The 57,671-nt window shown below is 39.4% G+C and carries 52 protein-coding genes and 2 pseudogenes (2 of these 54 cut by a window edge); 31 read left to right on the top strand and 23 right to left on the bottom strand.

Translation table 11 applies throughout. From position 1 onward, the window contains the following. Window positions 1-332 carry the end of a DNA-binding response regulator PmrA gene (locus tag RMA95_RS07620; RefSeq protein WP_004746055.1) on the top strand. 343 nt of this gene lie to the left of the window's left edge, so the window shows 332 of its 675 coding nt (coding positions 344-675); its start codon lies off the left edge, out of view; it ends in the stop codon at window positions 330-332. Between the two features lie 25 nt (window positions 333-357). Further along, window positions 358-1,692 carry an ATP-binding protein gene (locus tag RMA95_RS07625; RefSeq protein ID WP_311070071.1) on the top strand — a complete coding sequence of 445 codons (1,335 nt, stop codon included), beginning with the start codon at window positions 358-360 and terminating at the stop codon, window positions 1,690-1,692. On the opposite strand, the gene RMA95_RS07630 is transcribed toward RMA95_RS07625, so the two are convergent. The 3 genes from RMA95_RS07630 to RMA95_RS07640 all read right to left on the bottom strand — a co-directional run bounded on the left by RMA95_RS07630 (window position 1,689) and on the right by RMA95_RS07640 (window position 5,020). After that, window positions 1,689-2,387 carry a phosphatase PAP2 family protein gene (locus RMA95_RS07630; protein ID WP_311070053.1) on the bottom strand — a complete coding sequence of 233 codons (699 nt, stop codon included), beginning with the start codon at window positions 2,385-2,387 and terminating at the stop codon, window positions 1,689-1,691. The genes RMA95_RS07625 and RMA95_RS07630 overlap by 4 nt on opposite strands. Window positions 2,388-2,645: 258 nt before the next feature. Beyond that, window positions 2,646-3,833, bottom strand: coding sequence for an ammonium transporter (locus RMA95_RS07635; protein WP_311070054.1), 1,188 nt, complete (start codon window positions 3,831-3,833; stop codon window positions 2,646-2,648). Between the two features lie 302 nt (window positions 3,834-4,135). Beyond that, on the bottom strand, window positions 4,136-5,020 hold the full coding sequence (locus tag RMA95_RS07640) for a LysR family transcriptional regulator (RefSeq protein WP_311070055.1): 885 nt from the start codon (window positions 5,018-5,020) through the stop codon (window positions 4,136-4,138). Window positions 5,021-5,137: 117 nt separating this feature from the next. Between RMA95_RS07640 and RMA95_RS07645 the strand changes: the two genes are divergently transcribed. The 3 genes from RMA95_RS07645 to RMA95_RS07655 all read left to right on the top strand — a co-directional run bounded on the left by RMA95_RS07645 (window position 5,138) and on the right by RMA95_RS07655 (window position 7,941). Further along, window positions 5,138-6,043, top strand: a complete 906-nt coding sequence (locus tag RMA95_RS07645; protein WP_311070056.1) for an AEC family transporter — start codon at window positions 5,138-5,140, stop codon at window positions 6,041-6,043. Window positions 6,044-6,139: 96 nt separating this feature from the next. Continuing rightward, window positions 6,140-7,156, top strand: coding sequence for a molecular chaperone DnaJ (locus RMA95_RS07650; protein WP_311070057.1), 1,017 nt, complete (start codon window positions 6,140-6,142; stop codon window positions 7,154-7,156). A gap of 182 nt (window positions 7,157-7,338) precedes the next feature. After that, complete coding sequence (locus tag RMA95_RS07655; protein WP_311070058.1) at window positions 7,339-7,941, top strand: hypothetical protein; 603 nt, start codon at window positions 7,339-7,341, stop codon at window positions 7,939-7,941. 129 nt (window positions 7,942-8,070) lie between these two features. On the opposite strand, the gene RMA95_RS07660 is transcribed toward RMA95_RS07655, so the two are convergent. Beyond that, a complete protein-coding gene (locus RMA95_RS07660) occupies window positions 8,071-10,968 on the bottom strand; it encodes a valine--tRNA ligase (RefSeq protein WP_311070059.1) in 2,898 nt (965 codons plus the stop codon). 196 nt (window positions 10,969-11,164) lie between these two features. On the opposite strand from RMA95_RS07660, the gene RMA95_RS07665 reads away from it, so the two are divergent. From RMA95_RS07665 to RMA95_RS07675, 3 genes are read left to right on the top strand one after another with little or no spacing between them, the layout of a single operon-like run. Next, window positions 11,165-11,842: a hypothetical protein gene (locus RMA95_RS07665; protein WP_275289763.1), complete on the top strand. Its 678-nt coding sequence runs from the start codon at window positions 11,165-11,167 to the stop codon at window positions 11,840-11,842. A 27-nt stretch (window positions 11,843-11,869) separates the two neighbouring features. Beyond that, window positions 11,870-12,676 carry an SDR family NAD(P)-dependent oxidoreductase gene (locus tag RMA95_RS07670; RefSeq protein ID WP_016803828.1) on the top strand — a complete coding sequence of 269 codons (807 nt, stop codon included), beginning with the start codon at window positions 11,870-11,872 and terminating at the stop codon, window positions 12,674-12,676. Between the two features lie 54 nt (window positions 12,677-12,730). Further along, window positions 12,731-13,165 (top strand): nuclear transport factor 2 family protein, encoded by a 435-nt coding sequence (locus tag RMA95_RS07675; RefSeq protein WP_263614469.1) that lies wholly within the window; start codon window positions 12,731-12,733, stop codon window positions 13,163-13,165. On the opposite strand, the gene RMA95_RS07680 is transcribed toward RMA95_RS07675, so the two are convergent. The 9 genes and pseudogenes from RMA95_RS07680 to RMA95_RS07720 form a co-directional block, all read right to left on the bottom strand. Further along, window positions 13,162-13,596: a heavy metal-binding domain-containing protein gene (locus RMA95_RS07680; RefSeq protein WP_311070060.1), complete on the bottom strand. Its 435-nt coding sequence runs from the start codon at window positions 13,594-13,596 to the stop codon at window positions 13,162-13,164. The genes RMA95_RS07675 and RMA95_RS07680 overlap by 4 nt on opposite strands. Before the next feature lie 7 nt (window positions 13,597-13,603). Then, window positions 13,604-13,954, bottom strand: coding sequence for a YbjQ family protein (locus RMA95_RS07685; RefSeq protein ID WP_002051367.1), 351 nt, complete (start codon window positions 13,952-13,954; stop codon window positions 13,604-13,606). A gap of 109 nt (window positions 13,955-14,063) precedes the next feature. Further along, entirely contained in the window at window positions 14,064-15,518 is a 1,455-nt protein-coding gene (gene adeK, locus RMA95_RS07690; RefSeq protein WP_311070072.1) for a multidrug efflux RND transporter outer membrane channel subunit AdeK, read from the bottom strand. Further along, a complete protein-coding gene (gene adeJ, locus RMA95_RS07695) occupies window positions 15,518-18,694 on the bottom strand; it encodes a multidrug efflux RND transporter permease subunit AdeJ (protein ID WP_263614466.1) in 3,177 nt (1,058 codons plus the stop codon). The genes adeK and adeJ overlap by 1 nt, the downstream gene beginning before the upstream one ends. Before the next feature lie 12 nt (window positions 18,695-18,706). After that, window positions 18,707-19,957: a multidrug efflux RND transporter periplasmic adaptor subunit AdeI gene (adeI, locus tag RMA95_RS07700; protein WP_263614465.1), complete on the bottom strand. Its 1,251-nt coding sequence runs from the start codon at window positions 19,955-19,957 to the stop codon at window positions 18,707-18,709. A 24-nt stretch (window positions 19,958-19,981) separates the two neighbouring features. Further along, on the bottom strand, window positions 19,982-20,608 hold the full coding sequence (locus RMA95_RS07705; RefSeq protein ID WP_311070061.1) for a phosphatase PAP2 family protein: 627 nt from the start codon (window positions 20,606-20,608) through the stop codon (window positions 19,982-19,984). A 183-nt stretch (window positions 20,609-20,791) separates the two neighbouring features. After that, the gene (locus RMA95_RS07710) at window positions 20,792-22,852 is read right to left on the bottom strand and encodes a site-specific recombinase (RefSeq protein WP_311070073.1); all 2,061 of its coding nucleotides are present in this window, start codon (window positions 22,850-22,852) and stop codon (window positions 20,792-20,794) included. A 14-nt stretch (window positions 22,853-22,866) separates the two neighbouring features. Continuing rightward, window positions 22,867-23,844, bottom strand: a complete 978-nt coding sequence (gene sdsA, locus RMA95_RS07715) for an All-trans-nonaprenyl-diphosphate synthase (RefSeq protein ID WP_079548933.1) — start codon at window positions 23,842-23,844, stop codon at window positions 22,867-22,869. A 46-nt stretch (window positions 23,845-23,890) separates the two neighbouring features. Next, window positions 23,891-24,190, bottom strand: a pseudogene (locus RMA95_RS07720) (hypothetical protein). Window positions 24,191-24,286: 96 nt separating this feature from the next. Here RMA95_RS07720 and rplU point away from each other — a divergent pair. The 7 genes from rplU to RMA95_RS07755 all read left to right on the top strand — a co-directional run bounded on the left by rplU (window position 24,287) and on the right by RMA95_RS07755 (window position 30,109). Beyond that, window positions 24,287-24,598 (top strand): 50S ribosomal protein L21, encoded by a 312-nt coding sequence (gene rplU, locus RMA95_RS07725; protein WP_000271409.1) that lies wholly within the window; start codon window positions 24,287-24,289, stop codon window positions 24,596-24,598. An 18-nt stretch (window positions 24,599-24,616) separates the two neighbouring features. Continuing rightward, window positions 24,617-24,874 carry a 50S ribosomal protein L27 gene (gene rpmA / locus RMA95_RS07730; protein WP_000201632.1) on the top strand — a complete coding sequence of 86 codons (258 nt, stop codon included), beginning with the start codon at window positions 24,617-24,619 and terminating at the stop codon, window positions 24,872-24,874. A 240-nt stretch (window positions 24,875-25,114) separates the two neighbouring features. Then, complete coding sequence (lolA, locus tag RMA95_RS07735) at window positions 25,115-25,810, top strand: outer membrane lipoprotein chaperone LolA (protein ID WP_002051355.1); 696 nt, start codon at window positions 25,115-25,117, stop codon at window positions 25,808-25,810. Between the two features lie 132 nt (window positions 25,811-25,942). Continuing rightward, the gene (locus RMA95_RS07740; RefSeq protein WP_311070062.1) at window positions 25,943-26,731 is read left to right on the top strand and encodes an RsiV family protein; all 789 of its coding nucleotides are present in this window, start codon (window positions 25,943-25,945) and stop codon (window positions 26,729-26,731) included. Window positions 26,732-26,849: 118 nt separating this feature from the next. Further along, window positions 26,850-28,121, top strand: a complete 1,272-nt coding sequence (gene serS, locus RMA95_RS07745) for a serine--tRNA ligase (protein WP_017393835.1) — start codon at window positions 26,850-26,852, stop codon at window positions 28,119-28,121. Window positions 28,122-28,188: 67 nt separating this feature from the next. Beyond that, the gene (gene cysG / locus RMA95_RS07750) at window positions 28,189-29,562 is read left to right on the top strand and encodes a siroheme synthase CysG (RefSeq protein WP_311070063.1); all 1,374 of its coding nucleotides are present in this window, start codon (window positions 28,189-28,191) and stop codon (window positions 29,560-29,562) included. A 73-nt stretch (window positions 29,563-29,635) separates the two neighbouring features. Beyond that, on the top strand, window positions 29,636-30,109 hold the full coding sequence (locus RMA95_RS07755; protein WP_002051239.1) for a tRNA (cytidine(34)-2'-O)-methyltransferase: 474 nt from the start codon (window positions 29,636-29,638) through the stop codon (window positions 30,107-30,109). 60 nt (window positions 30,110-30,169) lie between these two features. Here RMA95_RS07755 and RMA95_RS07760 read toward each other — a convergent pair whose 3' ends face one another. Further along, entirely contained in the window at window positions 30,170-30,550 is a 381-nt protein-coding gene (locus RMA95_RS07760; protein WP_032010152.1) for a helix-turn-helix domain-containing protein, read from the bottom strand. Window positions 30,551-30,664: 114 nt separating this feature from the next. Between RMA95_RS07760 and RMA95_RS07765 the strand changes: the two genes are divergently transcribed. After that, entirely contained in the window at window positions 30,665-31,225 is a 561-nt protein-coding gene (locus RMA95_RS07765; protein ID WP_002051305.1) for a flavodoxin family protein, read from the top strand. 37 nt (window positions 31,226-31,262) lie between these two features. On the opposite strand, the gene RMA95_RS07770 is transcribed toward RMA95_RS07765, so the two are convergent. From RMA95_RS07770 to rpoD, 6 genes are all read right to left on the bottom strand, one after another. Next, a complete protein-coding gene (locus tag RMA95_RS07770; protein WP_080961315.1) occupies window positions 31,263-32,648 on the bottom strand; it encodes an APC family permease in 1,386 nt (461 codons plus the stop codon). Between the two features lie 264 nt (window positions 32,649-32,912). Continuing rightward, window positions 32,913-34,097: an iron-containing alcohol dehydrogenase gene (locus RMA95_RS07775; protein ID WP_311070064.1), complete on the bottom strand. Its 1,185-nt coding sequence runs from the start codon at window positions 34,095-34,097 to the stop codon at window positions 32,913-32,915. A gap of 1 nt (window position 34,098) precedes the next feature. Further along, a complete protein-coding gene (locus RMA95_RS07780) occupies window positions 34,099-34,632 on the bottom strand; it encodes a hypothetical protein (RefSeq protein WP_002051257.1) in 534 nt (177 codons plus the stop codon). 80 nt (window positions 34,633-34,712) lie between these two features. Then, window positions 34,713-35,366, bottom strand: coding sequence for a lipoyl(octanoyl) transferase LipB (lipB, locus tag RMA95_RS07785; RefSeq protein WP_151864029.1), 654 nt, complete (start codon window positions 35,364-35,366; stop codon window positions 34,713-34,715). 183 nt (window positions 35,367-35,549) lie between these two features. Then, window positions 35,550-35,837, bottom strand: coding sequence for a YbeD family protein (locus RMA95_RS07790; RefSeq protein ID WP_002051390.1), 288 nt, complete (start codon window positions 35,835-35,837; stop codon window positions 35,550-35,552). Window positions 35,838-35,934: 97 nt separating this feature from the next. Further along, a complete protein-coding gene (gene rpoD / locus RMA95_RS07795) occupies window positions 35,935-37,821 on the bottom strand; it encodes an RNA polymerase sigma factor RpoD (RefSeq protein ID WP_311070065.1) in 1,887 nt (628 codons plus the stop codon). A gap of 358 nt (window positions 37,822-38,179) precedes the next feature. On the opposite strand from rpoD, the gene RMA95_RS07800 reads away from it, so the two are divergent. Continuing rightward, entirely contained in the window at window positions 38,180-38,386 is a 207-nt protein-coding gene (locus RMA95_RS07800) for a PA3496 family putative envelope integrity protein (protein WP_000099358.1), read from the top strand. Window positions 38,387-38,459: 73 nt separating this feature from the next. Beyond that, window positions 38,460-38,984, top strand: a complete 525-nt coding sequence (locus RMA95_RS07805) for a YecA family protein (RefSeq protein ID WP_001274941.1) — start codon at window positions 38,460-38,462, stop codon at window positions 38,982-38,984. A 121-nt stretch (window positions 38,985-39,105) separates the two neighbouring features. Here RMA95_RS07805 and RMA95_RS07810 read toward each other — a convergent pair whose 3' ends face one another. Further along, the gene (locus RMA95_RS07810; RefSeq protein WP_311070066.1) at window positions 39,106-40,038 is read right to left on the bottom strand and encodes a rhodanese-related sulfurtransferase; all 933 of its coding nucleotides are present in this window, start codon (window positions 40,036-40,038) and stop codon (window positions 39,106-39,108) included. A gap of 111 nt (window positions 40,039-40,149) precedes the next feature. Here RMA95_RS07810 and RMA95_RS07815 point away from each other — a divergent pair, with 111 nt between their 5' ends. Next, window positions 40,150-40,635 carry a DUF1289 domain-containing protein gene (locus RMA95_RS07815; protein WP_311070067.1) on the top strand — a complete coding sequence of 162 codons (486 nt, stop codon included), beginning with the start codon at window positions 40,150-40,152 and terminating at the stop codon, window positions 40,633-40,635. 70 nt (window positions 40,636-40,705) lie between these two features. Here the strand turns inward: RMA95_RS07815 and gltA are convergent, their stop codons facing one another. Continuing rightward, window positions 40,706-41,980 carry a citrate synthase gene (gene gltA, locus RMA95_RS07820; protein WP_001287579.1) on the bottom strand — a complete coding sequence of 425 codons (1,275 nt, stop codon included), beginning with the start codon at window positions 41,978-41,980 and terminating at the stop codon, window positions 40,706-40,708. A 953-nt stretch (window positions 41,981-42,933) separates the two neighbouring features. Between gltA and sdhC the strand changes: the two genes are divergently transcribed. The 10 genes and pseudogenes from sdhC (at window position 42,934) to sucD (ending at window position 54,592) form a co-directional block, all read left to right on the top strand. Next, window positions 42,934-43,335, top strand: a complete 402-nt coding sequence (sdhC, locus tag RMA95_RS07825) for a succinate dehydrogenase, cytochrome b556 subunit (RefSeq protein WP_001984863.1) — start codon at window positions 42,934-42,936, stop codon at window positions 43,333-43,335. Then, window positions 43,335-43,700, top strand: a complete 366-nt coding sequence (gene sdhD, locus RMA95_RS07830) for a succinate dehydrogenase, hydrophobic membrane anchor protein (RefSeq protein ID WP_000833672.1) — start codon at window positions 43,335-43,337, stop codon at window positions 43,698-43,700. The genes sdhC and sdhD overlap by 1 nt, the downstream gene beginning before the upstream one ends. A 12-nt stretch (window positions 43,701-43,712) precedes the next feature. After that, entirely contained in the window at window positions 43,713-45,548 is a 1,836-nt protein-coding gene (gene sdhA, locus RMA95_RS07835) for a succinate dehydrogenase flavoprotein subunit (protein ID WP_227062829.1), read from the top strand. A gap of 14 nt (window positions 45,549-45,562) precedes the next feature. Next, window positions 45,563-46,273, top strand: a complete 711-nt coding sequence (locus tag RMA95_RS07840; protein ID WP_004705893.1) for a succinate dehydrogenase iron-sulfur subunit — start codon at window positions 45,563-45,565, stop codon at window positions 46,271-46,273. 283 nt (window positions 46,274-46,556) lie between these two features. After that, a pseudogene (locus tag RMA95_RS07845) lies at window positions 46,557-46,685 on the top strand (hypothetical protein). A gap of 157 nt (window positions 46,686-46,842) precedes the next feature. Then, on the top strand, window positions 46,843-49,683 hold the full coding sequence (locus RMA95_RS07855) for a 2-oxoglutarate dehydrogenase E1 component (RefSeq protein WP_263614459.1): 2,841 nt from the start codon (window positions 46,843-46,845) through the stop codon (window positions 49,681-49,683). Continuing rightward, window positions 49,683-50,876, top strand: a complete 1,194-nt coding sequence (odhB, locus tag RMA95_RS07860; protein ID WP_200027436.1) for a 2-oxoglutarate dehydrogenase complex dihydrolipoyllysine-residue succinyltransferase — start codon at window positions 49,683-49,685, stop codon at window positions 50,874-50,876. The genes RMA95_RS07855 and odhB overlap by 1 nt, the downstream gene beginning before the upstream one ends. A gap of 62 nt (window positions 50,877-50,938) precedes the next feature. Continuing rightward, window positions 50,939-52,372 (top strand): dihydrolipoyl dehydrogenase, encoded by a 1,434-nt coding sequence (gene lpdA / locus RMA95_RS07865; RefSeq protein ID WP_002051272.1) that lies wholly within the window; start codon window positions 50,939-50,941, stop codon window positions 52,370-52,372. A gap of 148 nt (window positions 52,373-52,520) precedes the next feature. Beyond that, window positions 52,521-53,687: an ADP-forming succinate--CoA ligase subunit beta gene (sucC, locus tag RMA95_RS07870; protein WP_001048573.1), complete on the top strand. Its 1,167-nt coding sequence runs from the start codon at window positions 52,521-52,523 to the stop codon at window positions 53,685-53,687. A 14-nt stretch (window positions 53,688-53,701) separates the two neighbouring features. Then, entirely contained in the window at window positions 53,702-54,592 is an 891-nt protein-coding gene (gene sucD, locus RMA95_RS07875; RefSeq protein ID WP_000114637.1) for a succinate--CoA ligase subunit alpha, read from the top strand. Window positions 54,593-55,003: 411 nt separating this feature from the next. Here sucD and trpS read toward each other — a convergent pair whose 3' ends face one another. Then, on the bottom strand, window positions 55,004-56,017 hold the full coding sequence (trpS, locus tag RMA95_RS07880) for a tryptophan--tRNA ligase (protein ID WP_000072941.1): 1,014 nt from the start codon (window positions 56,015-56,017) through the stop codon (window positions 55,004-55,006). Between the two features lie 206 nt (window positions 56,018-56,223). On the opposite strand from trpS, the gene RMA95_RS07885 reads away from it, so the two are divergent. Then, window positions 56,224-57,147: a DUF808 domain-containing protein gene (locus tag RMA95_RS07885; RefSeq protein WP_311070068.1), complete on the top strand. Its 924-nt coding sequence runs from the start codon at window positions 56,224-56,226 to the stop codon at window positions 57,145-57,147. 29 nt (window positions 57,148-57,176) lie between these two features. Then, window positions 57,177-57,671, top strand: partial view of a neutral zinc metallopeptidase gene (locus tag RMA95_RS07890; protein WP_311070069.1) — the 5' portion only. 405 nt of this gene lie beyond the right edge of the window; only the first 495 of its 900 coding nucleotides appear in the window; the start codon lies at window positions 57,177-57,179; the stop codon falls past the right edge of the window.

Below are 57,671 nucleotides of genomic sequence, written 5' to 3' on the forward strand. Positions count from 1 at the left end.
TATTGCGCCGTAGTGGAGTAGAGGCTCAACTTGCGAGCCAAGATCAACTATTACAAAGTGGTGATCTGGTTTTAAATGTTGAACAGCATATTGCAACCTTTAAAGGGCAGCGTATTGATTTATCGAATCGTGAGTGGGCAATTTTGATTCCGCTTATGAGTCATCCGAATAAAATTTTCTCGAAGGCTAACTTGGAAGATAAGTTATATGACTTTGATAGTGATGTGACTAGCAACACGATTGAAGTATATGTTCACCATTTGAGAGCCAAACTAGGTAAAGACTTTATTCGAACTATTCGAGGGTTAGGTTACCGTCTAGGGCAATCATAATTTAAGAATTCGGGACTTTATGAACGTGCATTATTCATTAAAAAAGCGATTACTCTGGGGCACCTCAATTTTTAGTGTCGTCTTAGGTTGTATCTTAATTTTTAGTGCTTATAAAGTTGCACTTCAGGAAGTCGATGAAATTCTAGATACTCAAATGCAGTATTTAGCGGAAAGAACAGCAGAGTATCCTTTAAAAACAGTGAGTAGTAAGTTTGATTTACATCGAACTTACCACGAAGAAGATTTATTTTTAGATATCTGGGCTTACAAAGACCAAGCGAATTTATCTCATCATCTTCACTTACTGGTTCCTCCTGTTCAACAAGCTGGTTTTTATTCACATAAAACCGCTGAAGGTGTAGTCCGAACATATGTTTTACCGTTAAAAGACTATCAAATTCAGGTCAGTCAACAAGAGCGGGTTCGTGAAGCTTTCGCGTGGGAGCTTGCGGGCAGTATGTTCATTCCTTATCTAATCATTTTACCTTTTGCGATATTTGCCTTGGCCGCTATTATTAGTCGTGGTTTAAAACCAATAGATGACTTTAAAAATGAGTTAATGGAACGAGATTCTGAAGAGTTAACACCGATTGAGGTGCATGATTATCCTCAGGAGCTTTTACCTACCATTGATGAAATGAACCGCCTGTTTGACCGTATTTCTAAAGCACAAAATGAACAGAAGCAATTTATTGCAGATGCTGCTCATGAACTACGAACACCTGTTACTGCATTGAACTTACAAACCAAGATTTTGCTAAGTCAGTTCCCTGAACATGAGTCGTTGCACAACTTAAGCAAGGGATTGGCACGTATTCAGCATCTAGTTACACAGCTTTTGGCATTAGCAAAGCAAGACGTAACGCTTAGTATGGTTGAACCTACAGGCTATTTTCAGCTTAACGATGTGGCTTTAAATTGCGTTGAGCAGTTGGTTAATTTAGCCATGCAAAAAGAAATTGATTTAGGCTTTGTTAGAAACGACCCTGTCGAGATGCATAGTATTGAACCTACTGTACATTCGATCATTTTTAACTTAATTGATAATGCAATTAAATACACACCGCATCAGGGCGTTATTAATATTTCAGTTTATACCGACCCAGATAATTATGCGTGTATTCAAATCGAAGATAGTGGTGCAGGTATAGATCCTGAAAATTACGATAAGGTACTTAAACGTTTTTATCGAGTGCACCATCATTTAGAAGTGGGAAGTGGTTTAGGTTTATCAATTGTAGACCGTGCCACTCAAAGACTTGGTGGAACTTTAACTCTCGACAAGAGTTTAGAACTTGGTGGTCTTTCAGTCTTAGTGAAGTTACCTAAAGTTTTACATTTGCATGAAACAAGAGCTTAACTAAGCTCTTGTTTTAATTGTTTCTCAAATTCAAAGCGATGAATACAAATCGCGTAAAATAAAATATTGACTGCCCAAACAACCCAACCTGTCCATAAATTATGACTTAGGAAATGTGCTCCTCGCATCATTTGTGCCCAACCCATCATAAAACCCAATAAAATGCCTGAGAATAAATAAAAGTAAGCACGTTTAGGTTGTTCAAGACGATAAACAAAATAACCAGTCATGATAATAAAACCAGCGCTAGCATGACCACCTGGAAAACAATGACCATGTTTCGCAGTAAAGTCCCAAATATAGCCACCTAAGCTGTTAGGATGAACCATATTCCAAGGGCAGGCATGAGCAGATTGTGATTTTAATAAACCCACAATACCGCTACCAATCATACTGACAAAAAACATATAGCCGTATTGCCAGCGATATATTTTTAGTTTTTCTACTTTAAATGAAGCAAGCCAGAGACCAAAAAACATAACATAAACCGCAGTAATAATATCTTTTACGATTTGATGATTAAGCTTTTCGAGATACCAATTTTCTCGATTAAAAAATTGACCTGTTGAATCAATCCAAGGTTGGATGAGGTACATATCAATTTTTCCACCCACTGGAAATACAAATAAAAGTATAAAAAAACTGACAGCAAGAAAAATGAGTTGAAGCTGAAAGAAATGTTTTTGTTGATTCATTGTGTTGTAACATCAATTTAAGCGTGAATTGAGGCATTACATAAAATAAAACTTAAATTGTTCTTAAACTAAACAAGATTTCGTTTATAAATCTTAAAGTAATATTTAAATTAATATATTTTTCAATATTTTAATCTGATTGTATAAAGACTTAAAAGTACGCTTTTTAATCAAGAATAACTATTTTTATTCAAAAAATTTTATTTATATTAGGCAATCAGAAGCAGGATATTTAAACCCTGCTTCATAATCGCTGTATTAAAACATACCTTCTTCAGAGTTGGCAGAGATTTTATGAATAGATAAATCTGCACCTCTAAACTCATCTTCTTGAGATAAACGAATACCAATAGTTGCTTTAAGTATGCCGTAAACAATAAAGCCACCAGCAAGTGCAATCGCAATCGCTAGAGCGGTCCCGATGAGCTGTGAGGCAAAAGATACGCCGCCTAAACCACCCAGCCATTTTTGACCAAACAACCCCACTGCAATACCACCAAATGCGCCGCATACGCCGTGTAAAGGCCATACACCCAGCACATCATCTACTTTGAGCTTGTTTTGTGTGTAGGTAAATAGGTACACGAACATTGCACCAGCTGCACCACCAATAACCAGCGCACTTACTGGATGAACAATGTCAGAACCCGCACAGATTGCAACTAAGCCTGCAAGTGGTCCATTATGTAAGAAACCAGGGTCATTTTTCCCAATCGCATTTGCTGTAATGGTTCCGCCGACCATAGCCATGAGTGAGTTAATTGCAACCAGACCAGAAATAGCATCAACACGCTGTGCACTCATCACATTAAAGCCAAACCAACCTACAATTAAAATCCATGAACCGAGCGCTAAAAATGGAATAGAAGATGGCGGATGAGCACTTACACGGCCATCTTTCTTATAACGACCAGAACGTGCACCCAATAAAATCACGGCAGCAAGTGCAATCCAACCACCCATAGCATGTACTACGACTGAACCCGCAAAGTCATGAAAAGCTGCGCCAAAAGTTGTTTCTAACCATTTTTGCAGACCGTAGTTGCCATTCCAGACCATTCCCTCGAAGAACGGATAAACCAGCGCAACCAATGCGAGTGTGGCAATCGCTTGTGAACGCATTTTTGCGCGTTCTGCAATACCGCCAGAAATAATGGCAGGAATTGCCGCAGCAAACGTCAGTAAAAAGAAGCAACGCATTAAGTTGTAGCCATGATCACTTGCTAGAGCTGTACCATCATGGAAGAAATGCTGGCCATACGAAATGTAGTAGCCAACAAAGAAATAAGCGATTGCAGAAAGGGCAAAGTCAGTCAGAATTTTACTAAGCGCGTTCACCTGATTTTTGTGGCGAACTGTACCAAGTTCCAAGAATGCAAAACCTGCGTGCATGGCAAGAACCAAAACTGCACCAAGTAATAAGAAAAACAGATCTACATTTTGCATAGCATGCTCGAAAAAAGTGCTAAATTCCATTTTGGAACAAATCTGGGTCTGTAAATTGCACCAAAATAGATTTAAGGAATCTAAAAACCTAAGTTTGTCGAAACAAACTCAATTGCATAAAAGTGAATATGCAATAAGCGCACCAATTTGGATTGAAATAGAGGATTTTGGCGATAAATGGTGCGTTTATTTATTCAAGATAGGGCGATAAGGGCGCTTTTTACGTTACAAGTCATCTAATATGTTGATAAATCGACCTGAAAGAGATCATTATTAAATTTTTAAAAAGTATCTATATTTAATTAATGATCAGACCAAACCTTTTGAGCAACTTCTATAAATGCTTTTACGGCTGGACTGATGTGCTTCTTATTTTTTACGGCAAGGCCAATAGAGCGTTTAAGGTTCGGTTTAAAAGGGCGCTTAACTACATTGGGATAGAGTGAGAGTAACTCTTTGGTGATCACCATATCAGACACAATCGAAATCCCTAACTGGTTATGAACCATACTCACGATACTTAAAATTTGTGAAACATAAAATTTAATGTCTGGTTTCACATTAAAGTTTTTTAAAATTAATTCTACCTGATGACGACTACCTGCCATTGTCATAATGAAAGGGCAGTTTTCTAGTTGTGCTGGATCAATATAGAGTTGTTGTGCGAGCGGGTAGTGACTAGGAATTAATGCAACAAAACGATCTTCAATTAATGGGAATGTATCAAAACGCTCATCTGGCATAATCAAAAAACCAACCTCTATGCGCCGTTCCAATAACCACTGAGCAACTTCTTTATCTTCACCTTCATCAATATAAATTTCAATTTTAGGATAGCGTTGCCGAAAGCTTTCTAAAATTTCAGGCAATAGATAAATAGAAGATGAAGCTCCAAAAGAACCAATACGTAATGTGCCTTCATTTAAACCGTGGATGGCAGCCACTTCTTTTTCTAAGGTATCGGAAATACTCAATAACTCTTTTACATGGGTCAATAACTGCTGACCTGTAGTGGTGAGCTCAATATCGCTTTGGGTCCTTGAAATGAGGTTAATGCCCCATTGTTGTTCTAATGCTTTAAGCGCATGGGAAACAGCCGACTGTGAAATTCCCAGCTTTTCTGCTGTAGCCGTAAAGCTTTTTAGTTCAGCAATGAGTGCGAAAATTTCAAGCTGGGTAAATGTCATGTTGTATTTACTATGAGTAAAAACTCATTTTATCATGAGTTTTCATTATCTTTAATATATGAGTAAGCCAAGGTCATTGCTAAAAACAGCAAGCCTCAACAAAACTCGAGTAAAGAAATGAATAGTATTGTTTTATCTCTTTTTCCTTTAGTTGCACTAATTGCATCGGGATACTTATTTAAAAAATATCGTTTTTTTAGCGATGAGTTTTGGGCTGGGGCAGAGAAGCTTAATTACTATATTTTATTTCCAGCTTTGCTTTTTAGTACGTTATCGACCGCAAAAATTGACTTACAAAGCTTAAGTACAGCCATTATTGCGATGTTGAATGTGGTTTTGGCAGTAACTGCCTTTTTATACATACTCCGAATATTTTGGCACATACCGCCTGCACGTTTTGGTGTGCATGTACAAAGTATGGTTCGCTTTAATACCTATATTGGTTTGGCTTTAGTGACTTCACTTTTTAAAAGTGAAGGAATGGCAATTCTGGCAATTTTATTGGCACTTTGCATTCCACTGGTAAACGTTATTTCGGTGCTTGCTCTAACCTCTAAAGAACATATGGCAATTAAACCTGTTTTGATTGCACTTCTTAAAAACCCTTTAATTGCATCATGTGTGGTCGGAGCAGTAGTCAATGCGCTTCATATCCCAATTTGGGAAGGCTTTACTCAGTTTATTAAGCTTTTTTCAGCATCGAGTTTGCCACTAGGTTTGTTATGTGTTGGCGCAGCTTTACAGTTTATGCAAATGAAAAAAGACATTGTGGTATTGGCAGCAGATACATTTGTGCGTCTTTTAGCTGTGCCTGCTTTGGCTTATATGGTCTGCATGTGGTTTGATTTACCAAGCTTGCAAACAAAAATTTTAGTCATTTTCTTTGCGTTACCGACTGCTTCCGCATCATATATTTTAACTAAGGTTTTGGGTGGTGATAGTCAGCTTATGGCAGCCGTGATTAGCTTTCAAACTTTATGCGCCGCCGTGACTTTGCCATTAGTGATTTGGTGGATTTCTTAAGATATAAATCTTTAGTTTGACTCATATTTAAGGAATGCTTGGCTACCTTCCTCATCTGATTATTGCTACACTTTTTTCTTTTTCAGGTGGATGAGTATGTCCTTTGATCTCAAAGTGAGCTTGCAGCAAAGGTCTGAACCGTCTGCACAGCAGAAAAAACTGAATCGCCTGATTGATAAAATAGAACAGCAAAAAGTTAGCCTAAGCACATGGCAAAATGTGCAAGCCGAGATTCAACAGCACATTCGGCAAAAACTGATGCCTGTATATAACGATTTACATACAGTGCTATTTCAGCAGTTAGAACAACTTTGGAATATGTTGCATAGCCATGAGTTTTCCAAAGCAGACATGCAACAACTGGATGAAAAAATTGCCCAGCTTGCACAAATGTTGAAGCGCTCCAAAATGCTGTCTGCTGAACAGTTAGAGTTAGTGAAGCAGATTGATACTTTTTATCAGCAACATGCAGCGGAATCGGCAAAAAAGAATAAAAAAGCTCAGTCAATAAAATCTGAATATGAAGAAAGTGCTGAGCAAAGTTCACAGTTAGAAGAAGACTTTGAACAGTATGCTGCTGAGCAACAACAAGCGCGTGAACAAGCCAAACATCAAAGACAGCAACAGAAACGTGAACAAGCTGAGCAAATGGCAGCGCAGTCACTCAAAACAGTTTATTTAAAAATTGCCGCGATGATTCACCCAGACCGTGAGCAAGATGAAACAAAGAAACAGGAAAAAACTGAGTTGTTCCAACAAGCAAGTCAGGCCTATGAAAAGCAGGATTTATTTTATTTACTCAAACTCCAGTTACAGCTTGAACAGAATAAAGGGCTAGGCGCTAAAGAACTAACTGCTGAGCAGTTGCGGTTTTATAAACTTGCTTTAGATGCACAAAGTCAGCAGCTTGAAAGTCAAATTGCTGAGATTTTGGACTCTTTTCAGTTAGCCAAGAATGTAAAAGCAGAGCATGTACACATTAGTGATGTTTATAAAACTGTAGATGCTGACTGTGCTGAGCTAAAGCAGCAGGTGAAGTGGGAAAAGGAACGTTTAAAGCATATGAAAAAAGTGAGTGGAATAGAGATGTTGTTGGGGCATAGGATGCTTTAGTTTCTTTGGCAAACTCTCTAAAATTATTAATTAATAACACCAATAATTAACTTTCAGAATTTATATGGTGCTGTGAGATTAGTAGTGATGATTTGGGGAATTTTAAAAAATTGGGGGCTATTTAATATAGCTGTAAGAAATTAGGCCTATGGGGCCTTTTCTAGTTTTGAAGTTGAGTTTTTATGCTAAAAAATTTTTTAAGTATAATTTTAATGTTAGTAATTTATGTCTTTATTTCAATTGTAAGTTTTTTAATTGTAATAATTTTTTTAGTATGTATGGCGGATAATTTTTTTGAAGAGAGTTTGAATAATAAAAGATTGAAAAATAGTATTTTATATGATCATAAAATCTTTCCTAATCTGAAAAAATCAATATTTTTTTATCAAAGGCTAGATTCATCTGACGATGGTTATTGGATTGTAGTCTATCCCTTAGATAATAAAACTAAAGTAAATTTTTTATCTAAAAAGCAGTTGCAAGGCCAGAAGAAAATTACCTATTCAACAGTTGAATGTATTAAGCCAACTATAAAAAAACGTTGGAAAACATTTAACTCCAACATTCATTATGTTCAACCACCTGAATTGCTAAGGGATCATGATGATTTTGAAAGACATGATTCTTTTAATGTGTATGGTTCAGAAAAAAATATTGGTTTAGTTGAACAAGTTTGCCAGCAAAATAAATTCATTATTTTAGAAGAAAGTCAGAAAAATGATCACTTATATTGGGCAATCTCTGCAAATGGAAAACTATTATTTAGTGTGTATAAAATTGATTGATATTTTTAAGACATTAAATTAATAGGTTATATCAAAGCTTGAAAATATATGTCTTTCTGAACTGAGTTGTAATTATTTCCAACAAAAATCCCCTCACTAAGAGGGGATTTTTTGAATCAAACTACTGTATTAAAGCGCAGCAATCTGCTCCATATTCGCCTTAACTTTCCCTAACTGAGCAGCAAACTCAGCAAGCTTCGCTTTTTCACCTTCAACTACGGCTGCTGGTGCTTTAGAAACAAAGCCTTCATTTGCAAGTTTGCCCGCGATTTGGTCGTGTTGCTTTTGGATTTTATCCAAATCTTTTTGCAAACGAGCAAGCTCAGCTTTAGGGTCAATTAAACCTTTCATTGGTACAAATACCGATGCATGGCTAACAACGCTAGAGCAAGATAAAGGTGGTTCTTGGTCTTTATTCAAGAACTCAATGCTTTCAACTTTAGCCAATGCTTTGAACAATGCTTCAATACGAATGATTTGTTCACGTTCAGCATCAGATGTGTTTTGAAGTAATACTGGCAACAAGCGCGCATTACCTAAGCCTAACTCACCGCGAATGTTACGTACTGCACCAATCAAACCTTGAAGCCATTGCATATCTGCTTCAGCTTGTTCATTGATTTTTGCTTGCTCAGGAATAGGGTATTGAGCAGTCATAATCGTTGGGCCGCCTTGACCAAGCATTGGTGCAAGCGTTTGCCAGATTTCTTCTGTCAAATATGGCATTAATGGATGAGCCAAACGTAATGAAGCTTCCATCACTGCAAGCAATACACGGCGTACTTCAGCTTTACGCTCTTCTGAAACTTCTGCATCGTTCAGAACTGGTTTAGTTAACTCAACGTACCAGTCACAGTATTCATTCCAGATAAAGTCGTAAATCGCTTGAGCAGCAAGGTCTAAACGATACGTTGCAAACGCTTGATGTACAGCAGCTTCAGCTTTTTGCAGACGACTCATAATCCATTGTTCTGGAAGTTCCCAAAGGTCAGGGCGTGCTTCTTGACCAACAGTTTGACCTTCAACATTCATCAGAACGAAACGAGTTGCGTTCCAAATTTTGTTACAGAAGTTACGGTAGCCTTCAACACGTTTTAAATCGAACTTGATGTCACGACCAGTGTTTGCAAGTGCACAGAACGTGAAACGTACTGCATCAGTACCATAAGCATTAATGCCTTCTGGGAACTCTTTGCGCGTAGATTTTTCAATCTTCGCAGCATCTTTCGGGTTCATTAGGCCAGTTGTACGTTTTGCAACTAAGCTTTCTAAATCAATACCGTCAATCAAGTCTAATGGGTCAAGTACGTTACCTTTAGACTTCGACATTTTTTGACCTTCACCATCACGTACCAAGCCGTGAACGTAAACAGTCTTAAATGGAACTTGCGATGAACCATCTTCATTTTTCATGAAGTGTAGGGTCATCATGATCATGCGGGCAACCCAGAAGAAAATGATGTCAAAACCAGTCACCAACACATCTGTTGGGTGGAAGGTTTTTAAGAAATCATTTGCTGCATCTTTTTGTGCGTCGCCAGTCCAACCTAATGTTGAGAATGTCCAAAGTGCAGATGAGAACCATGTATCAAGAACATCTTCGTCTTGTTTAAGTTCAACGTCAGCAGCGATGTTGTTTTTCGCACGTACTTCTTCTTCGTTACGACCAACATAGATGTTGCCATTTGCATCGTACCAAGCTGGAATACGGTGACCCCACCAAAGCTGACGTGAAATACACCAGTCTTGAATGTCACGCATCCACGCCATGTACATGTTGCTGTACTGTTCTGGAACAAACTTAATGCGACCATCTTGAACTGCTTCAATTGCAGGCTCAGCAAGCGGGGCAATTTTCACGTACCATTGGTCAGTAAGTAATGGCTCAATGATTACGCCTGAACGGTCGCCACGTGGAGCTTTCAAATCATACGGTTGGATTTGATCTAACCAGCCTTCAGCTTCAGCTTGAGCAACTAATTTTTTACGTGCTTCAAAACGCTCTAAACCAGCATATTCCGCAGGTGCAGTAATAGTTTTAGAAATTTGTTCGCCAGCTTTTGCAATATATTCAAACTCACCTAAAACTTCGGCGTTTTTGTTGAAGATATTAATGATAGGCAAGCTATTGCGTTTACCTAGGTCATAGTCATTGAAGTCATGAGCAGGGGTAATTTTTACACAGCCAGTACCGAAGTCTTTTTCAACGTAATCGTCGGCAACGATCGGAATTAAACGACCCGTAATTGGCAATACAATGTTTTTACCAACAAGGTGTGCATAACGCTCATCTTCAGGATGAACAGCAACCGCAGTATCACCAAGTAAAGTTTCAGGACGAGTTGTTGCAACGACTAAATAGTCTTTGCCATCTTGAGTTTTAACTGATTTGTCTTCAAAGAAATATTTAAAGTGCCAAAGCGAACCTTTTTCTTCTTTGCTTTCTACCTCAAGGTCAGAAAGTGCTGTTTGAAGTTTAGGGTCCCAGTTTACAAGGCGCTTACCGCGGTAAATTAAACCGTCTTCGTGCAAACGAACGAATACTTCTTTAACTGCGTTTGATAGACCTTCGTCCATCGTGAAGCGTTCACGTGACCAGTCTACAGATGAACCTAAACGACGGATTTGTTTGGTAATTGTGCCGCCGGATTGTTCTTTCCATTCCCAAACTTTTTCGATGAACTTTTCACGGCCTAAGTCGTGACGAGTTACACCTTGTAAGCCAAGTTGACGCTCAACAACCATTTGAGTTGCAATACCAGCATGGTCAGTACCTGGTTGCCACAAAGTATTTTTACCCATCATGCGGTTATAACGGGTGAGGGCATCCATAATGGCATTGTTAAAGCCATGGCCCATGTGCAAACTACCAGTGACGTTTGGTGGTGGAATCATGATACAGAATGATTCACCGTGACCAGAAGGTTTGAAGTAACCTTGTTCTTCCCACGTTTTGTACCACTTCTTTTCGATCTCGGTTGGATCGTATGTGGTTGCAATATTTTGAGCGGTTTGAGCGTCAGTCATAGTAGCTTAGATCGAATATGCATAAAAAATTGCATCTATTGTAGCAAAAAAATGCCTCGAAATTAATGTGCTGAAAACAGATAAACGGTTTTGTATTTTTTTCAAAAAACGGTAGATTTATGAAGCATGGATCACAATTTAATCGTGTAGCGGCACGGCACAAAAATTACAAAAGAATTGATAAGGGATGCGACTCATGAGCTACAAAGTTTTTTTGAAAATTTCCGACTCGACCTATACGCAATTTGCTGCGATTCGAGAGAAATTGCACGCTGGGGTAAAAGAAAGCCAGTCCAAAGTATTAGGTAGTGTTCTTTCCGATTTATCTTGCGAAATTATTGAGCAAGTGTTCTCCGTATTGTTACAAGGAGAGCAAGGCAACTCGACCATGACCGAAAAGCAGCGCCAAGAATCTGAGAAAGTTCTTCAACAAATTTTAGATACTTTCCGAAAGTATATGCCTTGGTCAGTTTCTTTTTTTGGTAATGAACGACTTTTACCTTTAGTTGATTATATGACGTCACTCATGAAAGAACGTGAGCAAGATGTTTATATTACGTACCCGATCACACCTCAACTTGTGCAACAAGCCCAAACACTGACCGAGCAAATACGCGCGGGCAATATGCAAAGCGTAGAAGAAGCTTTTCAAACCTTGATTCAAATTGTGGATTTAGGCGTAACAAGCCTAGTACGTGAACCTAAAAAACGTTTAAAATTTAATTTAGTTGTCGATAAAACCCTAAATGGGGTCATTAATATGACAACGCATTTGGGCTATAAACGTTTGGAAAAATTGGGGACGCAGGTTGATCAGACCACAGCAACTCACTATATCAATCACTTTTTGGCCTTTATGCATCAAGCAGCATAATTTAAAAAGATAATAGGAATTTAAAGCATGGCCAAACTTGATACTTTGCAAAATAAAGTGGTGTGGATTACTGGAGCATCTTCTGGTTTAGGGAAAGCTTTAGCTGGTGAGTTTGCTCTGCAAGGTGCTCAAGTGATTTTAACTTCACGCCGCTTTGAAGAATTAGAAGAAGTTCGCGTTGGTTTACTCCATCCAGACCAGCATTTGTCGGTAGTTGCAGACATTACCAACCAACAGCAAGTTCAAGAAGCGTATGAGCAGATTTTAAAAGCCAAAGGTCGAATCGACTGGCTCATTAATAATGCAGGTTTAAGTCAACGTGCTTTGATTCAGGACACCACAATGGAAACTGAAAGAGCCATTATGGAAGTCGATTATTTCTCGCAAGTGGCTTTAACCAAAACTGTGCTGCCGACGATGCTCAAACAAAAGTCTGGCCGAGTTGTATTTGTCTCTAGTGTAGCAGGGCTATTAGGTACGCAGTATCGTGCAAGTTATTCGGCTGCTAAAGCTGCAATTCACATGTGGGCCAACAGTTTACGTGCTGAAGTTTCAGATCAGGGCGTTGAAGTTTCTGTGATTTTCCCAGGCTTTGTAAAAACCAATGTTTCATTTAATGCGTTAAATGGTGCAGGGCAGCCTCAAGGCCATCAAGACGAAGCAATTGAAAATGGATTGGAAGCAGATGTTTTTGCAGAACAGTCAGTTAAGGCATTAATGCAAGGGCAAGAGTATATAGTAGTGGGCGGAACGAAAGAAAAATTAGGTGTAATGGTTTCCCGTATGTCCCCGAAATTACTCTATAAAATGATTCGAAAAACAAAAGTGAAATAAAAAAGAGATTTCGCCGTGCTAAATTGATGGAAAAACCTACATAGAAGGTTCACCATGGATCAAGACTACCATCGTATCTTAGACGTTGTAACGCGTTTTCAATTGGTCTTTGACCAGAAAAATTGGGATGCGTTTGATGAGTTATTGGCCGATCAACTTGAGGTGGACTATTTCCAGTTTAGAGGAGAACCTTTATGTGTGGTGTCTTGTCATGAATATAAAGGTTCACGGCAACAAGCTTTGTCACATTTGCGACTACAGCACAATTTGAGTAATCCTCTTATTCGGATTGAACAAGACCGTGCATGGCTAGAGTGTAATTATCAAATTTACCGTTTTTCGGAAAATGATTATTTTCATTCTTTTGGTCGCTATTATTTTACTTTGGCAAAACAACAGGACAAATGGAAAATTACCGGAATTTGCCAACACTTAACTAAAAGTATTGGCAATCCGCGTATACATTTTTCTGCTATGGGGCAGTGCTAGTCTTTGACTGCTGTACCATAAGCAAAAACTTCAACCATTCCGCCTTGCATACCGAGTTCGGTTGTACTCAGCCGAACTCCCATAATATGGTTAGTACCCACACTATGTGCTTGTTGTTTTAAACGAATAATCGCTTCACGACGAGCACGTTCAACTATACTTTCATAACTGCTAAGACGACCACCTAAAACATTTTTTATAGAAGCCAGTACATATTTAAAATAGTCATGTGAAATGACCACATTACTGCTAATAAAGTGGCCCAACTGATCACTTGTTGCAAAACGATTGGTATCAATTCTGATATGGGCAAATTGTTGCTCTTTTTCTAGAAGTTCATTCAAATGTTTTTGTTCAATATGACGGCCAAAAGCCCAACCGATACTGAAAAGAATGAGAAAAACAACAAGCTGAAAAATAAGATTTTCCATTTTCTACCTATGCATTAAATGGATCTGGTAGATGTGGAGCTTGCGGTTGCACCACGACTGCTGTGCCATATACAAATAGCTCTGAAGCGCCTTGGGCAATGTTTGAAGTTGAAAAACGAATACCAACAATTGCATTCGCACCAAGCTGCTGGGCTTTGGCAATCATACGATCCATGGCTTCTTGGCGGGATTCTTCTAAAAGTTCGGTGTAGCCCGTGAGTTCACCACCCACAATATTTTTTAAACTTGCCATGAGGTCACGGCCCACATGTTTGCTACGAACAGTGCTTCCATAAACAACATCGAGTTGCTTTAAAATTTGATGGCCCGGAACACTTTCTAAATTACTTAATAACATTGTTTTTTATCAATCTAAATTTCTTAAGGTTTCAAGATAAAAAATATTCAGATGAGTTGCAATAAAAAAGCCCACCGAAGTGAGCTTTTATAAGAACATGATTTAAAGCTTATTGCTTTTTAAGTTCAGCACTTGATGGCTGATGTGCCACTGTATCTGAAGTATTTGCTTTTAAACCACCACCTAGAGTTTTATATAACTCGATTTGGTTGTTTAAGTTTGCTTGTTGAAGCAATAACAAACCTTGTTCTGCTGAATAAGATGAACGCTGTGCATCAAGAACCGTCAAGTAACTGTCAATACCAGCACGGAAGCGAGCATTTGAAAGTGTGTAGTTGCGGTTAGTTGCTTCTACCAAACGTTGTTGCGCTGTTAAACGGTCACCAATGTTGGCACGCGTAGCAAGTGCATCATTCACTTCACGGAATGCAGACTGAACTGATTTTTCATAGTCAGACAATGCAATTTTCTGATCAGTTTCAGAAATTTTCACATTGGCACGACGAGTACCCCAGTCAAAGATTGGTAAATCTAAGCTTGGACCAATTGACCATGCAAAACCACCAGACTTAAATAGATCACTTAAATCAGTTGAAGCATAACCTGCTGAACCCGTTAAGCTAATGGTTGGGAATAAACGTGCTTTTGCAGCACCAATATTCGCACCCGCAGCGCTTAAGTTATATTCAGCTGCTTTTACATCTGGACGGTTGTTTAGCAAGTCACTTGGTAAACCGGCAGTGAATACATTTTGCTGAGCAATACGTTTCACAGGTTGTGTTGGCAACAAGTTTTGTGCAACGGGTTGACCCACAAGTAAGTTCAACAAGTTTTGTGCTTGAGCAATTTGAGTCTTGTAGTTCGCTACATCATTACGCGCAGTTTCTACAGAAATCTGTGCTTGACGTAATGGAACTTCACTGTCGATACCTACATCAAAACGCTTTTTGTTGAGATTGTAAGAATCTTGCTGTGCTTTAAGCGTTTGCTCTGCAAGTCTTAAGTTTGCTGTTGCAAACGAATAATTCAACCATGCTTGAGCAACTTGGCTGATCAAGCTGATCTGAGTCGAATCACGCGCACTTTGCGTTGAGAGGTAATTATCTAAAGCAGCGTCTTTTAGACTACGAACACGGCCCCAGAAATCAAGCTCATAAGCAGTTACACCCAAACCTACTTGGTAAGTAGAGTAGGGGTTATTCGGGTCACGACTTGGCGTAACCTGACGAATTGCACTACCACTTGCTCCAATCGTTGGAAGCTGGTTGTTCTTCGTAATCTGATATTGCTCTTGAGCACGTTCAATATTGAGCGTTGCTTTACGTAAATCACGGTTATTCGCAAGAGCCAAGTCGATTACTTCCAGCAAACGCGGGTCAGCAAAGAACTGTTTGTAGCCCTGTTCAGCAATAGATGTACCAGAAGCGCTTTTATATGCATAGCTCTGTGGAATATCGGTTTTCACGACTGGTTCTGGGCCGCGCATGCTTTGACAAGCTGCCAAAGCAAGCGCAAGTGCAGATACCGCAATGCTACGACCTGAAATAGACCATACTTTTTGCATCACGATTTATGCTCCTGAGTGTTTATGGTTTTTGGTTTGTACTTAAAGATACTACGAATCCACACATAGAATACAGGGATAAAGAAGATACCTAAGAATGTCGCGCTGAGTACGCCACCAAGTACACCGAAGCCTACTGAGTGCTGACTTCCTGCACCAGCACCTGTTGAAAGAGCAAGTGGAAGTACACCAAAACCGAAGGCAAGGGTCGTCATGATAATTGGACGTAAACGCATTTTTGCAGCATGTAAGGTTGCATCAAGCAGATCTTCACCTTTTTCCTGCAATTCTTTTGCGAACTCAACAATCAAGATCGCATTTTTTGCCGAAAGACCGATCACCGCAATAATCGCCACCTGGAAGTAAATGTTATTTGAGAGATTTGGATCTCCTTTAATAATCATGCCCAAGTAGGTCAATACAAGTGCACCAATGACACCAAGTGGTACCACAAGTAAAACCGAGAACGGAATAGACCAGCTTTCATATAATGCAGCTAAGCAAAGGAATACGATTAACAATGAAAGTGCGTATAAGAATGGAGCTTGAGCACCAGACTCACGTTCTTCAAGTGATAAACCTGTCCATTCATAGTCGAAACCTTGTAAGCCCATAGATGGTAACTTACCAATAATTTCTTCCATTGCTTTCATTGAGTCACCAGAGCTTACGCCAGGTGCAGGAGTACCTTGAATGTTAACCGATGACACGCCGTTATAACGTTCAAGACGTGGAGAACCATAAGTCCATTTACCTGTAGCAAATGCAGAGAATGGAACCATCACACCTTTGTTATTACGTACATACCATTTGTTTAAGTCTTCAGGCATCATACGAGTATCCGCATCGCCTTGAACATAAACTTTCTTCACACGACCACGGTCAACGAAATCGTTAATGTATGAACCACCCCATGCAATACGCATTGTATTGTTGATGTCAGCAATGCTCACACCCATCGCGCCAGCTTGAGCTTGATCTACATTAATTTGATACTGAGGCGTATCTTCCTGACCATTTGGACGTACACCCATCAGGCGTTTATCTTGTGATGCTAAGCCTAAAATGGTGTTACGAGCTGCAATCAGTTTCTCATGGCCTTGACCACTTGAATCTTTAAGCTGCAAGTTAAATCCGGCAGTTACACCCAATTCAGGCATTGCAGGAAGCTGTAATGGCATAACGTATGATGCATCTTTAATGATCATGTTTAATGCCATACCACGCTTAATTAATGCGCCGATTTGAGTTTCTGGTGTTGTACGTTTGCTCCAGTCTTTCAACTTAACGAAGCCAATACCAGCATTTTGACCCACACCCGTGAATGAGAAACCAGATACGGTGAAAATAGATTCCACAGTGTCTTTTTCATTCATGAAGAAGTTAGTCATGGTGTCAATCACTTTACCTGTACGGTCAAGCGTTGCATTTGGTGGTAATTGAACAAGTGTCATCACCACACCCTGATCTTCTTCTGGTAAGAATGAAGATGGGAGTTTTTGGAACAAGAATACTAAAAGGGCAACTACAACAGCATAAAGCACGCCTGAGAAGATTTTGCCTTTAAGCATGCGGCTAACACCATTTTGGTAGCTATGCGACATACGGTCAAAACCGTTGTTAAAGCTTCTAAAGAAACGCGCAAAGATATTATTGCTTGGTTCTTTATTTGGATCATGCTGTTTTAAGATTGTTGCACAAAGAGCAGGGGTGAAGGTTAACGCCACAATTAACGACAGAACCATTGCTGTTACAAGGGTAATCGAGAACTGACGGTAAATTACACCTGTTGTACCACCAAAGAATGCCATTGGTACGAATACCGCAGTCAATACGCTAGTAATACCCACTAACGCACCAGAAATCTGCTGCATTGAACGAGAAGTTGCTGTAACCGGATCGGTATGGTCCTCACTCATTACACGTTCAACGTTTTCAACTACAACAATGGCGTCATCGACCAGAAGACCGATTGCCAATACCATAGCGAACATGGTTAAAGTGTTAATTGAGAAACCAAAGATATTAATAACTGCAAATGTACCTAATACAACTACTGGAACTGCAAGCGTTGGAATAATCGTTGCGCGCCAGTTTTGTAAAAATAGGAACATGACAATGAATACCAAAATCACGGCTTCAATTAGCGTGTGTACAACACTTTCAATTGAAAGACGGATAAATGGAGTCGTGTCATAAGCGAGTTTATCTTGTAAACCTGCTGGATAGTTCTTACGTAATTCAGACAAACGTTGTTCAACAGCTGCTGCTGTATCAAGTGCGTTCGCACCAGTTGCAATTTTAATTGCAAGACCAGCCGCTGGTTTGCCATTAAACTTCGAATCGAACTGATAGTTATCAGAACCTAACTCTACACGAGCAACATCTTTTAAACGAACCTCAGCACCTGATGCTGTGTTCTTTAAGAAGATATTTTTAAACTGTTCAGGTGTCTGTAATAAGCTTTGCGCATTTACAGTTGCGTTAAGTACTTGACCTTGTACAGCAGGTGCACCACCTAACTGACCTACAGCAACTTGCGAGTTCTGCGCTTGTAACGCAGTTGCAATATCACTAGGTGTGAGTTGGTAACTTGTTAATTTAGCTGGATCGAGCCAAATACGCATCGCGTATGAACCACCAAAGACTGTTACTTCACCAACACCAGCAACACGGCTAAGCGGTTCTTTAATTGATGAGTTTACATAGTCTTTAATGTCTGAGTCTGAAAGGTTGTTATCTGGTGAATAGAATGCAATAACTTGCAAGAAACTCGCACCAGATTTAGTTACTGTTACACCTTGTCGTTGTACATCTTCAGGTAAAAGTGCAGTTGCAGATTGCAATTTGTTTTGAACTTGAACCTGTGCAATATCAGGGTCAACACCTTGTTCAAAGTTTAATTGAATAGATGCTTGACCGTTACCAGCACTGTTAGAAGAAATATAACGTAAGCCATCGAGACCATTCATTTGTTGTTCAATGATCTGGGTTACGGTGTTTTCAACTGTTTCAGCCGACGCACCAGGATAAGTCGCTGCAATTGTGACAGTCGGTGGTGCAATCGTTGGATACTGTGCAATAGGCATTTTTGTTAGCGTCAGAATACCCGCCAACATAATGACTAATGCAATCACCCACGCAAATATGGGGCGATGAATAAAAAATTGTGCCATTCAATCTACCCCTTATGCATTTGAAGCTGCTTTCTGTTCTGCTTGAGGTTTACCTGATTGAGCCGGTTTCGCAGCATTTGGCGCTGCACCTTGAGGATTTGCTGGTTGAGCTTGATAAGGTTTTGCTGTTACTTGTTGCCCTTCTTTAACTTTGGCAACGCCATCAACAATGACTTTATCGCCAGCTTTTAAGCCGTTAGTCACAATCCAGTTTTGTCCTTGAACCCCTGAGGTTTCAATTGGACGACTCTCAACAGCCCCTTTGGCATTAACAAGCATTGCTACAGCTTGACCTGTAGGTAAACGTGTAACGGCAGCTTGTGGAATCAGATAAGCATTTGGAACAACACCCTGAACAATTTGTGCAGTGGTATACATACCCGGAAGCAATAAATGATTCGGGTTAGAGAATACAGCACGTAAAGTAATTGTTCCTGTATCTTGGTTTACAGAAGCGTCAGAGAAAGCAAGTTGCCCTTCGATTGGATAGGTAGAACCATCTTCAAGCTTTAATTTTACTTTCGTGTTGTTACTGTTGTTTAAACTGCCTTTACTTAATTGCTGACGTAAACGTAACAACTCGGCGCTAGACTGATTAATATCAACATAGATTGGATCTAACTGCTGAATCGTTACTAATGGGTCAGTCTGGTTTGCAGTAACTAAAGCACCAGCCGTTACTGAAGAACGCCCAGATTGTCCAGAAATAGGAGAGCGAATTGTAGAATAACCAAGATCTACATTCGCATTTGTTACTTGAGCCTTAGCTGCAGCAACTTGTGCTTCTGAGACATTGACTTGACCAAGTAAGTCATCATATTCCTGTTTAGACACAGCATTACTAGAAACAAGTTGTTTATAACGATTTAACTTGGTACGTAGTGAAGCTAGATTTGCCTGTTGTTGTAGGAGTGATGCTTTTGCATTTTCTAACGTTGCGCGGTTCGTTCTAGAGTCGAGCTCATAGAGCGCCTGACCTTCACGAACATAGCTTCCTTCAGCAAATAAACGTTTTAAAATCACGCCACTTGTTTGAGGACGAACTTCAGAAATTTGATATGCTGAAGTACGGCCTGAAAGCTCAACGCTTTGTTCAACACTTTGTGGTTGAGCAACAATAACACCTACTTCTGCAGGCGGCATTTTCTGAGCAGCAGCAGCTTGCTGTTTCTCATCGGAGCCTTTGCTACAACCAACAAGCGCGATACTTGTTGCTAATGCGCAAGCAGTAAGGGCTGGTGCCCAAAGCTTAGCCGACATCATTGTTCCACCTCGTTTAGATAAAATCTAAAAATATATTTGTTTTCTACTTAACCTACTTTGTGTTTGTAATAACCAGAGCCAAAGCAGTGCAATCCAAATAAAACCAATACCCCAACCAGCGAATACGTCTGTTGGGAAATGAACTCCTGCATATATTCTTGAAAGCCCCATACACACAAACCAAAGACAGGAGATCAAAACAATATAAGGAGAGTTAATGTTGTGCTTACGGCATAACATAATCATTGCCAGACAAGCCAGTGTTGATGCATAAACACTATGTGCACTTGGGAACGATGCACCGTAACTTTCAACGATATGATATGCCTCAGGAGGTCTAGGCCGATTAATACACCACTTGAGCAGCCAACCAATGGTGATACTGCCAATAACTCCCAAGCTAATGAAAATAACAGTAATATATTTTTTATACCATGCTAAATATACACATACTAGAAAGGATAAAAAACATACAAAAGGCATGCCGCCTACGCGTGCAAGAAAGGCAGTTATAGTATTAAGATAATCTAAACGATGATGACTCAATGTTTGAACGGTGAGCAAGTCCAAAGATTGAAGACTTGGTACAACCAGACCAAGAACACCTAATCCTAAAAAAACGCAACCAATACAAAGCAATAGATAGGGCATATACACACCTTTGCTTATTCATGTAGTGTTTTACTACTGAATGCCGTTGAAAGTGTACTTGCCAGTACACTTTTTTTCAAGCCTGATAGATCATCGTAAATTCATTTTGAATTTTTTTTAACATTTGGAAAAACAATCACAACAAAATTGACGGAATTCACAATTTGTGTACAAAGCAAAACGCTAGTGTTCTGCTTTTTTTCCGCCACTTGTTTGGTTATTTTCTTCTAATTCTAGAGGCTGTTTCGGTGGCCAGAAGAAGTCACTTGGTCGGGTAAGAAAATGGGTCATGACCAGTTTAGCTAATGGCTTCCATTGTTCAAAGCGAACACGACGTGCACGTAGAGCCACAATAATCGTTAAGGTGAAACTTACGAATAGGTTAGTAAGGCCAATACAGAGCACACCTAAAAATGAAACAATAATCAAGCCAATATCTGGACTACCGTTAATGGTCATTAAACCTTGAATAAAGTTCGCTGATGCAAAGGCAATATGACGAATATCTAAAGGTAAACCTAGAATAAAGCCGATTGTTCCCATACTTCCTAGCATGACACCGAACAGGAAGTTACCAGCAAGCGCACCTAAATTACGTTCAATATATTCAGCAAAACGGTTTAGGCGTTCTTGCCCAAATAAACTGCGTAAACGTCGGTGTGCTTTTAAACGAGGTCCTACTTTTCTATAAACAGCCATGTTGTCGAAGTAGCCTGCAATAAGACCCGACAAGAACAAACATACGCCTGCAATTGCTGCATGTGGAACGGCTAAAGATGTAAATGGATTTAAGCTGTGTAAAAGAGAAGTGGCTTTGGTATGGGTTAATAAAGGTTCATCTAGATAAAACTGCCAAGCAAAGGTAATAAGTGCGGCAGTAGGGATTGCAATCGAGATATTACCCAAAATAGCAATAAACTGAGTTCGAATAATATTGATAATGAGTGCTGCTAACTCTGCAATTTGTGCAGTTTTAGAGCCTTTACGTTGCTGAACAGTGGCTGCAAGGGCAGCGGCTGTCATTGCTGGTTGTTTTGTCGCAACAGTAAAGTGCAATACGTGAATCAGAATAAAGCCGAGTGAATAGTTCATGCTGAACGTAAAGGCTTGCATAAGCGGGGCCATCGTCATACGTGCAGCAAGAATTTTTAAGGATGCCATACAGGCAATAATGACACCTGCACCAGCAGCGGCTTTATACATACCCCAAAAGCCTTTAGTGTCTGTACTCACATAGTGCTCACCAGTACGACTTGCATTTTCTGTGACCTGAAAGGCGATGAGTTCACTGGTGGTACTTAGTAAAGAGCGGACACTTTTTTCACTATAATGTGCTTTAGTTAAGTCCGAAATTAAATTCCCTAAAGAAATATAGCGTCCTTCACTGTCGTCTACGACCAAGTAGAGTAATAATTCAATTCGATCTAAACATTGCTCAAGCAAAGACAGCAAATAAGTCAAACTTAAACTAACACCGATTCTTTTGGTGGCCCGACGTATTTTTAAAACGACGTCACGGCATTGTTCCAACATTACAAATGCTTGAGATGCATCTGGTGGGGGAATGACTGCAATGTCATTGCTAGAAATATCTTGTTTTTTATACTTTTCAATAAACTCAATAATTTCACGGTTTTGTACTAAAAACGGTGATTCATATTCAGTTAACTCAGGCTGAGCATTAATAAATTCAGGATAAAGCCCAATACCACTAATACGATAAGATAAGACAGTAATCGCCTTAATCATTTCTCGTTGAATGGCATGTTTTTCATCGACATTGCTATTACTTTGCCCAATTAAACCGAATAACGTTGCCCAATCTTTGTCATCAACATTGTTTAACCAGACTGAATCACTTTCTAAATAGAAAATTTTTCCAATCAAAATTTTGAGCTGGCTGACATCTTCAATGAGTGGCAGAAAATGGCCACCAAGTCTTTGTCCAAGTTGGTTCCAGAAACCATCTAAAGACAAAATGCCGCTATCTGCATATAAGCTCACTTGCTTATATTGATTAATTAAACGTAATAAAAAGGTTTGTAAAAGAGCAGGAGCGGTAGGAGTAAGTAATAAGCTATCAATAAGTGCTTGTATTTTTTGCTCTATTTCATCCGTATCGTGAGGATCGGATGGCCGTAAAGCATTGACTAGGTCAATGAGAATATTTTCGTCGATAACAGCTTGAGGATTTTCAAGCTGTTTCTGGATTTTTAAAAAATGATCTGAAAAATTTATATGCATAGGCAAAATAATATCTACTGTATTCGATGTAATGCAAGCCGAGTGAGGTTAATCAATGCTTGGCGATAAGGTGTATCAGGCAAGATTGATAAGGCTTGCAGTGCTGCTTCTGTTTCTTCTTGGGCACGGCGCTGGCAATAATCTAAAGCACCAGACTTTTGTACAATTTCAATAACTTTGGATAATTGGTCAACCCCACCAGTCGCAATGCTACGACGAATAATGGCGTGTTCTTCACCCGTTGAATGTGCTAATGCTGAAATTAACGGTAAAGTCGGTTTACCTTCCATCAAATCATCACCAATATTTTTACCTAATGTTTCAGCATCTGAAGTGTAGTCTAAAATATCGTCAATAATTTGGAATGCATTTCCAAAATGACCTGCAAATAATCTTAAAGGTTCACGGTAGGCTTCTTGCCCAGCCAAAATGGCAGCACCTTCAGTTGCAAGTTCAAATAAACGAGAAGTTTTCCCGTGAATAATTTTTAAATATGTTTCTTCGGTTGTATCCGGTTGATGCTGAGATTGAAGTTGTAGTACTTCACCTTCAGCGATTTCACATGTACCTGTTGAGAAATCTTTTAATAAGGTCATGTTGTTTAAATCAACCAATAGATCAAAAGCGCGAGCAATAAGGAAGTCACCTACTAACACAGCAGTTTGGTTGTTCCAAGTTGCGTTGGCAGTAGGGCGGCCACGGCGAAGCCCAGATTCATCGACCACATCATCATGCACTAAAGTTGCGGTATGAAGCATTTCAATAATGGCAGCCAGACGCTGTGCATTTTGCATATTGTCCAGACCACAAGCTCGTGCTGCAAGTAAACACATGATCGGGCGCATACGTTTGCCGCCAGCTTCAACAACATGTTTACTGACCGACATGACCAAGCCGACTTTTGAGCTAATTCCTTCATTAATCAAGTGATCCATCGCAGCAAAGTCTGTAGCAACAGGAGCGAGAATGTCTTGCTTAAAATCGATGACCATATGAAGAAAAACCCCGTATTGGTGATAAGTGGCGTTAGTGTATCAATTAAAAGTGCATTAAACAGGGAAACAAGCAATTGATATTAATCATTTGTAGGTTCATGAAGAGTTCTTTGTTCTTTATTTCGGCAAAACGATGTGTTTCCGACAAAACAATAAATTTTAATAACGTCAACATGAATACAGCTTGTTCTTGTTGCAAGTTGTGTTTGGAACTGTATTTTAAATTCCATTCAGAATCAATGAAAAGTACTAAATTCGAATTGAAGCTGTTTTTATTATGTAAGAATAACGGTCTCTATTGCTTAGATAAAGATAAAGCACTTGTCGTTTGATCAAATTTCACTTAAAATCTGTCGCCTTGTATAACCCCAGTGGCGTTCGTTTTAAGATCGATATATCCCTTTATCGACACGACGACACGGGCTGATTGGAGTACATTATGTACGCAGTAATCCAAAGCGGTGGTAAACAGCACCGTGTAGTTGAGGGTGAAACCCTTAAAGTTGAATTATTGAAGGCTGAATCTGGCGCAACTATTACATTTGATGATGTATTAATGGTTGTAAACGGTGACAACATTCAAATCGGTGCTCCAGTTGTAGCTGGCGCTAAAGTAACTGCAGAAGTGATTGGTCATGGTCGTCACGACAAAATCCGCATTATCAAAATGCGTCGTCGTAAACACTACCGTAAGCAACAAGGTCACCGTCAATGGTTCACTGAGTTGAAAATTACTGGTATTTCAGGCTAATCACGAGGAGTAAGAGACATGGCAACTAAAAAAGCCGGTGGATCGACGAAGAACGGTCGTGATTCAAACCCAAAAATGTTAGGTGTTAAAGTTTACGGTGGTCAAACTGTAACTGCTGGTAACATCATCGTTCGTCAACGTGGTACTGAATTCCACGCTGGTGCAAATGTTGGTATGGGCCGTGACCATACTTTATTTGCTACTGCTGACGGCGTAGTAAAATTCGAAGTGAAAGGTCAATTTGGCCGTCGCTACGTAAAAGTTGAAACTGTTTAAGTTTTAGCTTAAGAAAAAGCCCACATTTTGTGGGCTTTTTTTATGGAATTTCATTAATTTCATCTTCATCATGATGAATGAAATTCTACAAACAATATGAATAACATAACAAAATATCTTATTTTCTCAATGATTAGCACAGAGTTTGTCGGTTAATATGGGTCTTGAATGAAGAGCTTGTTCGGCTTAGTGAAATTAAAAGCGAACAAGTTATCTTACAGCAACTAAAAAGGTGATGACATGAATATGCTTCGTAAAACCATGTGTGCTATTACACTCAGCGCGTCAGTGCTTGCTCCTGTAATGAGTACTACAGCGTTTGCTGCACCAGTAGCAGCACCGGAGCAACAGGCGATTGGGAACCTGGTAAATCAGTTATCAGGATTACAGCGTTTAACTGCCGATTTTGAACAAACAACCAAAGCAAATACAAAAGCTGTAGCACAGAAAAAAGGCTTAGGTGCTCAGCATATGAACCAGACATTTAAAGGTTCAATGAAAGTTGAACGTCCGGGGAAATTTTATTGGGAAACTGTGAGTCCGTCTAAACAAACTATTGTGACGAGTGGTAAAACAGTCTGGATTTATGACCCTGATTTACAACAAGCTGTCCGTCAAAGCTTAGATTCGCAAGTAGCCGATACTCCAGCTTTATTGCTCTCTGGTAATACTAGTCAAATCATGAAGTCTTACCGAGTGACTCAGCCAGATAAATCTAAATTATATTTTACGTTGTTCCCGAAAAAAGAAGATGGCGCTTTCCAAAGCTTAACGATTAGTTTTGGTGCCAACAAAGCACCGACATTAATGGTGTTACAAGATTCTTTAGGACAAACCACTTATGTGAAATTTAATAATGTAAAAGTGAATGCTTCAATTCCAGCTTCAACTTTTAATTTTACGCCACCTAAAGGCACAGATATTATTGACCAATAATTATTGCACCTCTTTAAGAAAGCCACCTGAAAGGGTGGCTTTCTTTTTATATATCAATCACAGATACATTTTTTAACCCCGTCTTATTCTTACGCTTTGTATAGTGATAAAAGAGAATACACGGGGATTAACATGCGACTTTACGATAAGAAAATTATTTTCATTCTTCCTATGGTAGCTGCCATGGTGGCAGGAAGTGGTTGTCAGCCAAAATCTGCAGCTAAAGATGAGCAACCTGCATCTAGTGCTTCAGTAAAAGAGCAAAAACAAGCAGAAGTTCCTGTTATTCAGGCAAAAGTAATTCCAGTAAAATTACCAAAATCTAAAGTTTGTCTTGAAGATGGCTGTACTGAATATGACTTTCAGACAGTACAAACTAATCAAAAATGGATTAATGATTATTTTACGAACCGTATAAAAAAAGCAGATCCGAATGCTTTTGCAAACTTGGCTGATAAACCTGTTGAAGTACCAGAGGGGGAGCCTCGTTCAAGTCAAAGTGCAATTTATGTCCGTTATTTGGGACAAAATTATAATCTAGCAACCTTTGCCTTACAGACATACTCATACTCTGCAGGTGCAGCACATGGTATGTCACATCAAGAATTTGTAAATTTTGATTTATTAAATAAAAAGCACATTACTGTTGCTGAACTTATTAAGCCAGATGTAGAAAAACAACTCGTTGATGCACTTTTTGATGCGAATACCAACTGGCTTCAAGAACACAATATTAGCCGTGAAAAACTGCAGTTAAGTGATAATTACTACTACGGCGCCAATGGGATTGTTTTTGTTTATCCCGTTTATGAGCTAGCTTCTTATGCAGAAGGGATGACTGAATTAACACTGCCGTATTTTGAGGCAGCTAAGTTCATTAAACCTGAGTACTTACCAAGTGTGCCGAGCTACAACATGTAAAATATCTTGTGTCTTCTTAGAATTGTGTGAAAGCTATTCGATATGAAGATGATCACTATATTTTTTAGTGCTAAGGGCTTACACTATAGCCAGTTTTTTACCCATATTATGATTAATTATGATCGACCCTAAGTTACTCAGAAATAATATTGAAGTCGTTAATGCAGCTTTGGCAAAACGTGGTGTTCAGCTAGATGTTCAAGAATGGGCATCTTTAGAAACTCGCCGTAAAGACTTGCAATCAAAAACTGAAAAGTTACAGGCAGAGCGAAATGCCGGTGCTAAACAAGTGGGTCAGATTAAAAAATCCGGTGGTGACGCTTCTGAAATCATGGCACGCATGCAGGCCATTGGTGATGAGATCAAAGCTGCCGAAGTTGCTTTGTCAGAACTACAAAACGAGATTGAACAAAAAGCACTAAGCATTCCTAACTTACCAGATGAATCTGTTCCAGTTGGTAAGGATGAAAGTGATAACGTTGAAATCTCAAAATGGGGTACACCTCGTCAGTTCGATTTTGAAATCAAAGATCATACTGATTTAGGCGAGTGGATGGGCGGCTTAGAGTTTGAAACTGCGACTAAGCTCACTGGTTCACGTTTCAGCGTGTTGAAGGGGCCTTTAGCGCGTCTACAACGTGCTTTAACTCAGTTCATGCTTGATACCCATACTTTAAAGAATGGCTACACAGAAGCTTATGTGCCGTATTTGGTTAATGCTGACTCACTTCGTGGGACAGGACAATTACCAAAATTTGAAGAAGATTTATTTAAACTTCAAGGCGAAAAAGAATACTACCTTATTCCTACAGCTGAAGTTCCAGTCACAAACTTTGTTCGTGATGAAATCATTGACGCAGACCGTTTACCATTAAAATATGCAGCGCATACACCATGTTTCCGTAGTGAAGCTGGTTCTTATGGTCGTGATACACGTGGTTTAATCCGTCAGCACCAGTTTGATAAAGTTGAAATGGTGCAAATCGTTAAACCTGAAACATCTATGCAGGCACTTGAAGAGCTTACTGCACATGCTGAGGGCATTTTGCAGGCACTTGGTTTGCCATACCGCAAAATTTTGCTCTGTGGTGGTGATATGGGCTTTGGTGCGATGAAAACTTACGATCTAGAAGTATGGGTTCCAAGCCAAAATACATATCGTGAGATTTCAAGCTGCTCTAATATGGGTGATTTCCAAGCGCGTCGTATGAAAGCACGCTTCCGTATGGATCAGAAGAAGACTGAATTAGTGCATACGCTAAATGGTTCAGGTCTTGCAGTAGGACGTACTTTGCTTGCAGTAATGGAAAATTACCAACGTGAAGACGGCTCAATCGAGATTCCAGAAGTATTACGCCCATATATGGGTGGTGCAACGTTTATTGACTAAGCTTTGCATCTAAATTGTGCACGTTTTTTGCTTAAACATAATCAGATGATTGATGTAGAGGTTTAAGGTGGATATTTTTCCAATCTCTTTGAAGTTGCAGCAGCAACGTTGTCTGATTGTGGGCGGAGGGCATATTGCTTTACGCAAGGCAACCTTATTAGCTAAGGCGGGGGCAATAATTGATATTGTTGCTCCTGAAATTGAAGAACAGCTTCTGCAATTAGTGACAACAACAAATGGTCAGCATTTTGTTGAAATTTTCTCTGAGAAGTTTTTAAGTACACCATATCGACTCGTCATTGCCGCGACCAATGATCCGCAAGTCAATAAAACAGTCTTCGAGCAATGTGAAGTACGTCATTTACTTGTAAATAGTGTTGATGATATTCCACATTGCCGCTTTATGGTTCCTGCGATTATTGACCGTTCACCTTTAGTGATTTCGGTTGCTTCAAATGGGACATCTCCTGTTTTATCTCGACAAATCCGTACACAGTTAGAGACATCCATTCCACATGGAATGGGGAAATTGGCTGAGTTTTCAGGAAAATGGCGAAATCAGGTTAAAGAAAAAATTTCTAATCCCGATGAACGCCGTATTTTTTGGGAAAACTTGTATGCAAGTCCCTTAAAAGAGCAGGTTTTTAACGACAACCTAGATGTTGCAGATAGCATGCTTGAACATGCATTGCAGGAATGGAAAGCACCTAAAGGTGAAGTTTATTTAGTGGGCGCAGGTCCTGGTGATCCTGAACTGCTTACCTTAAAAGCTTTACGTTTAATGCAGCAAGCTGATGTGGTCATTTATGATCGTTTGGTATCCCAACCCATTTTAGAGTTATGCCGTCGAGACGCTACAAAAATATATGTCGGTAAAGCTCGCTCAAATCACTCGGTTCCCCAAGATGGTATCAATGCTTTACTCGTTGAATATGCTCAACAAGGAAAGCGCGTTTGTCGTTTAAAAGGCGGTGATCCGTTTATTTTCGGGCGTGGTGGTGAAGAGATCCAAGAATTATTCCAAGCTGGTGTGCCATTTCAGGTGGTTCCGGGTATTACGGCAGCGTCAGGCTGTTCAGCTTATGCGGGTATTCCGCTCACTCATCGTGATTATGCTCAGAGTGTACGTTTTCTAACTGGCCATTTAAAAGAAGGCTCTCCTGAGCTTCCTTGGAATGAGCTGGTATATGAGAACCAGACTTTAGTTCTTTATATGGGCTTAGTCGGCTTGGAACGTATTTGTGAGCAATTAATCGCTCACGGACAGCGTCCAGATATGCCAGTTGCATTAATTTCAAAGGGTACAACCCCTGAACAAAAGGTTGTGGTGGGGTCACTTGCTGATATCGCATCTAAAGTGACAGAACATCAAATTCATGCGCCGACTCTCACGATTATTGGTGAAGTCGTACGTCTGCGTGAACAGTTACAGTGGAACTAATGGGCTAATAATTTCTTTGATAGATTTAATGATTGCCTGAGTTAACCAACAAGTAATTTAAGTGAGTAATTAAGTGATTCATGTTGTTCTATACGAGCCTGAAATCCCTGCAAACACAGGGAATATTATTCGACTATGCGCGAATACGGGGGCTCAATTGCATTTGGTTAAGCCTTTAGGTTTTGAGCTTGATGATAAAAAGCTTAAACGTGCAGGGCTTGATTATCATGAATGGGCAAGAATGCAGATTTGGGACAATATTGAAGCATGCCTTGCAGACTTAAAGTCAAAAGGTGTTGAGCATGTTTTTCCTTTAACGACAAAGGGTTCTGCAACTCCGCATACAGTTGATTTGAATCGACCTGTGGCTTTACTGATGGGACCAGAAACACGCGGCTTGCCTGAGCATGTGCGTTTGATGTTCCCTCAAGAGCAGTGGATTCGCTTACCAATGGCTGAAAATTCTAGAAGTTTAAATTTATCTAATGCGACTGCAGTGATTGTTTATGAAGCATGGCGTCAGCAAGGCTTTAAAAATTTAGGTTAGTTTTATAAATACAAAAAATAAGGCCCTTGGTGGCCTTATTTTTTTTGATCTAATTTTAATTTAAGCTTGTTCTAGTACTTTTTCATCATAGATGATTTGTGCTGCTAAAACTTGTTCGATGTTTGTTTCAGCCCATTCTTTTAACTGGAATGCCATTGAAGCGACATTTTGGCCTAATGGTGTAAGTGAATAGTCAACACGAATAGGTGAAGTGTCTTGAATTTTACGTTCGATAAAGCCGTCTCTTTCAAGCATTTTTAACTTTTGTGACAAGACTTTAGGTGAAATACCTTGAATATTCTTTTTGAGCAAATTGAAGTGCTGTGTTTCTTCTTCAAGAATGTTTAAGATGAGTAAAACCCACTTGTCTGCAATTTTTTCAAAAAATAAACGAGCAGGGCAATGTTGTTGAAAAATATTATATTTTAGACATTCATTCATACCATTTACCTACTTATTTTAAAAAAAATATACTAGTTACCAAGTGGTAACTAATTGACACCTAGTTTCTAAAATATATCATAAAATGGAATTTAATAAAACACAGGTTCTTCCATGTCTAATTCTAATATTGCGGTTGTATATTTCTCTGGTTATGGCCACACGAAAGTAGTTGCTGAAACTTTTGCTAATGAAATTAATGCTCAACTTATCCAGATTGATCAGGAAGGTAATATTACTGAGCAAGATTGGGAAACATTAAACAATGCAAAAGGTATTGTTTTCGGTGCTCCAACTTATATGGGTACAGCACCATGGCAGTTTAAAAAATTTGCTGATGCAACTTCAAAAGTTTGGTTTACACGTGGTTGGGAAGATAAAGTATTTGCAGGCTTTACCAACAGTGCAAGCCTAAATGGTGATAAGCAAGTTACGCTTATTCAATTACAAACTTTAGCATCACAACACGGTGGCATTTGGGTGAGCTTAGGTCTATTGCCAGCAAACACTAAAAACGCAAAACGTGAAGATGTAAATAACTTGGGTGGCTCGGTAGGTCTACTTGTTCAGTCACCATCAGATGCAAGTGTAGATGAGATTCCAACAGGGGACTTAGAAACAGCAAAACTTTATGCAAAACGCGTACAAGGTATTGTAAATAAAATATTTGGATAATAAGTCCATAAAAAAGGCGCTTTAAGCGCCTTTTTTATTATTCATGCTCGTTGTGTTGAGGAGCATTGTATTTAAAGCCTTTGGTTTTGTAAGCAAGATAACCTACACCAACTACTGCCCAAGCCAAGCCAATTTGTAAAGCAAGCTTGTCAATTTCCAACCACATTAGGAACACACTGGCAAAGCCAAGCGTCGGTACAATAATGTAATTAATAATATCTTTAATAGATTTGTTTTTACCATCTCTAAGCGCATAACGCGAAATTACAGAGAAGTTCACAAAACTAAAAGCAGTTAAGGCCCCGAAACTAATTAAGTTAACAATATGTTCAAGATCTAAAAAGCCAGCAGACAACGCAACTACACCAACAATAAGAATGTTGTAAGTTGGGGTATGTAGTCTTGGACTGATATGACCAAACAACTTTTTATTGATAACGCCATCACGTCCCATAACATACATTAAGCGAGATACGCCAGCGTGTGCCGAAATACCAGATGCCATTACTGCAACCACAGCAAAGTATAAAACTAATGTTTTAAAGGCAATGCTACCAATTGCTGCAACCATCACAGGTTGTGATTCATCTAACGGTTTAAAGTAAGTCGTTGGGTTGCTTGGGAAATACAACTGGATAAAGTAAGTACTTATGATGAAAATGACACCAGCAAGCAATGCTGTTGAAAAAATCGCTTTTGGAAGTGTTCTTTCAGCATCTTTTGTTTCTTCGGCAAGTGAAGATAAAGCATCAAAACCTGTAAAAGAGAAACAAAGTACCGTTGCACCACCAATCAAAGCACTAATAGAAGTCATATCATTCCAAAAAGGAGTGAGTGACCATAATTCAGCTTTATCCGGATTTAACGTACCATCGGCATATACACCTTGGGTAAGCAAGGTATACACTTGATAAACAAAGTAAAAGATAACACCAAGTTGAATAACTACAATTGTACTGTTAAAACGAGCAACGAAACGTGCGCCGAATAAGTTAATAACAGTCATTAATGCAGTTAGGCCAATTACCCATAACCAATTATTTACTTCTGGAAACAATGCTCTTAAATAAATATCGGCCAAAATGATATTGACGAGTGGTGAAAGTAAATAGTCTAGCCAAGATGACCAACCCACCATAAAACCAACATTAGGGTGAATTGACTTTTGGGCATAGGTGTATGCTGACCCTGAAGAAGGATAGCGTTTGATCATGTGTCCATAACTGATCGACGTTAATAAAATTGCAACTAACGCAAAAATATAAGAAGTAGGTACATGACCACCACTTCGTTCTGATACTAAACCAAAAGTATCAAATAAAGTTAATGGCTGAATATAAGCTAAACCAATAATAATGATGTGCCATAGCACAAGATTCTTTTGAAGTTTAGCTGTTGGTTTAGTCCCAGATAAGTTTGTCAACGGCGTTATCCTCATAATCGTTGATCAAGGATCAGCTTGGTGTTAAGGATCGTTTGAGACGAACGATCCCCCCTACATAAAAGATAAAGTGCGCCAATCTATCCTAAATTGATGCAAATTGTCAGTACTTTCGTGGATTTTTTAGCAAATTTTTTGCCATATTTCCAAAGAAAATGATGAATAAAAATTCATAGATATAAAAAAGGTCTGATTTGTCATAAAAATCAGACCTTTAGTTTTTTCTTTAGGTAGTTAAAACTTAAATTACCAAGCTTTTTGTAAGATCTCGCGTATATCTTTTAAGCTTGCTTCTTTAGGGTTGTAAATAATAGAGCCATCATTTAGTGCTTTTTCTGCAACTTCATCAAGGTGTGCTTCAGTAACCTTACCAGTTTCGCGCAAGGTACGTGGTAACTTGGTTAAGCTAAATAAGCGATCACGCATTGCTAAAATAGTTGTAATTGCTCTATCTGCACGTTGGGTTGCTGGAGTTTGCGCATAGATATCTGCACCAGCTAGAGGTAATAGTAACTCACCAATTTTCTGACCATTTACTTGCTTGTTGTATTCAAGCACATAGGGTAAGAATAGGTTCATACATAAACCGTGGGGCAGGTGGGCAACTGCACCTAATGCATGCCCTAACGAGTGCACAAGGCCTACCATCGAGTTAGAAAATGCGATACCTGCCATTGTAGAAGCTTGTGCGAGTTCTAAACGGCCTTGCGAGTCATTTGGATTTTCTAAAACATTAAATAAATTTTCACTAATCTTTTTGATACCCGCACTTGCATAAGCATCGCTGAGTGGATTAGCAGCCATACACGTATAAGCTTCCACACAGTGTGTTAATGCATCCATACCAGTCATTGCCGTCAAGTGAGGTGGTAAAGTTAATGTCATGCGTGGATCTAAGATTGCAGCATGTGGCATTAAATAGTATGAAGCAAATGCCAATTTCACATTCTTTTGTGTGTCAGAAACCACCGCAACCATAGTCACTTCTGAACCTGTACCTGATGTGGTCGGAATCACAAAAAATGGCTTTAATGGTTTTGGTAAGTTATGAGCACCAGAGTATTGAAGAAGGTCATTTCCACCTTCAGAGACTAAAATATTAGTTGCTTTAGAGGTATCAATAACAGAGCCACCGCCAACAGCAATAATCGCATCACACTTATTTGTACGATAAGCTTCCGCTGCAAGACGAACTACTTCAAGACTTGAGTCTGGTGGAACATCATCAAAAACATGACCAATCACAGCATCAGTCGTGCTAAATGCAGCTTCAATAGGGTTGAGTAAGCCATTTGCGCGAACGCCTTTATCTGTAATGATAAGCGGACGCTTTGCACCTAAAGTCGCAAGTTCAAAAGGAATATGTTCTAAAGCAGCATTACCGGCAATGACTTTTACAGGACAAAAGAATTCGTAATATGGTTTAGCCATGTTATGCGCTCCGCTTGAAGTAAGACTTAGCTACTTTTAAATAAATATTTGCAGCTTCGTTGAATTTTTCTTTTAGGGTGAGTTCGGTTGGGTATTCTTTAACTGCGAGTGAAGCTACCAATTTCGGTAAAATGAGAGATTCCATTTTGTTTAGGCAGCGTACTAAACGAATTGCTGCGGATACGTCACCATCGGCAATCATTCGATCATTTGCAAATGCTTGAGCAGTACTTTCCTGAAATGAGAAAACCAAAAATGCATGGGTTACATGCTTAAATGTAATGGTTAAATCAGGCTTTTTTTCCGCTCTTTTTAGCAGTTCTAATTGTTTGTTCTCTGTCACTCGGGCAAAAAATGCTGGTCCATTTGGGAAGACATTCATTGAAAGTACAAAGTGAACAGGAAATTTGGATACTTCCTCTTGTATTTCACTATCTACTTGACTCGCCATGACTAAGCCACGACCAACAACATCCATCATGAGCTTAACGTAGGCAAGTTGCAGAGTGGGCTTTACAGCTTTTGTCGAAATCACTTGCTATCCCTTCTTAAAATTATGCAAAAGCAAATTTAGAGTAATTACTCTAATCTATTTTTATTCCATCTCAAAATCATTTATTCAATTTTGACTTCAGGGTCATTAAAGTACCCAGAGGCCTTAATATACTCAATAAAGTCCTGACAAAGTTGTTCAAATGATGGATATGGAGTCACCAAATCTTGTATGCGGACCATTTCTAAACCTGCATAACCACATGGGTTAATAGTTTGAAAACCTGTTAATGCACAGTCTAAGTTTAGGGCTAAACCGTGATAACTGCGGCCACGACGAATTTTGAAACCTAAGGAACCAATTTTTCTATCATTTACATATACGCCTGGAGCATCAGGTTTTGCATATGCTTCAATATTATATTTCTTTAAAACATCAATCATAAATTGTTCAGCAAAACTAACCAATGTACGCACATTCCACTTTAGCCGATTAAGATCAAACATAAAGTACGCGACCAGTTGACCAGGGCCATGCCATGTCACTTGCCCACCACGATCAGTTTGAACTACAGGAATATTGGATGGAATTAGAATATGTTCTGGTTTTCCAGCTTGACCTTGAGTTAATACTTCGTGATGCTGGAGCAACCATAGCTCGTCGGGTGTATTTTCATCACGTTGATTGGTCAAGTTCTTCATCAATTCGAATTTGCTTTGATAATCTTGTAAATCGTTCCACTGACGAATAATCAAAGTGGGTTTATCAAGGCTCATTAAACATTTTCCTGTGCGATGTACTAAACAGAAGGGCGGTCTCACAACATTAAATTATGAGAGTATGCTCTTGATGAGTTTAAAGTATTTTGCTTAAACGGTTCTAAATATTTATCGTTATTTATAATAAGATTGATATAAATAAAAATGCCATGACATTAAAGTTGTCATGGCATCTTAAAATTAAAGTGCAGTTCTTATTTGCGGACAAGCAGCCAAGTCTGCATACAAAGCATGAACTTGTTCCAATTCATCAAAGCGTAATTGTGCGGTTAATGAATGGTATTTGCCTGTACGAGATTCTTGTACTTTTAACGTTGATTGGTCAAAGTCAGGAAAATGTTTTACTAGAATATCAACTACAGCTATACGTAATTCTTCACCCGCATCGCCAATGAGTTTAATTGGATAGTCCATTGGAAATACCCAAAGGTCTTCACGGAGTTCGCGAGATGGAGTGCGGTCTAACATAAGTAACCTCATCATGTGAAACGCCTGCATCATCGCAGGCGTTTGTAGCTCTTTCTATTAAATGGGGACTAGCGTCGAAATTTCAAGATTTCAAAACTTAGTCATTCTCTAAGAAAGAACGCAAGTGTTCAGAACGAGAAGGGTGACGTAATTTACGTAATGCTTTCGCCTCGATTTGACGAATACGTTCACGTGTTACATCAAACTGTTTACCAACTTCTTCTAAAGTATGATCGGTTGGCATATCAATACCAAAACGCATTTTCAATACTTTAGCTTCACGTTCAGTTAAGTTTTCTAGAACTTCACGAGTTGCTTCTTTTAAGCCTTCTGAAGTCGCAGCATCAATTGGAGAAGTGATGTTCTGGTCTTCAATAAAGTCCCCAAGATGCGAATCTTCATCATCACCGATTGGAGTTTCCATTGAAATTGGTTCTTTAGCAATTTTAAGAACCTTACGAACTTTGACTTCGTCCATTTCTAAACGTTCGCCCAACTCTTCTGGAGTAGGTTCACGGCCCATTTCCTGTAATAACTGACGAGAAACACGGTTAATCTTGTTAATCGTTTCAATCATATGTACAGGAATACGAATTGTACGTGCTTGGTCTGCGATAGAACGGGTAATTGCCTGACGAATCCACCAAGTTGCATAAGTCGAGAATTTATAACCACGACGGTATTCAAACTTGTCTACAGCTTTCATCAAGCCAATGTTCCCTTCTTGAATCAAGTCAAGGAACTGTAAACCACGGTTGGTGTATTTCTTCGCAATCGAAATTACCAAACGAAGGTTGGCTTCTACCATTTCTTTTTTCGCACGACGAGCTTTGGCTTCACCAATCGCCATGCGTTTAGAAATATCTTTAATTTCAGCAACGCTTAAATTAAGTTCTTTCTCAATATCTGCAATCTTTTGCTGGAATGCTAAAACATCTGGACGAACTTTCTCTAAATGTCCTTTGATTTCTGCAGGAGCTTTAGCAATTTGTTCATCTAACCAAGCTGGATTAGATTCTTGTTTAGGGAAAGATGTACGGAATTGAGTACGATCCATACGGCCACGACGTACTGCATAACGCATAATTTCACGTTCATTGGCACGAATTTGCTCGTGAGTTCCGCGAATCATTTCTGAAATGATGTCAAATAAACGTGGAGTAAATTTAAACATCATGAATACAGTTGCTAATGACTCAAGTGCTTCATTTGCTTCACGGCTATTACGACCATGTTTTTCAATCACGGCCTTAGTTTGAGCCCATGCAGCTTCTAATTCAGCAAAACGAACTTTTGCAACTTCTGGGTCAGGACCTGAATCGCCTTCAGAGTCATCATCACCTTCAGACTCTTCTTCTTCATCGTCATCATCAAGCTTAACTTCTTTCGTTGACTTTGTAGATGATTCGTCTTCTTCCTCAATCTCTTCAACTTCTTCTAAAACTTCAGGAATATCTTCATCCGTTTCAGGGTCGAGGTAGCCAGATAAAATATCGGCAAGACGGCGTTCGCCAGTTAAAAAATCATTATATTCTTTTAATACAACTTCAACAGCATTTGGCCAGTAAGCGATTGAGTTCAGGACATCACGAATCCCTTCTTCAATACGTTTGGCAATGCTGATTTCACCTTCACGGGTTAATAGTTCTACTGTACCCATTTCACGCATGTACATACGTACAGGGTCTGTCGTACGTCCAGGCTCATTTTCAACAGATGCAAGTACGGCAGCAGCTTCTTCTTCAGCAACTTCGTCAGTTGCATCAGCTGATTCGCCGAACATGGTATCGTCAGATTCAGGTGCACGCTCGTGTACAGGAATACCAACGTCTTGAAGCATCTGGATGATGTCTTCAATCTGTTCGCTTTCAGTAATCGAGTCCGGCAGATGATCGTTAACCTCAGCGTAAGTTAAGTAACCTTGTTCTTTGCCTCGGCTAATCAGAGCCGCTACTTGAGAAGTAGGGGAATGCATATCGCTCATCTTTGCTTACTCTTTGTTGAATCTGTGGCAGTGAAAAACCGTGCATGATAGCACAATTTGCTTGAAATGTTTCGGCTTTGATCGGTGACCGTTAAATAAAAAATATCTTTGAATTCACGACTATTTTTTGAATATTGGGCTAAAATCATTTTTTTCAAGTTTAAATCATAGAAAAATTTGTAGAAATCTTCGATTATCAAAAGACTGTGCTGTTTTATAAATACACAATTTTTTGGGCGAAAAAAAGTACAAATAGGCAATTAAATGAAAAAAATATAAATAAAACTTGACAAGGAAAAGTAAGACAGATAAATAGCGGCTAGACCCATTCACATTTTTTCATTATGAGGTAGTTTTAGTGTCTTCTACAGATTTTGAACTAGATGATAACTACGGCGATGATGATGATGTCGGTTTTGATGAGTCATCAGGCAAAATCAGTGCAAAAGAATCGTTGGAAAAACGTAGATTAATTGATGATCTATTGGCACAGCGCCGTTTAGAGCGTGAGTTGAAAGATTTCGATTATGATTTAGACGACGATGATCTTGATGATGAAGACTGATCAAAACTAAATAGGGCATCGTCGGCTTAAGTGCTATGCTATCGTCAATTTCTTTTTAAAGTCAGGTAACACAATGAGTGCATTAGATTTAGACCAGTTAAGTGAATATCTAGATGGAGACCACAATGAGTATGGTCTAGACTTTGCTGCAACTCATGGTTTTTTGTGTGCAATTGCAGTAGGCCCTCAGTTTGACCGCTGGTTAGATGAATTGTTCGAAGGTAACCAGAAAAAGGTTCCGGCAGAAATTATTCAACAAATCAAGGTTTGGCTAGAGTCGATTCGTCAAGATTTAGCAAATGAAAATGGGATTGAATTTCCATTTGAAGTTGAAGAAGCTGACGTTGAATCAAGCCTAGGCGATTGGAGTGTAGGGTTTGTTGATGCAATGTTCTTAAACGAAGAGGCGTGGTTTGCTCCTGAGTATGAAGAACAATTGGTTGATTTAACTTTACCGATCATGGTTTTTAGTGGAATTGATGAAGAAGATCCACAGATGGAATCTTTCCGTCGCAATGGACAGTTAATGGATGAACTGGCAGAAGAAATTCCAGATAATTTGAATGAATTATATTTGATGTACCATACTCCAAATTAATTTATTAGAAGAAATAATAAATAACGTCCTTTCTAGGGCGTTTTTTATTGTCAGCGTTTATTTAGAAGAAATAAAAAAGGCATTTAGAAAACTAAATGCCTTTTGAAAATACTTTTCAGTTTTATAGGCGTTTACGCTTAGCTGCAGCAATTTGTGATTGACGCATACGGAAACCAGCTTTTTGTTTCTCAGTTGTTTTGTCGATACAGTACACGCAAGAAACACCATGTTCATAGCTTGGAAGTGCAGACTCTTCAGGAGTTAAAGGCCAGCCACAAGCATGACATTTAATGTTTGCACCTTCTTCGACACCATGAGTTACAGCAGTACGTCCATCAAATACGAAACATTCGCCTTCCCAAAGACTTTCATCTGCTGGAGTTTCTTCTAAGTATTTAAGAATACCGCCTTTGAGGTGGTAAACCTCTTGAAAGCCTTCTTGAAGAAGTAAAGAGGTCGATTTTTCACAGCGAATGCCACCTGTACAGAACATCGCGATTTTCTTGTCTTTATGCTGTTCTAACTCTTTTTTAACGTACTCAGGAAACTCACGGAATGTTTCAGTTTTAGGATCGATCGCACCTTTGAAAGTACCTGCTTTATATTCATAGTCGTTACGCGTATCGATTAGAATTACATCATCACGTGCAAGAAGTTCATTCCATTCTTTAGGGTCAAGATAGTGGCCTACTAAATCACGAGGTTTTACTTCTACGCCTAAAGTTACAATTTCTTTTTTAAGCTTAATTTTCATTTTACGGAAAGGTTTGTCAGAGCTATGGGACTCTTTATATTCCATAGCGTTAAAACCTTCGTTTAACAAAAATTGATGAATTTTATCAATTGCCTCACGGTCGCCAGCAACGGTACCATTAATTCCTTCACCTGCTACAATCAGAGTTCCACAAAGGTTAATTGTTTTCACTAAGTCTAAAAGACGTTGTTGAAGATCAGCAGGATCTTGAACTTCTTTAAATTGATATAGTGCTGCAACAACCCAACCCGCGGTCGCTTGCTGTTCTACAGGTGCAAGCTGTTCTACAGTAGCGTTCATGGAAAACTCCAAATGTATTAAGATAGAAATTTAAGGCGCGTATTTTAGCGCGAAAATTTGTAATAAGCGAGAAAACCATAAAAAGTATATGGTTTATTTAAGGAGTCTGTTTTGAGTAATGATCATCGAACGCTCTCTCTCACCCCATGTGCAGGGCGTTGTTCAACAGTTTTTGGTGATCAGGTATGTCGTGGTTGTCGCCGTTTTAACCATGAAGTGATTCAATGGAATACTTATACAGCAGAGCAGCGTTTAGCTGTCTGGAAGCGCTTAGATGATCAATTAGACCAGATTTTGGTACCTATGTTGCCACAGGCGAATGTCCAGCATGTGGAAGGATTTATATTAAGCAAGCGTGTTCGTTTAATGGAAGGGGCGAGTAAAGGCCGTAAACTTTACCATGCCTTAAAAATATGTGAAAAAAATAAACATCTTGCATCTGAAAGTGGTTTAGGGATTTCAGAAGCACAAGTTAAAGAGATATGGACTGAATTTGAAAGACGTGTCTTGGCTCTAGCTAAAGCAAGTTATGAGTTGGCTTGGTTAAGAGCTGATGGTATTAGTCATCACTTGTTAAATATGTTTGAAGAAGAATAACTTTTAAAAAACTTATTTATAAAAAAAGCTGCCATAAGGCAGCTTTTTTATATTAATGTTCTTTCGAATATTAACGCTTGATGTCACGTTGAACTTCACCAGTGTAAAGCTGACGTGGACGACCAATTTTGTAAGGACCGCTATGCATTTCTAACCAGTGGCTGATCCAGCCAACTGTACGTGCAAGAGCGAAGATTACAGTAAACATTTCTGTTGGAATACCAATCGCTTTAAGGATGATACCAGAGTAGAAGTCTACGTTAGGGTAAAGTTTACGTTCAACGAAGTACGGGTCGTTCAACGCAATACGTTCAAGTTCCATAGCAAGAGCTAATTGAGGATCATTGATACCTAAAGCTTCAAGAACTTCGTCACAAGTTTGTTTCATAACTTTGGCGCGTGGGTCGAAGTTTTTGTAAACGCGGTGACCGAAGCCCATAAGCTTAACTTCTTTGCGTTTAACTTTTTCCATGAACTCAGCAACATTTTCAACGCTACCGATTTCATCAAGCATTTTAAGAACTGCTTCGTTCGCGCCGCCGTGTGCAGGTCCCCAAAGTGCAGAGATACCAGCAGAGATACATGCATATGGGTTCGCACCAGTAGAACCAGCAAGACGAACTGTAGATGTAGACGCGTTTTGTTCGTGGTCAGCATGAAGCGTAAAAATACGATCCATTGCGCGAGCAAGAACAGGGTTTACTTTGTAGTCACGATCTGCAGGAGTCGCAAACATCATGTGTAAGAAGTTTTCCGCGTAATTTAAGTCATTACGTGGATAGATGAATGGCTGACCTACAGTATATTTGTAGCTCCAAGCAGCAAGCGTTGGAATTTTAGCAATCAAACGAATCGCAGTAATTTCGCGGTGGTTGATGTCTTCAATGTCAAGGTTGTTGTGATAGAACGCAGATAATGCGCCGACTACACCAACCATGATTGCCATAGGGTGTGCGTCACGACGGAAACCATTGAAGAAACGGCTAACTTGATCGTGAACCATAGTATGAGCACGAACTTTCGCATCGAACTCAACTTTTTGTTCAGCAGTTGGTAACTCGCCATTTAATAATAAATAACAAGTTTCAAGGTAGTCTGCTTGAGTCGCTAACTGATCAATCGGGTAACCGCGGTGTAATAAAATACCTTTGTCACCATCGATAAATGTGATTTTAGACTCGCATGAAGCTGTCGCCATAAAACCAGGATCAAAAGTAAAGTGACCTGAGGCCAATACATCTTTAACGTCGATTACATCGGGACCTAATGTGCCACTGTAAATTGGTAATTCAATTTCTTTGCCATCAAGATGTAATACGGCTTTTTTGCCAGTTGCTTCAGACATTCAATAGATCTCCTGTCCTGGTGAATGATTATCTGACTCGAAATCCTAATTTTCTCATGTGCGAATCAGACGGTGTCAAAATTTGCTATAAGATTAGTGAGTACTGAAATTTTGTCAATTATACTTATGGATAAAAAATGACGTTCCCACAGAGAGTTAGTCATCAAGACCCGAGCAAAAAAGTCAGTAAAATCACTGCATCGGGATGGTATCATAAGTCAATTCAAGAAGAACGTGCAGAAAAAAAATGAAGCGTGAGTACAATTGTAAGCAAATTTTTAAATAAAAATTAAGAATTCGTAGTGGTCATAAAATGCCAATCAGCTTAAAAAAATCATAAAACTCAGTCTGTAATTTTAAATTGCGATTCAAAAATTGCTTCATTATCACCATTTGATAATTCCAAAAGTTGTACTTTTTTTGAGTTTAATTGTCTAAAAAATAGCTTGTTGATCATGCTTGAAAAATTAAAAAGCTTTTTTTGTAAAAATACTGCTCACTGTTAAGAGTCAAGTAGCTCTTTATTACTTTTAAGATAAGTATGGATAGTTACCATTTTAAAAATAAAAATGATCAAAATTAGTAAGTAAGAATAATTTTAGTTTATGCTTTCGATTAGACTTGATGATTTATTAACTTTATCTTTAGTCTAAAACCCACTTATTTTAAATAAAGCAGTAGAAAAGATATTTTTTATAAAATATGAGGTTAAACAAGCACATGTTTTGTTTTATCTTAGGTTTTGGATAGGGAAGACTGCTGTTTGGCTATGTGAATGATTCTTATTTGATGAGTTTTTGCGGAAAAGGCAAAGTGGATTGTTTGTATTTTGATATTTCGCGTTTTATAATTCAGTGTCGTTTATAGGTTAGGCATGAGCTGTGCTTGCCTAACAATGCCAGCTTTCCTTGGAATTAATTCAACAAACTCCGGTCGGAGTTTCTACCTACAGGATGCCCGCTGTGAAAAGCAACAGACCTGTCAATTTGTCCATGGGTCAGGTGTTAGCGGTAAATTTACGCTCACCCGTGGCTATTGCATCAATTTTACACCGTTTATCAGGTGTCATCGTTTTCTTATTAGTACCAGTTCTCTTATGGATTCTAGATAAATCATTATCTTCACCAGAAGGATTTGACTACGTTAAAAATGTCGTTTTTGGAAATATCCTTGTACGTTTTGTCGTGTGGGTATTTGTAGCCGGCTTAATTTTCCACTTTATTGCTGGGGTTAAGCATTTGCTTGCAGATCTAGGTTTTGCCGAAGAACTGCAAAGCGGTCGTATTGCAGCGACAATTTCATTGATCTTATCTGTGGTAGCCATTATCGCAGCCTTTGTATGGATTATGTTCTAATGAAAAGTGCTACAGGTTTAACAGGTTCAGGTTCTCGTGATTGGTTTATCCAGCGTGTAAGTGCTGTGGTATTGGCAGCTTATACTGTTGTTCTTTTTGGTTGGATTCTCTGCAAAGGCGGATTTGACTATCAACAATGGGCTGGTTTCATGATGACATTACCAATGAAGATTTTTTCTTTATTGGCAATTTTATCGCTTATCGCACACGCATGGATTGGTATGTGGCAGGTTTTCACTGACTATGTCACTACTCGTCAAATGGGTCCTTCAGCGAAAGGTTTACGCCTTGTACTGACGACGGCTGTCATTATTGCAGTGTTTGTGTACGCAATCTGGGGTATCCAGATTTTCTGGGCGAATTGATAGGAAGATATCATGGGCGCGATAACCCCTAAAGAAGATTATTCAAATATTCAAAACCTCACTTTCGATGCAGTTATCGTTGGTGGTGGTGGTTCTGGTATGCGTGCTTCTTACCAACTTGCTCAAGCAGGTTTGAAAGTTGCAGTACTTACTAAAGTTTTCCCAACACGTTCACATACAGTTGCTGCTCAGGGCGGTATCGGTGCGTCGTTAGGTAACATGCAAGAAGATAACTGGCATTTCCACTTTTACGATACAGTAAAAGGTTCTGACTGGTTAGGTGACCAAGACGCAATTGAATTTATGTGTCGTGAAGCACCAAAAGTTGTGTATGAACTTGAACACATGGGTATGCCGTTTGACCGTAACGCTGATGGTACAATTTACCAACGTCCGTTCGGTGGTCACTCTGCTAACTATGGTGATAAACCAGTTCCACGTGCTTGTGCTGCTGCTGACCGTACTGGTCACGCATTATTGCACACGCTTTATCAAAGCAACGTGAAAATGGGTACTCAATTCTTCGTTGAATGGATCGCTCTTGATTTGATCCGTAACGAAGCAGGTGATGTACTTGGTGTAACTGCAATTGACCAAGAAACTGGTAACATCGCAGTATTCCAAGCAAAAGCAACATTGTTTGCGACTGGTGGTGCTGGTCGTGTTTACCGTGCATCAACAAATGCTTATATCAACACTGGTGACGGTCTTGGTATGGCTGCTCGTGCTGGTATTCCATTACAAGATATGGAATTCTGGCAATTCCACCCTACGGGTGTTGCGGGCGCAGGCGTATTGTTAACTGAAGGTTGTCGTGGTGAAGGTGCGATCCTTCGTAACAAAGACGGCGAACCGTTCATGGAACGTTATGCACCGACTTTAAAAGATTTGGCTCCACGTGACTTCGTATCACGCTCTATGGACCAAGAAATTAAAGAAGGTCGTGGTTGTGGTCCAAAAGGTGATTATATCTTACTTGATATGACTCACTTAGGTGCTGACACAATCATGAAGCGTTTACCATCTGTATTTGAGATCGGTAAAAAATTCGCAAACGTAGACATTACTAAAGAACCAATTCCAGTAGTACCAACAATCCATTATCAAATGGGTGGTATTCCTACGAATATGCATGGTCAAGTGTGCTTACCAGAGCCTGGTACAGACAACTACACTAAACCTGTAAAAGGTTTCTATGCAATTGGTGAATGTTCTTGCGTATCAGTACATGGTGCAAACCGTTTAGGTACTAACTCACTTCTTGACTTGGTTGTATTTGGTAAAGCTGCTGGTGAGCACATTATCGATTACGTAACTAAGCATCATGGTGATGAATATGCGCCACTTCCAACAAACGTATTAGAGCAAACTTTAGATCGCGTACGTAAGTTAGATGAATCAACTTCTGGTGAAAATGCACAAGAAGTTGCTGACGCAATTCGTGATATCGTTCAAGACCACGCTGGTGTATTCCGTACCCAAGCATTGCTTGATAAAGGTGTTAAAGAGATTCTTGCTCTTGAACCACGCGTACGCAACATTCACTTGAAAGATAAATCTAAAGTATTTAACACTGCACGTGTTGAAGCGCTTGAAGTTGAAAACTTATATGAAGTTGCAAAAGCTACATTAATTTCAGCTGCTGCGCGTAAAGAATGTCGTGGTGCGCATACGGTAGTTGACTATGAATTACCAGCTGATCACCCAACTTATTCATACGGTCGCCGTGATGATGAGTGGATGAAACATACTTTATGGTATTCATCAGATAACCGTTTGGAATATAAGCCAGTGCGCTTCAAGCCGTTAACTGTTGATCCAATTCCACCAGCACCACGTACATTCTAATCGGGAGTATAAAGATGAGTAGAGGTACTCGTACATTCGAAATCTACCGCTATGATCCTGATAAGGATAAAGCGCCGTACATGCAAACTTTCAAACTTGAATTGACTGATAAGCACCGTATGTTGCTTGATGCATTGCTTGCTTTGAAAGTTCAAGACGAAACGTTAACATTCCGTCGTTCATGCCGTGAAGGTATTTGTGGTTCGGATGGTGTGAACATCAATGGTAAAAATGGTTTGGCTTGTTTATGGAATTTAAACGACCTACCTGAGAAAATTGTAATTCGTCCATTGCCAGGTTTGCCGGTTATTAAAGATTTGGTTGTTGATATGAACCAATTCTATGATCAATATGACAAAATTCAGCCATTCTTGATCAATAACCAACCAGCTCCACCTAAAGAGCGTTTACAGTCTCCTGAAGAGCGTGAACACTTGAATGGTTTGTATGAATGTATTCTTTGTGCATGTTGTTCAACTTCATGCCCATCATTCTGGTGGAACCCTGATAAATTCTTGGGTCCTTCAGCATTGTTGAATGCATACCGTTTTATTATCGATTCTCGTGATACTGCGACCGCAGATCGTTTGGCTCGTCTTGACGATCCATTCAGTTTGTTCCGTTGTAAAGGTATCATGAACTGTGTGTCAGTATGTCCTAAAGGTTTGAATCCAACAAAAGCTATCGGTCACATCCGTAACATGTTGTTAGATCAAGCGGGTTAATTCTGCACAAATAGAGAACGCACATCCTTGATGTGCGTTTTTTTTTAACTTTATAATAGGCGTCTTATACTTTAGTCGCTAAAAGAGGGGTTTTTATATCAAGCACCATATATTAATAGATAAAATTGGATATGTATTTCGCCAATTTATAGATGGTATGTGTCAAAAAAATCAATCGTTCGTTAAGAACATGATACGATTTGCCACAAAGTTGTAGGTGAAAAAAGCGTATACTAGTGAAATTAAATTAAGTGGCACGATCTTAGATCAGTGCTTAATTTTTATGGTCAAAGTCATTTTAGAAAAGTTAATTGTGTAGTTAATTTTTCTAAAAAGATTTGCAAAAAATTGCTCGGTTTTAATCGAGTATAAGGTGAGTGATGATGCCATTGAGGGCGTTGTGATTCATTAATTACCTATGGAGTTTTCTCTCTAGGTAGTATGACGCCCCATGGTCTTGAAGACCTGTTGGGTAAGTAGTGTCATTTTTACCAATTTGACATTATGCATCATGGGTGTGCTTAAAAGGCAGCCTGTAATATTTTTTGCAATAGGAAATGGGTCCACAAATGCAAGAAGTTGCTGACGCATTGCGTCTTGACACTGAACTTTCCGCTGATAGTGCAGCGTATATTGAAGAACTTTACGAGCAGTACCTGACTTCCCCAACCTCCGTCGCTGAGGACTGGCGCCAATATTTCGATAAATATCCAAAGGGTGACCAACCACACAGCGCTGTGCGTGAGCAATTCCTATTACTAGGACGTAATGCTAATCGTGTTCAACCTGTTGTACAAAGTACTGTAAGTACTGAGCATGAGCGTCGTCAAATTGGCGTTTTACAACTTATTGCTGCTTATCGCAATCGCGGACATCAAAAAGCTAAATTAGATCCATTAGGTCTTGCTAAGCGTGAAGATATTCCTGATTTAGATCTTTCAGCACACGGTTTAACCAAATCAGATTTAGACACAGTATTCAACACAGGCAATCTTGAGATTGGTAAGAGTGAAGCAACTCTTGCTGAAATGATTGAAGCAATGGAAGCAATCTATTGTGGTTCAATCGGTGTTGAATACATGCATATCGTGGACACAAAAGAAAAGCGTTGGATTCAACAACGTCTTGAAAGTGCCCGTGGTAAATTCAATTACTCAAATGATCAAAAGAAAGGCTTCTTGGAGCGTTTAACCGCTGCTGAGGGTCTAGAAAAATATCTTGGTAATAAATACGTCGGTGCTAAACGCTTTGGTGTTGAAGGCGGCGAATCTTTTATTCCTATGGTAAACGAGATTATCCAGCGTGCTGGTGCTGTAGGCTGTAAAGAAGTTGTTATCGGTATGCCACACCGTGGCCGTTTGAACCTTCTTGTTAACATTATGGGTAAAAACCCTGCGGACTTATTTGGTGAGTTCGAAGGTAAATCAATTCATAAGAAAGGTTCAGGTGATGTTAAATACCACCAAGGTTTCTCAAGTAATGTAATGACTCCAGGTGGCGAAGTTCACTTGGCATTGGCATTTAACCCATCTCACTTGGAAATTGTTGGTCCTGTAGTTGAAGGTTCTGTACGCGCACGTCAAGTACGTCGTAGAGACATCGGCGGTGATGACGTATTGCCAGTTATTGTTCATGGTGATGCTGCATTTGCAGGTCAGGGCGTGAACATGGAAACCTTCCAAATGTCACAAACTCGTGGCTATACGGTTGGTGGTACAGTTCATATTATTGTGAACAACCAAGTAGGTTTCACAACTTCTGATCCACGTGATGCACGTTCTACAGAGTACTGTACAGACGTTGCTAAAATGATTCAGGCGCCAATTTTCCATGTAAATGGCGATGATCCTGAAGCTGTTATCTTTGCTACTCAATTAGCACATGATTTCCGTCACGAATTCCGTAAAGATGTTGTTATCGATTTGTTCTGTTATCGTCGTCGCGGCCATAACGAAGCGGATGAGCCATCTGGTACACAACCATTGATGTATCAAGTAATTGCGAAGAAAGCAACTACTCGTACACTTTATGCTGATCAACTTGTACAAGAGAAAGTACTTGATCGTGCTGAAGCTGATCAAATGGTTGAAGATTACCGTTCTGATTTAGAAGCGGGTAATCATGTAGCAAATGCATTGATTCTTGAACCAAATACCAAAATGTTTGTTGATTGGACTCCATATTTGGGCCATGACTATACAGACGATTGGGATACTTCATTTGACTTGAACCGCCTTAAAGAATTAGGCGAGGGCATGAGCAAACTTCCTGAAGGGTTTGTAATGCAGCGTCAGGTTCAAAAAGTAATTGAAGATCGCGTGAAAATGCAAACTGGTGAAACTCCTCTAAACTGGGGTGCAGCAGAAACTTTAGCTTATGCAACTTTATTAGATGAAGACTATCTAGTTCGTATTACTGGTGAAGACGTAGGTCGTGGTACCTTCTCACACCGTCATGCGAAATTGCATAACCAAGTTGATGGTTCAACTTACATTCCTCTTTGTCATGTTAAAGAGAACCAACCACGTTTTGCGATTTACGACTCTCTTTTATCTGAAGAAGCAGTTCTTGCGTTCGAATATGGTTACGCAACTACAATTCCTAAGAGCTTGATTATTTGGGAAGCACAATTTGGTGACTTCGTAAACTGTGCTCAAGTTGTGATTGACCAGTTTATTGCTTCTGGTGAGACTAAGTGGGAGCGTGTTTGTGGTTTAACAATGTTGTTACCACACGGTTTCGAAGGTCAAGGTCCAGAGCACTCTTCAGCTCGTTTAGAACGTTTCTTACAGTTATGTGCTGAAGACAACATGCAAGTGATCACTCCAACGACACCTGCACAGATTTTCCATGCATTACGTCGTCAGGCTGTACGCCCAATTCGTAAGCCATTAATCGTAATGTCACCGAAATCTTTACTTCGTCATAAACTTGCGACTTCTACTTTAGAAGAGCTAGCACATGGTTCATTCCAAACTGTAATTGACGAAATCGATCAAATTAACAAGTCAGATGTAACTCGTCTTGTACTTTGTGGCGGTAAAGTTTATTACGACTTACTCGAAAAACGTCGTGAACAAAACTTAACTAATGTTGCAATCGTACGTATTGAACAGTTGTATCCATACCCAGAGCAACGTCTTGCGGAAATCTTGGCTGCTTATCCAAATGTGAAAGAACTCGTTTGGGCGCAAGAAGAGCCGAAGAACCAAGGCGCTTGGTTGTTTATCGCACCGCGTTTATATGACGATATCTTAAAATCTGGCAAACAAATCCGTATCAGTTTTGCAGGTCGTGAAGCTTCTGCTGCACCAGCTTGTGGCTCACCGTACTTGCATGCAAAACAACAAGCTCAGCTAATTAATGATGCATTGGCAATCGAAGCTGAACAATCAGGAGATTCTCAATAATGGCAACCGAAATTAAAGCACCGGTATTCCCAGAGTCTGTTGCAGATGGCACCATCGCAACTTGGCATAAAAAGGTGGGTGAACCTGTATCACGTGATGAAGTAATCTGTGATATTGAAACCGACAAAGTTGTTTTAGAAGTTGTTGCTCCTGCAGATGGTAGCTTGGTTGCAATCATTAAAGGTGAAGGCGATACAGTTCTTTCTGACGAAGTTATTGCTCAATTCGAAGCTGGTGCTGGCGCAGCTGCTGCTCCTGCAGCAGTAGAACAAGCAGTTGCTCAAACTCAAGCTGGTGCAGCTCCTGTTGTTGAACGTACAGAAACTGTATCTGATCAAGCTCCTGCGGTTCGTAAAGCGTTAACTGAATCTGGTATTGCTGCTGCTGATGTACAAGGTACTGGCCGTGGTGGTCGTATCACTAAAGAAGATGTTGCAAACCATCAAGCTAAACCAGCTGCTAACGTTACTCCGTTAAGTGTTGCTGTTGGCGAGCGTATCGAAAAACGTGTTCCAATGACTCGTTTACGTAAGCGTGTTGCTGAGCGTCTTCTTGCTGCAACTCAAGAAACTGCAATGTTAACTACATTTAACGAAGTTAACATGAAGCCAATCATGGAATTGCGTAAGCAATATAAAGATGCTTTCGAAAAACGTCATGGCGCTCGTTTAGGCTTCATGTCATTCTTCGTTAAAGCAGCAACTGAAGCGCTTAAACGCTACCCAGCTGTAAACGCTTCAATTGATGGCGACGATATTGTTTATCACGGTTACTATGACATCGGTGTTGCAGTATCTTCTGATCGTGGTCTTGTTGTACCAGTATTACGTGATACTGACCGTATGAGCTATGCAGAAGTTGAAGCAGGTATTGCTGCTTATGCTGGTAAAGCACGTGACGGTAAATTATCTATCGAAGAAATGACTGGTGGTACTTTCACAATCACTAACGGTGGTACTTTCGGTTCATTGCTTTCAACTCCTATTTTGAACCAACCGCAAACTGGTATCTTGGGTATGCACAAAATCCAAGAGCGTCCTATGGCGGTAAATGGTCAAGTTGAAATCTTGCCAATGATGTACTTAGCGCTTTCTTATGACCACCGTATGATCGATGGTAAAGAAGCTGTAGGTTTCTTAGTAGCAATCAAAGAATTGTTAGAAGAGCCAGCTAAACTCATCCTTGATCTTTAATTTCTTCGAATAAATACCTACCAGGGTAGAGCGATCCTCTATCCTGGTTTATGGAGATAAAAATGTCTCAACAATTTGATCTTGTTGTCATCGGCGGTGGTCCTGGTGGTTATGAAGCTGCAATTCGTGCTGCTCAACTAGGTTTCAAAGTCGCTTGTATTGAAAAACGTATTCACAACGGTAAGCCTTCTTTAGGTGGTACTTGCTTAAACGTAGGTTGTATCCCTTCTAAAGCTTTGCTTGATTCTTCTCATCGTTATGAAGATACAGTGCATCACTTAGCTGATCACGGTATTACAACTGGTGAAGTGAATTTCGATCTTGCAAAACTTCTTGCTCGTAAAGACAAAATTGTTGACCAATTAACTGGTGGTATCGATCAATTGCTTAAAGGCAACGGTATTGAGTGGTTAAAAGGTACAGGTAAATTACTTGCTGGTAAAAAAGTTGAGTTCGTTTCTCATGAAGGTGAAACTCAAGTTTTAGAACCTAAATACGTGATTCTTGCGTCTGGTTCTGTGCCTGTAAATATTCCTGTAGCTCCTGTAGATCAAGATATTATTGTTGATTCAACTGGCGCATTAAACTTCCCAGAAGTACCTAAGCGTTTAGGTGTGATTGGTGCTGGTGTAATCGGTTTAGAACTTGGTTCAGTATGGCGTCGTCTTGGTGCTGAAGTTGTTGTATTTGAAGCAATGGATGCATTCTTGCCAATGGCTGATAAAGCTTTGGCAAAAGAATACCAAAAGCTTTTAACTAAGCAAGGTCTTGATATTCGCGTTGGTGCTAAAGTTTCTGGCACTGAAGTTAATGGTCGTGAAGTGACTGTTAAATACACTCAAGGTGGCGAAGAAAAAACTCAAACTTTTGACAAATTAATCGTTTGTGTTGGCCGTAAAGCATATGCAGAAGGTTTATTGGCTGAAGATTCAGGCATTAAATTAACTGAACGTGGTTTAGTTGAAGTAAATGATCACTGTGCAACTTCTGTAGAAGGTGTATACGCGATTGGTGACTTGGTTCGCGGTCCAATGCTTGCTCATAAAGCAATGGAAGAAGGTGTAATGGCTGTTGAGCGTATTCACGGTCACGCAGCTCAAGTGAACTATGACACAATCATTTCTGTTATCTATACACACCCTGAAGCGGCGTGGGTAGGTTTAACTGAAGAGCAAGCTAAAGAAAAAGGTCATGAAGTAAAAACTGGTCAATTCGGTTTTGCTGTAAATGGTCGTGCTTTAGCTGCTGGTGAAGGCGCAGGTTTTGTTAAGTTCGTTGCTGATGCAAAAACTGACCGTTTATTAGGTATGCATGTCATTGGACCTGCTGCATCTGATATCGTTCACCAAGGTATGATCGCTCTTGAATTTGTATCTTCTGTTGAAGATCTTCAGTTGATGACTTTTGGTCACCCAACATTCTCTGAAGTTGTTCATGAAGCTGCACTTGCTGTAGATGGTCGTGCAATTCACGCGATTCAACGTAAGCGTAAATAAAATTAAAGAGCGGTTCTCCGCTCTTTTTCACATTCGATGGTGTGATTAAAAAATCATCAAGTTGATAGACGTAGACAGCAATTTGCATATACAACATGAGAATGTTGCGCAAATTGAAGACAACAAACAAAGTTAAGTAGGTAACTAAATGAACTTACATGAGTATCAAGCTAAAGCGTTATTGAAAGAATATGGTATGCCGGTACAAGAAGGTATCTTGGCAACCAATGCAGACGAAGCAGTTGCTGCATTTGAACAGCTTGGTGGTAAATTCGCTGTAATGAAGGCGCAAGTTCATGCTGGTGGTCGTGGTAAGGCTGGTGGCGTTAAAGTTGCAAAATCTAAAGAAGATGTTATCGAATTTGCAAACAATATCATTGGTACTCGTCTTGTAACGTATCAAACTGATGCAAATGGTCAACCAGTAAACAGCATCATTGTTGCTGAAGACGTATATCCAGTTGAGCGTGAGCTTTACTTGGGCGCGGTTGTAGACCGTTCTAGCCGTCGTATTACTTTCATGGCTTCTACAGAAGGTGGTGTAGAAATCGAGAAAGTTGCTGAAGAAACTCCAGAAAAAATTATCAAAGTTGAAGTTGATCCATTAGTTGGCTTACAACCATTCCAAGCACGTGAAGTTGCGTTTGCTTTAGGTTTGAAAGACAAACAAATCGGTCAATTCGTAAAAATCATGACAGCTGCTTACCAAGCATTTGTTGAAAACGATTTTGCTTTATTTGAAATTAACCCACTTTCAGTTCGTGAAAATGGCGAAATTTTATGTGTAGACGCGAAAGTAGGTATCGACTCTAACGCGCTTTACCGTTTACCTAAAGTTGCTGCTTTACGTGACAAATCTCAAGAGAATGAGCGTGAATTAAAAGCATCTGAATTTGATCTTAACTATGTTGCTTTAGAAGGTAACATTGGTTGTATGGTTAACGGTGCTGGTCTTGCAATGGCAACTATGGACATCATTAAACTTTATGGTGGTCAGCCTGCAAACTTCCTTGACGTTGGTGGCGGTGCAACTAAAGAGCGCGTAATCGAAGCGTTCAAAATCATCCTTGCTGATACATCTGTACAAGGTGTTTTAATCAACATCTTCGGTGGTATCGTACGTTGTGACATGATTGCTGAAGCAATTATTGCAGCGGTTCAAGAAGTAAACGTAACTGTCCCAGTTGTTGTTCGTTTAGAAGGTAACAACGCTGAGTTAGGTGCTAAATTACTTGATGAATCTGGTTTGAAATTAATTTCTGCGAACGGTTTGTCTGATGCCGCAGAAAAAGTTGTAGCTGCAGTTAAAGCGTAAGGGGAGTATCAATCATGAGCGTATTAATTAATAAAGACACTAAAGTATTGGTACAAGGTTTTACTGGTAAAAACGGTACTTTCCACTCTGCACAAGCTTTAGACTACGGTACAAAAGTTGTTGGTGGTGTTACTCCAGGTAAAGGTGGTACAACTCACCTTGACTTACCAGTATTCAACACAATGAAAGAAGCTGTACGTGAAACAAATGCAGATGCATCTGTAATCTATGTACCAGCTCCATTCGTTTTAGACTCAATCGTTGAAGCGGTTGATTCAGGTGTTGGCCTAATCGTTGTGATCACTGAAGGTGTTCCAACAATCGACATGCTTAAAGCAAAACGTTATTTAGAAACTAACGGTAACGGTACTCGTTTAGTTGGTCCTAACTGCCCAGGCGTGATCACTCCGGGTGAATGTAAGATCGGTATTATGCCTGGTCACATCCACCAACCAGGTCGTATTGGTATTATCTCACGTTCAGGTACATTGACTTATGAAGCGGTTGCTCAAACAACTAAGCTTGGTTTAGGTCAGTCTACTTGTATCGGTATTGGTGGTGACCCAATCCCAGGTATGAACCAAATTGAAGCTCTTCAATTGTTCCAAGACGATCCAGATACTGATGCAATCATCATGATCGGTGAGATCGGTGGTACAGCGGAAGAAGAAGCTGCTGAATTCATCAAATCTAACGTGACTAAGCCTGTAGTAGGTTACATCGCTGGTGTAACTGCTCCTAAAGGTAAGCGTATGGGTCACGCTGGTGCGATCATTTCTGGTGGTCAAGGTACTGCTGAAGAGAAATTTGCTGCATTTGAAAAAGCAGGTATGGCTTACACTCGTAGCCCAGCTGAGCTTGGTTCAACTATGTTGCAAGTATTAAAAGAGAAAGGTTTAGCTTAATAGCTTCCTTGAATCTTTAAAAAATACCGCATCTGAAAAATGATGCGGTATTTTTTTGCATCATTGAAAAGTAGCATAAAATGAAATAAGAAATAATAAGGCGAAAAAAAGACAAAAAAATACGCAATGATTGGGGTGATCATTGCGTAGAACAACGAATCTGTTAAAAACAGTTTCGGCTTAAGGAGAAATGTCGTGAGGTTCATATCAACCTACTTGAGCTATATTAGTCAGGTGTTCATATTTGTTCATTAAGGTTCACGTTAATTAGTGTTACTTCACGTTAAAAGGGTAAGAGCGTGTGAATCATAATAAATATATAGAAATTCTAATAAATTAAATTATTGAAGTTAAATGTAATAATAAAAAAAGCCCCGTAGGGCTTTTTGAATTATATTCTTGATGTAAGAATTAAAATTTAAATAAGCCTAAGCCATCTTTAACTTCATCTAAAGTTTGCTGAGTAATGATTCGACATTTATCAGTGCCTTGACGTAAAACATCCATAATGTAATCAGGATCTTTAGCGAGTTCTTCACGACGTTCACGAATAGGTGTAATTAATTCTTTTAAAACACCTTCAAGACGTTTTTTAACAGTACCATCACCAAGACCACCACGGCGGTAGTGAGCTTTTAATTCTTCAACTTCTTCTTTATTTGGATCAAATGCATCTAAATAAGTAAATACAATGTTTCCTTCAACTTGACCTGGATCTTCGATACGAAGATGATTTGGGTCTGTGTACATTGCATTTACCGCTTTCTTAATGTCTTTGTCAGAAGCATTTAAAACAATGGTATTGCCTAATGACTTAGACATTTTTGCTTTACCATCAAAACCTGGTAAACGAGCCATATTAGAAAGCAATGCTTTACATTCTGGTAAAAGGTCTTGACCAATTTGACGATTCACACGACGTACAATTTCATTGGTTTGTTCAATCATTGGAATCTGATCTTCACCCACTGGTACTACAGTTGCTTTAAAAGCCGTGATATCAGCTGCCTGTGCAACAGGGTAGCAAAGGAAACCAGCCGGAATGTCACGTTCAAAACCACGCATTTGAATTTCAGATTTGATGGTCGGGTTACGTTCTAAACGAGCTACAGTTACAAAGTTAAGATATAACATTGTAAGCTCATTCAATGCCGGTAAACATGACTGTACGCAAATGGTTGTCTTAGTTGGATCAATACCAACTGCTAAATAATCTAGAGCAACTTCTAAGATGTTACGGCGTACTTTATCCGGATTATCAGCATTGTCTGTTAATGCTTGAGCATCTGCTAATAAGAGATGTTGATGATGGCTATCCTGTAAACCTACACGTGAACGCAAAGAACCGACAAAATGCCCAAGGTGAAGTTGTCCGGTAGGGCGGTCGCCTGTCAAAATAATTGGACGCTGATCAACATTACTCATTATTTATTCCACTATCGTATTGGCTTAATCAGGGATAGTAAGCCCTGTAATATAAAAGATTGGCATTATTGTACGGGAAATAAAATTTTTTCGTCAGCGATTGGTTAAACTTTCTTAAAATAATATTGTGAATTTATTCAGTAAAATTACAGAAATTGGAATATTTCATCTTACAATAGTCAGATAAATACAAACCTGGATAAGAAATGGCAAGTGGCTTACTTTTATTACTAGATGATATTGCAACAATTTTAGATGATGTCGCTTTAATGAGCAAAATGGCAGCAAAGAAAACTGCTGGTGTTTTAGGTGATGATTTGGCTTTAAATGCACAACAGGTAACAGGTGTGCGAGCAGATCGTGAATTACCTATTGTGTGGAAGGTCGCGAAAGGTTCTTTAGTTAATAAGCTTATTTTAGTTCCTTTAGCTTTATTAATTAGCGTTATTGCACCTTGGCTGATTAACCCGCTCTTGATGCTAGGTGGCTTATTTTTATGTTATGAAGGCGTTGAAAAAGTTCTTCATACAATTACGCATAAAAAAGCTTCGACCTCTGAGGAAGCAGAAAAAGAATTTAATAATGAAGAGCTAGATCTGGCTACTTTTGAGAAAGAGAAAGTAAAAGGGGCTATTCGAACAGATTTTATTTTATCAGCTGAAATCGTCGTGATCTCGTTAGGTACGGTGGCGACTGCTACATTATTAACTAAAGTTAGCGTTCTTAGCATTATTGCAGTTGTGATGACACTTGGCGTTTATGGCTTGGTTGGCGTGATTGTTAAGATTGATGATTTAGGATTATATTTAACAAAACAAGCTGCTTCTTTCAAACAAACTCTAGGACGTGGTTTACTTGCTTTTGCTCCTCTTTTAATGAAGCTACTTTCTATTGTTGGAACTATTGCAATGTTCTTAGTAGGTGGAGGGATTATTAATCATACGATTCCTTTACTTCACCATGTTACTGAAGATACGGTTGATCAGGTAGAAACTATACCAGCAGTAGGAAATATTATTGGTGCTTTAACACCGACATTAATGAACTTTGCGATTGGTATGATTGCTGGTGCAGTTGTGTTGCTTGTGGTGAGTTTAATACAGAAAATGTGGCCAAAAGCTTCTGACTAATCAGGCCATTTAAAAAGAAGAGGGAAGTTATGCGTTGGAGAGATCGTAGAGTCAGTACCAATGTTGAGGACCGTCGAGGTGGGGGCGGCGTTAAAGCAGGTGGTATTAGTATTATTGGTTTGGTTGTAGCATTTGTCGCATGGAAATTTTTTGGCGTTGATCCACAAATGGCTTATCAGGCAACGCAGCAGGTTACTGCTTCACAACAATCAAATGCAACTTCACCAGAAAGTTTAACGCCTGAGCAAAAAGAAGCGTCAGATTTTGTTGGAACTGTGTTAGCTGATACAGAAGATACGTGGACACCTATATTTAAGCAGTTAGGTAAAACTTATACACCGCCAAAGTTGGTTTTATTTAGTGGAGTGACTCGCTCAGGTTGTGGTACCGCTCAATCTGCTATGGGACCCTTTTATTGTCCAGCTGACCAGAAAGTTTATATTGATACCGAATTCTTTAAAGATATGCGTGAGCAAATGGGTATCTCGGGTGAACAAAATAAATCAGAGCTTTCTCGCCAAGAT

It is taken from the genome of Acinetobacter sp. V110_1 (assembly GCF_031798975.1).
GTDB lineage: Bacteria > Pseudomonadota > Gammaproteobacteria > Pseudomonadales > Moraxellaceae > Acinetobacter > Acinetobacter nosocomialis_A.

Coding starts and splice junctions, on each gene's coding strand:
- RMA95_RS07660 (WP_311070059.1), bottom strand. CDS start 10,968: ATGACTGACGCTCAAACCGCTCAAAATATTGCAACCACATACGATCCA.
- RMA95_RS07790 (WP_002051390.1), bottom strand. CDS start 35,837: ATGTTAGACCGCACTCCATCTCGCGAACTCCGTGAAGACCTTTGGGTA.
- sdsA (WP_079548933.1), bottom strand. CDS start 23,844: ATGGTCATCGATTTTAAGCAAGACATTCTCGCTCCTGTTGCTACAGAC.
- serS (WP_017393835.1), top strand. CDS start 26,850: ATGATCGACCCTAAGTTACTCAGAAATAATATTGAAGTCGTTAATGCA.
- RMA95_RS07885 (WP_311070068.1), top strand. CDS start 56,224: ATGGCAAGTGGCTTACTTTTATTACTAGATGATATTGCAACAATTTTA.
- rplU (WP_000271409.1), top strand. CDS start 24,287: ATGTACGCAGTAATCCAAAGCGGTGGTAAACAGCACCGTGTAGTTGAG.
- lpdA (WP_002051272.1), top strand. CDS start 50,939: ATGTCTCAACAATTTGATCTTGTTGTCATCGGCGGTGGTCCTGGTGGT.
- RMA95_RS07760 (WP_032010152.1), bottom strand. CDS start 30,550: ATGAATGAATGTCTAAAATATAATATTTTTCAACAACATTGCCCTGCT.
- RMA95_RS07710 (WP_311070073.1), bottom strand. CDS start 22,852: ATGCATATAAATTTTTCAGATCATTTTTTAAAAATCCAGAAACAGCTT.
- rpmA (WP_000201632.1), top strand. CDS start 24,617: ATGGCAACTAAAAAAGCCGGTGGATCGACGAAGAACGGTCGTGATTCA.
- RMA95_RS07665 (WP_275289763.1), top strand. CDS start 11,165: ATGAGCTACAAAGTTTTTTTGAAAATTTCCGACTCGACCTATACGCAA.
- RMA95_RS07635 (WP_311070054.1), bottom strand. CDS start 3,833: ATGCAAAATGTAGATCTGTTTTTCTTATTACTTGGTGCAGTTTTGGTT.
- RMA95_RS07810 (WP_311070066.1), bottom strand. CDS start 40,038: ATGAACGCTACTGTAGAACAGCTTGCACCTGTAGAACAGCAAGCGACC.
- odhB (WP_200027436.1), top strand. CDS start 49,683: ATGGCAACCGAAATTAAAGCACCGGTATTCCCAGAGTCTGTTGCAGAT.
- RMA95_RS07675 (WP_263614469.1), top strand. CDS start 12,731: ATGGATCAAGACTACCATCGTATCTTAGACGTTGTAACGCGTTTTCAA.
- trpS (WP_000072941.1), bottom strand. CDS start 56,017: ATGAGTAATGTTGATCAGCGTCCAATTATTTTGACAGGCGACCGCCCT.
- sdhA (WP_227062829.1), top strand. CDS start 43,713: ATGGGCGCGATAACCCCTAAAGAAGATTATTCAAATATTCAAAACCTC.
- RMA95_RS07670 (WP_016803828.1), top strand. CDS start 11,870: ATGGCCAAACTTGATACTTTGCAAAATAAAGTGGTGTGGATTACTGGA.
- sdhD (WP_000833672.1), top strand. CDS start 43,335: ATGAAAAGTGCTACAGGTTTAACAGGTTCAGGTTCTCGTGATTGGTTT.
- RMA95_RS07685 (WP_002051367.1), bottom strand. CDS start 13,954: ATGTTATTAAGTAATTTAGAAAGTGTTCCGGGCCATCAAATTTTAAAG.
- RMA95_RS07855 (WP_263614459.1), top strand. CDS start 46,843: ATGCAAGAAGTTGCTGACGCATTGCGTCTTGACACTGAACTTTCCGCT.
- RMA95_RS07765 (WP_002051305.1), top strand. CDS start 30,665: ATGTCTAATTCTAATATTGCGGTTGTATATTTCTCTGGTTATGGCCAC.
- RMA95_RS07645 (WP_311070056.1), top strand. CDS start 5,138: ATGAATAGTATTGTTTTATCTCTTTTTCCTTTAGTTGCACTAATTGCA.
- sucD (WP_000114637.1), top strand. CDS start 53,702: ATGAGCGTATTAATTAATAAAGACACTAAAGTATTGGTACAAGGTTTT.
- adeJ (WP_263614466.1), bottom strand. CDS start 18,694: ATGGCACAATTTTTTATTCATCGCCCCATATTTGCGTGGGTGATTGCA.
- gltA (WP_001287579.1), bottom strand. CDS start 41,980: ATGTCTGAAGCAACTGGCAAAAAAGCCGTATTACATCTTGATGGCAAA.
- RMA95_RS07650 (WP_311070057.1), top strand. CDS start 6,140: ATGTCCTTTGATCTCAAAGTGAGCTTGCAGCAAAGGTCTGAACCGTCT.
- RMA95_RS07740 (WP_311070062.1), top strand. CDS start 25,943: ATGCGACTTTACGATAAGAAAATTATTTTCATTCTTCCTATGGTAGCT.
- RMA95_RS07805 (WP_001274941.1), top strand. CDS start 38,460: ATGAGTGCATTAGATTTAGACCAGTTAAGTGAATATCTAGATGGAGAC.
- RMA95_RS07680 (WP_311070060.1), bottom strand. CDS start 13,596: ATGGAAAATCTTATTTTTCAGCTTGTTGTTTTTCTCATTCTTTTCAGT.
- rpoD (WP_311070065.1), bottom strand. CDS start 37,821: ATGAGCGATATGCATTCCCCTACTTCTCAAGTAGCGGCTCTGATTAGC.
- RMA95_RS07775 (WP_311070064.1), bottom strand. CDS start 34,097: ATGGCTAAACCATATTACGAATTCTTTTGTCCTGTAAAAGTCATTGCC.
- lipB (WP_151864029.1), bottom strand. CDS start 35,366: ATGAGCCTTGATAAACCCACTTTGATTATTCGTCAGTGGAACGATTTA.
- RMA95_RS07640 (WP_311070055.1), bottom strand. CDS start 5,020: ATGACATTTACCCAGCTTGAAATTTTCGCACTCATTGCTGAACTAAAA.
- lolA (WP_002051355.1), top strand. CDS start 25,115: ATGAATATGCTTCGTAAAACCATGTGTGCTATTACACTCAGCGCGTCA.
- adeI (WP_263614465.1), bottom strand. CDS start 19,957: ATGATGTCGGCTAAGCTTTGGGCACCAGCCCTTACTGCTTGCGCATTA.
- adeK (WP_311070072.1), bottom strand. CDS start 15,518: ATGCAAAAAGTATGGTCTATTTCAGGTCGTAGCATTGCGGTATCTGCA.
- RMA95_RS07655 (WP_311070058.1), top strand. CDS start 7,339: ATGCTAAAAAATTTTTTAAGTATAATTTTAATGTTAGTAATTTATGTC.
- sdhC (WP_001984863.1), top strand. CDS start 42,934: ATGCCCGCTGTGAAAAGCAACAGACCTGTCAATTTGTCCATGGGTCAG.
- RMA95_RS07705 (WP_311070061.1), bottom strand. CDS start 20,608: ATGCCCTATCTATTGCTTTGTATTGGTTGCGTTTTTTTAGGATTAGGT.
- sucC (WP_001048573.1), top strand. CDS start 52,521: ATGAACTTACATGAGTATCAAGCTAAAGCGTTATTGAAAGAATATGGT.
- RMA95_RS07630 (WP_311070053.1), bottom strand. CDS start 2,387: ATGAATCAACAAAAACATTTCTTTCAGCTTCAACTCATTTTTCTTGCT.
- RMA95_RS07840 (WP_004705893.1), top strand. CDS start 45,563: ATGAGTAGAGGTACTCGTACATTCGAAATCTACCGCTATGATCCTGAT.